Below are 54,093 nucleotides of genomic sequence, written 5' to 3'. Positions count from 1 at the left end.
CTGGCCTCCTCGCTGCTGGCCTTCGCGCGGCGCCAGCCGCTGGAGCCGCGGGCGGTCGATCTCGGCCGGCTGATCCGCAATCTCGACGACATGATCCGCCGGGCGATCGGCGAGGAGATCGAGATCGAGACGATCAGCGCCGCCGGGCTGTGGAACACGCTGGTCGACCCGACGCAGGTGGAGAACGCCCTGCTGAACCTGGCGATCAACGCCCGCGACGCCATGAACGGCCGCGGCAGGCTGACCATCGAGACCGGCAACGCCGTGCTGGACGACGAGTATGCCCTGCGGCACGGCGATCTGCGGCCGGGGCAGTATGTGATGCTGGCGGTGACCGACACCGGCTGCGGCATGGCGCCGGCGGTGCTGGACCGGGTGTTCGAGCCCTTCTTCACGACGAAGCCGGAGGGACAGGGTACCGGCCTCGGCCTCAGCATGGTGTACGGTTTCGTCAAGCAGTCGGGCGGTCACGTCAAGATCTACAGCGAGCCCGGCCAGGGCACGACCATCCGTCTCTACCTGCCGCGCACCCATCAGGAGGAGGACCTCGCGGTCGAGCTCGACAGCGGCCCGGCCGGCGGCGGCAGCGAGACCATCCTGGTCGTCGAGGACGACGAGGAGGTGCGGGCGACGGTGGTGGAGATGCTGTCCGACCTCGGCTACCGCGTGCTGCAGGCCCGCGATGCCCAGAGCGCGCTCGTCGTGCTGGAAAGCGGCGTGCCGGTCGATCTGCTGTTTACCGACGTCGTGATGCCGGGGCCGCTGCGCAGCCCGGATCTCGCCCGCAAGGCGCGGGAACGGCTGCCCGACCTCGCCGTCCTGTTCACCTCCGGCTACACGCAGAACGCCATCGTCCATGGCGGGCGGCTCGACGCCGGGGTGGAACTGCTGAGCAAGCCCTACACGCGCGAGGCGCTGGCCCGCAAGGTGCGGCATGTGCTGCGCAACCAGGCCCAGCAGAACGCCGCCCGCCACGCCGCGCAGGCGCGGACGCCGGCCCTGCCCGGGGTGGCCGGAGCCGGGGCGCTGAGGATCCTCCTGGTGGAGGACGAGGTGCTGATCCGGCTGGCGACGGCGGAGATGCTGGCCGACCTCGGCCATGAGGTGATCGAGGCCGGCGATGCGGAAGAGGCGCTGTCGCTCGCCGAGACGGAGGCGGTCGATCTGCTGATGACCGACCTGACGCTGCCCGGCCTCTCCGGCGGCGAGCTTGCCGACCGGTTGCGCCAGCGGATTCCCGGCCTGCCGGTGATCTTCGCCTCGGGCCACGACATGGAAGGCGGGCGCAGCGGCCGGAGGCCCGGCGGCAACACGGTCCACCTGCAGAAGCCCTACGACCTGATGGCGCTGTCCGAGGCGCTGCGCGTGGCCCTGCGCACCGTCTGACGGCTCCGCCGGAGCCCCCTCCGGACGGCTGCCTCCGGCAGCGGACTTCCGCCGGTTGATGCATGTCATGGCGGGTTCGCCCGGATGTGGCAGGCTTCCCGGCCGGCGCCCGCAAGCATGCTTGCCGGCGCTTACGGGATGGGCGGACGAGGGGGCGATGACGGCTCACCTTCCACAGGAACCGGTCGGAGACGTGGATGCGCTCCTCGGGCTGAAGCCGTCGCGCCGGTCACCGCTCGGCGCCATGCCCGGCCGTGGCCGGTCCTGGGCGCTGGCCGTGCTGGCGCTGCTGCTGCTTGCCGTGGGCTACGGGCTGGTCGCCCCGGCGCCGAACCCCGTCGGCTATGTGACGGAACCGGCCAGCCGCGGCACCCTGCGCGTGATCGTCACCGCGACCGGCAGCGTCCAGCCGACCAGCCAGGTGGACGTGTCGAGCGAGTTGTCCGGCACGGTGCGTCGCGTCTTCGTCGACTACAACAGCGCGGTGACCGCCGGACAGGTGCTTGCCGAGCTCGATACCGACAAGTTCAAGGCCAGCGTCGACAGCTCGCGCGCCAAGCTCGACTCGGCGCGGGCGAAGGTCACGCAGGCGGAGATCACGGTGCGGGAGACCGCGCGCGAGCTGGAGCGCAAGCAGGCGCTTGCCGCGGCCCAGCACGGATCGCGCCACGACCTCGACACCGCCAGGGCCGCCTACGACCGTGCCGTCGCGGCGGTCGCCAGCGCCAGGGCCGACGTCGCGACGGCGGCTGCGGAACTGACCCTGAACGAGAGCAACCTGACCAAGACGCGCATCGTCTCGCCGATCAACGGAACCGTGCTGAAGCGCACCGTCGATCCCGGCCAGACGGTCGCCGCCTCGCTGCAGGCGCCCGTCCTCTTCTCCATCGCCGAGGATCTGCGGCGGATGGAGGTGCGGGTCGACGTCGACGAGGCCGACGTCGGCAAGGTGCGCGAGGGCCAGCAGGCCGGCTTCACCGTCGATGCCTATCCCGACCGCCGCTTTCCGGCGACCATCCGCGAACTGCGCTTCGCGTCCGAGACGGTGCAGGGGTGGTCACCTACAAGGCCGTGCTGACGGTCGACAATGCCGAGCTGCTGCTGCGGCCCGGCATGACCGCGACCGCCGAGATCAACGTGCAGACCGTCACCAACGCGCTGCTGGTGCCGAACGCCGCGCTGCGCTTCACCCCGGCGGTGGAGCAGGCTGCGCCGAGCGGCGGGCTGCTGAAGCGGCTGATGCCCGGCATGCCGCAGTTCCGTCCGGCCAGCCAGAACGAGGCGGCGGGACCGGCGCGCTCCGTCTGGCTGGTCGGCGGCGACGCGCAGCCCGTGCAGGTGCCGGTGACCGTCGGCGCCAGCGACGGCAAGCGGACCGAGATCGTGAAGGGGGAGATTTCCGAAGGCCGTCCGGTGATCGTCGATTCCGTGGCGAAGCGGTGAGGAGGCGGCCATGCCCGCGGACGACGCGCCGCCGCTCATCGAATTCCGGGGCATCGGCCGGCGCTTCGGCCGGGGGGACGCGACCGTCAGCGCGCTGAACGCGGTGGACCTGCGGATCCGCGCGGGGGAATTCGTCGCCATCATGGGACCGTCCGGCTCCGGCAAATCGACGGCGATGAACATCCTGGGCTGCCTCGACACGCCGAGTTCCGGCTGCTACCGCTTCCAGGGCGTCGATCTCGTGCGGCTCGACCGCCGGCAGCGCGCGCTGTTCCGGCGGCGCTATCTGGGCTTCGTCTTCCAGGGCTTCAACCTGCTGGCGCGCACCAGTGCCGTCGAGAATGTGGAGCTGCCGCTGGTCTATCGCGGCGTGGCGCCGGCCGAGCGGCGGCGGCTGGCGATGGCGGCGCTCGGCCGCGTCGGCCTGGCGGGGCGGGAGGATCACACGCCGGGGGAACTGTCGGGCGGCCAGCAGCAGCGCGTCGCCATCGCCCGCGCCATCGTGACCGACCCCGCCGTCCTGCTGGCCGACGAGCCGACCGGCAACCTCGACACCCGGATGAGCCGCGAGATCATGGAGCTGCTGGTGCGGCTGAACCGCGACCAGGGCATCACGGTCATCATGGTCACCCACGAGCCGGACATGGCGGCCTATGCCGGCCGCATCGTCCGCTTCGTCGACGGCCGCATCGAGAGCGACACCACCGATCCCGGCAGTCCCGACCCGGAGAGGCTGGGGGGGAGGGCGGCCTGATGCTGCTGGAAGCGATCAAGCTGGCGCTGCAGGCCATCCGGCGCAACACGCTCCGTTCCTTCCTGACGGTGCTCGGCATCGTCATCGGCGTCGGGGCGGTGATCGCCATGGTCACCATCGGCAACGGCACCACGGCCAAGGTCACCGCCGACCTCGCGAAGCTGGGCAGCAACCTGCTGTTCGTCTCGCCCGGCCAGTTCGGGCCGGGCCGGGCCAGTTCGGACGCCCGGCCCTTCAACAGCCGCGACATCGACGCCATGCGCAGCCAGCTCTACGGCGTCCGCGCGGTGGCGCCGATCGGGCAGAAGTCGGTGACGGTCGTCTACGGCACGGAAAGCCGCAACACCGTCGTGACCGGGACCGACAACGACTATTTCATCACCCAGGACTGGGCGCTGGTCCGCGGCCGCCCCTTCTTCGAGGGGGAGGTGAGGGCGGGGCGCGCCGCCTGCGTCATCGGCCAGACGGTGCGGGAGAAGCTGTTCGGCCATGCCGACCCGATCGGCCAGAGCATCCGCGTCCACAATGTCTCCTGCGAGGTGATCGCACTGCTGGAGCCGAAGGGCCAGTCGAGCTTCGGCACCGACATGGACGACACCGTCCTGATGCCGATCCGCGCCTTTCAGCGGCGGATCGCCGGCAACACCGACGTCGCGCGGGTCTTCGTCTCGGCCAAGGACGGGGTGGATACCGCCAAGGTCCAGGCGGACATCGAGCGGCTGCTGCGCGAGCGGCGCAACATCACGCCGGGCAAGGAGGACGACTTCTCGGTCCGCGACATGAAGCAGGTGGTGCAGACCACCACGGCGGCAACCGCGGTCCTGACCGGGCTGCTGGGAGCGGTGGCGGCGGTGTCGCTGCTGGTCGGCGGCATCGGCATCATGAACATCATGCTGGTCTCGGTCACCGAGCGGACGCGGGAGATCGGCATCCGGCTGGCCATCGGCGCGCTGGAGGAACAGGTCCTGCTGCAGTTCCTGGTGGAGGCGGTGGTGCTATCCCTGTTCGGCGGGCTGTTGGGAATCCTGCTGGGGCTCGGGCTGGCGCTGCTGGCGACCACCGGGCTGAAGGTGCCGTTCATCGTCGACGGCTCGGTGGTCCTGCTGGCCTTCGGCTTTTCCGCCGCGGTGGGCGTGGTCTTCGGCTATTTCCCGGCGCGCCGCGCCGCCCGGCTCGACCCCATCGAGGCGCTGCGGCGGGAATAGCCCGGCCCGGCGCTGTTCAGGGAGGAAGACATGCGTCGTCGGAGGAACATGACGGGACTGGTGCTGGCGGCGAGCCTGTCGGCGGTGCCGCTCCTCGGCGCGGCTGCGGCTCCGGACGGGCCGGGCACGCCCGCCTTCGGCAGGCGGCTTGCCAAGGAAGCCTGCAGCGAATGCCACATCGTGGCACCCGACCAGGAGGACGAGGGCAAATGGCCGGCGCCCAACCTGATGGACCGGATGCGCAACCCGGCGATCACCGAGATGGCGCTGCGCAGCTATCTGCAGACCTCCCACCCGATCATGCCGAACATCCGGCTCAGTCCGGAGCAGACGGACGACATCGTCGCCTATCTGCTGACCTTCAAGGAGGCAACGCGATGACGAGCTATCCGGGATTGGCCGGGCTGCTGCTGCTGGCGGCCTGGAGCGGGGCGGCGCTGGCCGGCGACGCGGCGGAAGGGCGGAGGGTCGCCGAGCGCTGGTGCTCCTCCTGCCATGTGGCCGGCAGCCGTGCCGGGACCGACGCGGTGCCGACGCTGGCGACCATCGCACGCGACCCGAAGAAGGGGCCGGGCTGGGCGCGGGAATGGCTGCAATCGCCCCATCCGCCGATGCCCGACCCCAACCTGACGCGGCGGGAGGCGGACGACGTCATCGCCTATCTGGAGAGTCTTGCACGCTAGGCGGGTGGTATCCTCGTCCATTGGTCTGAGAGCAAGTCGCGCTCAACTATTACCTATGGTCGTGCGGCAGATTGACGACCTGCTTTTCTTGCGCGTGTTGTCTAACATCCTCCGCATCGAAGCAGAGATGGCCGCTCGAAGGGACGGCCGCAAGGAACGCCGGGGAGGATGCAGATGGCCGACCTTCGGAGCTACCGCCGCCCGCCCGCGACCGGTTCGGACGACGGCGCCCCCCAGTCGGCACCCTGGGTTTCCTTCATGCTCCGCATCCTGGGGGAAGCGCAGCCGATGCCGGCCCTGGATCAGGCCCCTCCTGCCGAGGGGTGGTCCAGGGACCGGTCGATCTAGCACCCGCCGCGGCCGGGCTGCGTCAGACCGGCAGCTTGGGTTCCGTTCCCTGCGATCCGTCGTCCTTCATGCCGGCCTTGAAGGCCTTCACGCCCTTGGCGAGGTCGCCCATGACGTTGGGCAGCTTGCCCGCTCCGAACATGAGCAGGACGAGCAGAAGAACGACGATCCAGTGGGCGATGCTGAAGCTTCCCATGATGGGCTCCGTGGTGTGAAAGGGGTCAGGCGGGCAGCGACAGGACGGTGCCGTCGCGCCGGGTCAGACGGGCGCCGACGCCCGGCAGGCCGTTCAGGATCGCCGCGGCGCGGTCGGCCGGGACGATGGACAGGGCGGTGGAGAGGGCGTCCGCGGTGGTGGCGTCGGCCGCCAGCACGGAGACCGACAGCCAGTCCGCCGCGCTGTGCCCGCTCGCCGGATCGAGCAGATGCGCGAATCGTCCGGCCGGATCGAAGGAGGTCCCGGATCCGGCGGAGGTGGCCACCGCCCGGTCGGCGATTTCGAGCGTCGCGGTCAGACGGGTCTCGTCGGACGGATCCTTCAAGCCGACGGTCCAGGGCCGACCGGCCGGATGCCGGCCGACCGCCCGGATCTCGCCGAGATCGACCAGGACCTGGCCCAGCCCCTCCGCGATCAGACGCTCCGTCACCCGATCGGTGATGTAGCCCTGGGCGATGCCGTTGAGCGTCACCGCCATGCCGCGCCGGGCGAAGGCGATGCGGCCGGCATCGACCTCCACCGCACGGTAGTCGACCAGCCGGCGGGTGGCCTGGACGGCCGCTTCCGGAGGGCCGGCCGGGTCGGCGCCGGGTCGGCCGAAATGCCCGGCATAGAGTTGCCAGAGCGGCTGCACCGTCACGTCGAAGGCGCCGCCGCTGCGCCGCCCGAACGCCACGGCTTCCGACAGCAGGCGGACGAGGTCGGCCGGCGGCCGGTCGAGCATCCCGTCGCGGTTCAGGCGGACCAGGGCGGAATCCGGACGGTAGAGGCTGAAGACCTTCTCCAGCCGCGCCACCTCGGCCAGCGACAGGGCGATCAGGCGGTCGGCCTCCGCCGGATCCGGGTGGGCGATCTGCAGCATGGCGTCGGCGCCCAGCGCCGTGCCGCGCCAGACCCGGACCGGAATGCCGGCCGGCAGCGGCGCCGCCCGCAGCAGGCCCGGCATCAGTGCGACGCCCGCCGCCGCCGCCGCGATGCCGAGGAACCGGCGGCGGGACAGGGGGGCGGTGGGGAAGGCTGCCGTCGCGCCGCTCATCACATGGTGCTCCCCTGATGGGCGCCATGGGAGCCGTGCTTCTGGGCGGCGGCAGCGGGGACCGGCTCCGCGGCGGGCGGAGGCATGGTCTCCTCCGATGCGGTCTGCGGCGTCAGGATCTCGTCCGGGGTCACGTCGGAGAAGCGCTTGACGGTGCCGCCGTGGGAGTTGGCGAAGGCGCGGGCGGCCGCCTCGTCGGCGAAGGGCAGGGGCTCCGACGCCCCCATGCCGCCGCGCTGGCCGCTGCCGACGACATACCAGGCCTTGCGCGCCTCGACCCAGAGGGAGAGGTCCGGCGCCTGCGGATCGGCGGCGCGGGTCAGGTCGGTCACATAGATGGCGCGGACCTCCTTCGGCTCCTCCGGCAGCATGGTGAAGGCGAAGGTGTCGCGGACGGAGGACAGCCAGATCGGCCGCGCCTCGCCCTTCACGATGATCTGCCCCTTGGGGCCGGGGTGGTCGTGCAGGTTCATGCCGCAATAGCGGCCGACCGCGTCCGCGGTGATGGCCAGCGGAGCGGGCGGGGCGCTGTCGGCGCGCTCCTGCTTGCAGGCGGTCAGCGGCAGCAGCAGGACGGTCGCCAGCAGGGCGGCTTTCATGGTGGTGCGCATCAGATCTGCTTCCTCGAGAACAGGACGGTGGCGAGCGCCAGCGGAGCGGCGACCCAGGCGGCCAGCACGCCGAGCAGCACCGGGGCGGAGAATTGGACATGCGCGGCAAGGCTGGCGGTGCCGGCGGAAAGCGTCACCGTCTTGAAGCCGGTCAGGTTGAACAGCCGGTAGGTGTCGGCCGGGTTGGCGAGCAGGAGCCAGTTCAGCAGGTCGGCGTTCACCGTCTTGCCGCCGTCGGCGACCAGCAGCCCCAGCAGCCCCATGTCGTAGAGCAGGACGAAGGCCAGCCAGACCGCCACCGCGATGCCCGCCGCCGTGCCACGGTCGCGGACCATGGTGGAGGCCAGATAGCCGAGCGCGGTGAAGGCGGCACCCAGCAGCACGCTCGACCCGATCATGGCGGCGAAGGCGCGCCAGCTCTCCGGCCCGATCTCCACTTCGCCCATCGACAGGGCCGCCCCGGCGGCGCCATAGCCCAGCACGGTCGCGAAGGCGATGATCGCGGCATGGCCGAGGAACTTGCCGATCAGCACCTGCCAGCGCGCGACCGGGTAGGAGAGCAGCAGGGTCATGGTGCCGCGGTCGACCTCGCCGACCACCGCGTCGAAGGACAGCAGGAGGGCGATCAGCGGCAGCAGGAAGATGGTCAGGCTGGACAGGCTGACGATGGTGATTTCCACCGGCCCGACGCCGACCGTGCCGGTCGGGGCGGCGCCCAGGAAGCTGAGCGTCAGGGCCAGCGCCGCCATCAGCAGCGTGGTGGCGACGACCCAGCGGTTGCGCAGGCCGTCCCGCACCTCCTTGGAGGCGATGATCAGGAGCGTGGTCATTCCGCTGCCTCCCGGCGCAGGAAGTGGGCGTACATCTCGTCCAGGCTGGGCTGGACGATCTCGATGTCGGCGATGTCCAGGCGGCTGGCCGGCGGCCCGTCGCAGGAGATGCGGCGGACGAGGTCCACCTTGTCGTCGTTGGCGCAGGCCAGTTCCACCACGCCGCCGGCCAGCCGGGTGACGGAGGCCCCTTCGCCGATGCGGGCCGCCAGCGTGTCGATGTCGCCCGACGGCAGGGTGAGGCGGATGCGCACCGGAAGCTGCGCGAGGCTGCGCAGGGTGGCGAGGGAGCCGTCGGCGACCTTGCGCCCGCGGTTCATCACGACGACGCGGTCGGCCTGCCCTTCCAGTTCCGTCAGGGCATGGCTGCACAGCAGCACGGTGGTGCCGGCGTCGCGCAGATGGCCGACGATCTCGTAGAAGCTCTGCCGCAACGCGGGGTCGAGGCCGGTCGTCGGCTCGTCGAGGAACAGCACCTTCGGCCCGCCGAGCAGCGCCTGGGCGAGCGCGAGGCGCTGCCGCATGCCCTTGGAGTAGGTGCCGACGCGCCGCTTCACGGCGGCCGGCTCCAGCCCGACGCGCTCGAACAGCGCATCGTTCCCGTGGCGCGGCGCGCCCTTCAGCTTCGCGTAGAAGTCCAGCGTCTCGCGCCCGGTCATGTTCGGATGGAAGGCGACATTCTCCGGCAGGAAGCCGACCTGGCGGCGGATGTGGGAGGCGGCGGCGCTCGACGGATCGCCGCCCAGCACGCGGATGCCGCCCTCGGTCGGCGTCGTCAGGCCGAGCATCAGCTTGATCAGCGAGCTCTTGCCGGCGCCGTTGTGCCCGACCATGGCGACGCACTCACCCGGCGCCATGGTCAGGTCGACCTCGCGCACCGCATACTGGTCGCCATAGCGCTTGGAGACGCCCTCGACGCGGATCGTGGCCGCATCGTCGTTCACGGGAGCGGTCATGGTCATTTCCTCTCGGCCGCCTGAATGGTCGGGAACTGCGTGGTCGGGACCGCGGACGCCGCCTGGACGGCTGGGGGCGCCATCAGCGGCGCGCTGTCGATCACGCCGCCGGGATGAAGGGCGGGGAACTGCTTCTGCGCCCAGCGGATCACCTGGATGCCGGGGCTGTTCATCAGCAGCTTGGCCGACGGGTAGGCCCACATGACGCGGTCGACCACGTCGTTCGGCCGGTAGGCCTCGTCCGCGATGCCGTCGCCGTTCAGGTCGAAGGCGGCATTGTCCGACCAGTAGTTGCCGCGCCCCTTCTCCGACCAGTCGAGATGGCGGGTGCCGACATACTTCACCTGGGTGCGGTTGCCGATGAAGGCGTTGCCGGTCATCGCGTTGCGCTCCGATCCCGCGGTGAAGTGGACGCCGATCTCGCAGCCCTCGAACCGGTTGCCGGTCAGGCGGTTCTTGTTGGCGTTGTAGATGAAGACGCATTTCCAGGTGCCGAACCGCTTGCCCTCGGCCGGACCGTCGCCGGCGACCGGCATGTCCTTGTCGGCCGCCACCTCGGTCTGCAGCGTCTGGCCGGCGGCGAACCGGCCGTCGATCAGGTTGCCTTCGATGAGCGAGCTGTTGGCGTAGTTCAGCAGGAGCCCGTGCTCCTGGTCGCCCCGGGAACGGTTGTTCCGGATGACCAGGTTGTTCGAGTACATGATCGCGAAACCGACATTGTTGCCGATCGAGACGTTGTCGGCGATCTCCGAGTCGTTCGTGTACATGTAGTGGACGGCGAAGCGCACCCGCTCGAACCGGTTGCGGGCGAAGACGTTCCTCTTCGAGGTCGTGGTGAAGATGCCGTCGCGCCCGTCGGTGACGCGGTTGTCCAGGATCCTGGTGCCCGGCGCGTTCCAGATCTGGATGCCGTTGCCGCGTTCGGAGACGCGCAGGTCGGTGCGGCCGACGACGTCGTTGCGCCGGACCATCACGTCGTTGGCGCCCCAGACATAGATGCCGATCAGGTTGTCCCGCAGCCGGTTGTCCTCGATGACCGAGCGGTGGGCCTCCTTGTTGAGGAAGATGCCGGTGTTCTGCTCGAACAGCGACAGGCCGGAGTTGCGCACCTCCATCCCCCGGACGGTCACGTCGGGGGCGTTGATGGTGAGAACGCTTCCGCGGCCGCCGCCGTCGATCACCGCCCCCGGCTGCCCGGCCAGCGTGACGGGCTTGTCGATGGCGAGACCGCCGGCGTGGGTGCCGGGGGCGAGCACCAGCGTATCGCCCGCCGCCGCGGCGGCGAGCGCCCCCTCCAGCTCTCCCGGGGCGACGGTGACCGTGGCCGCCGTCGCCTGGGCGGACGCGAGCGCCGCCAGGGCAGTGCCGAGAAGGAGGGAGAGCGGGAAGCGGGCGGTCATGGGCGGGGCACCGGGGCTGTTGGCGGAGGGGGCCCTCCCGCCCTTACGGGACGGGAGGGCCGGAGCACGTCAGGTGTTGCGCGGCTCGACGATCATGCGGCCGCCCATCTCCATGTGCAGGGCATGGCAGAACCACTGGCAGTAGTACCAGTGCACGCCCGGCCGCTCGGCGACGAAGGTCACCGAGGAGGTCTGCTGCGGCCCGATCTCCATGGCGATGCCGTGGTTGCTGAGCGTGAAGCCGTGCGTCAGGTCGTCCACATCGTCCATGTTGGTGATGTAGACGGTGACCTCGTCGCCCTGCTTGACCGTGAACTCCTCCAGCCCGAAGGCGGGGGCGCGCTGCCACATGTAGACGCGGACCTTGTTGCCGTCACGGATGACCTTGGCGTCGTCCTCCAGCACCACGCCGTCCTTCTTGGCCTGCTGGCGGGCGTCCTCCCACATCGGGTCGTCGCGGGTGAAGATGCTCTTCGGATTCACCTTGGAGCGGTGGACGATCAGCGTGTCGTGCGGTTCGGCATAGGTCGGGCCGTCATGCACCAGCTTCATCTCGTCGCCCGAGATGTCGATGAGCTGGTCGTTCTCCGGCTTGCTCGGTCCGACGTTGAGGAAGCGGTCCTTGGAGAACTTGTTCAGCACGATCAGCCACTTGCCGTCTGCCTCCTTGGTCTGGCCCATCGAGGAGTGCAGATGGCCCGGCTGGTAGTGGACGTCGAGCTTCTGGACGATCGGGTCGACCTTCTCGCCCTTGAAGGCGCGGCGGGCCTTGTCGATGTTCCACTTCACAACCTGGCTGTCGAGGAACAGGGTGGTGTAGGCGTTGCCGCGGCCGTCATAGGCGGTGTGCAGCGGGCCGAGGCCGACCTGCGGCTCCGCGACGATGACGTCGCGCGGCTTGATCCTGTCGTCGAACAGGTCGTCCAGCAGGCGCACGTCCATCACCGACACCGTCGGCGACAGCTTGCCGTTGACGGTGACGTGGATCCCGTCCGGCGCGGCGTTGATGCCGTGCGGGCTGTTGGGGATCGGCACGTAGCGGGTGAAGGGCGAGCCGTGACGGCCGTCGACCACCGGCACGCCGTTGACGATCTGGGCCTTGCCGGCCTTCACCGCCTCTTCGATGCGCTTGATGTTGAAGACGACGATCCAGTCCTGCTCGTTCGCCGTCATCTCCGCCGTGGTGACGCCGGCCTCGGAGTTGTAGCAGGTGGAGTAGGCGTACTTGCCCTGGTAGTCGGCCTCGGTGTTGTCGAGGTTGCCGTCCACCAGCACCTGCCATGCCACCTTCATGGTGTCGCCGTCGATGGCCGAGAAGTGGGTGCGGTACTTCTTCGGGTCGATGTTCCTGCCGTCGTTGGGCGACGGGATCAGTTGCTCGGCGTTGGCGAAGACGTAGCCGGTGCGCGGGTACTTCTGCAGGCGCAGGCCGTGGATCGCCGAGACGTTCGGGATCTCGATGACCTTGTCGACCTTCATGATGTCGGCCCGGATGCGGGCGACGCGGGTGTTCGCCTTGTCGTTCACGAAGATGTAGCGCCCGTCATAGGTGCCGTCCGTGAAGGACATGTGCGGGTGGTGCAGGTCGCCGTTCAGCCAGTTGCCGCCGTGGTTCGCCAGATACTTCCGGGTCTCCTCCGACAGGCCTTCGGTCAGGATCTTGCGGCTCTCGTTGGTGAGGCCCCAGCCCGAGGCGCTGCAGCGGTTGAACACCGGGATGCGGTGCAGCTCGCGCATGCTGGGAAGGCCGAGGATGCGCAGCTCGCCCGAATGGCCGCCGGAATGGAAGACGTAGTATTCGTCGAGGTCGCCGGGCTTGACCTCGTAGGCCTGCTTGCCCGGGGCCGCGGTCGCCGCGCTGGCGGACGACGCGCCCAGCAGGTTGCCGCCGATGCCGGTCGCCGCAGCGCCGCCAACGGCACCGGCAAGACCGGCGAGAGCCGCCGCCTTCGCCGTCCCGCCCAGCAGGTCGCGACGGTTCACGCCCGTCTGCTTCGCCATCTCTTTCGACATTCTCTGCTCCTAATGATGTCCCTGGTGGGAAGGTCCCTTCCGAAGGGCTCTTGTGGATGGACCCGCTGGGGGTCAGGCTCCTTCCGGCCGGGCGGACAGGTGCCCGGTGGCAGGATCGGTGGACAGGACGGCGGAGCGGGGCTTCGGCACGGATGCCGGCTCGCCGTCCTGCGGCGTAGCGTTGCGGCGCTCCCGCTTCAGGCGCTTCTGGATCACCACCGGGCATTTGCGGTCGTGGTGGTAGAGCACCTGGCAGTGGAGGCACTGGATGCATTCGTTGGGGTTGATCGACCCGTCCGGGTGGATCGCCTGTACCGGGCACTCGTTGGCGCAGCGCCGGCAGGGGTTGCCGCATTCCTTGTAGCGCAGCAGCCAGTCGAACATCCGCATGCGGCCGGGGATGGCGAGCGCCGCCCCGAGCGGGCAGAGGTAGCGGCAGAAGAAGCGCTCGATGAACAGCCCGGCGGCGAGCAGCGCCACCGCGAACAGGACGAACCACCAGTCGCGGATGAAGTGCAGGATGATCGCGGTCTTGAAGGGCTCGACCTCCGCCGCCTTCTCCGCCGTCGCCAGCGAATAGAGCGACAGGCCGAACAGCAGCAGGAAGATCATGTACTTGATCGGCCACAGGCGCTGGTGCAGGGCGAAGGGGACGGTGATCTGGCGCACGCCCAGCCGCTTCGCCGCCTTGGAGGCCAGTTCCTGCAGGGCGCCGAAGGGGCAGAGCCAGCCGCAGAAGGCGCCGCGCCCCCAGAACAGCAGCGAGGCCGCCACCGAGAACCACAGGATGAACACCAGCGGGTCCATCAGGAAGTAGTCCCAGCGGAAGTCGGTGCGTAGCGCGTTGGCGAAGGTCAGGATGTTGACGACCGAGATCTGCGCCGTGGCGTACCAGCCGAGCCAAATCAGCGTGAAGACCAGGAAGCCGGTACGCAGCCGGTCGTAGAGGACCGGGCGTTTCACGAGCTGGTCCTGGAAGAAGAAGATTGCGGTCAGCAGCGTGATCGCGGCGATCAGGATGGCGATGTCGACGAGGCGGTTCTGCCAGATGCGCTGCCACAGCGGCGTCTCGCCGGTCGCCTCGGGCTCCACCGGATCGGAGACGGCCTGCGGTGCGGCCATGGCGGCGGCGGCCGGGGCGGCCGGGGCGGCCACGCGCTCGATCTTCAGGTACTTCTCGGGCGGCTGGTAGCCGAGGTCGAAGGTGACGAAGGCCTTGTCGAGGGCGGCGGTGGCGCGTTGGACCAGAAGCTGCAGGCGCCACGGCTCCGCCGGATCGAACTCCGATCCTTCGGGCAGGACGAACAGGCCGATCTCCGGGAAATCCGGGGTGCCGGCCGCGGCCAGCGAACCGAGGCGCTTGTGGGTCTTGTCGCGGAAGCGGACCGAGCCCTCGCTCTGCACCAGCTCGAACCGGTCGAAGATGCCGCCGCGCACGTAGCCCGACCCCTTGAAGGAATAGCGGCCCTGGGCGGCGACGACGATCGCGTGCTGGCCGGGTTTCAGTCGCTGGGTCAGCGCCTGGTACTCGGCGTCGCCGAGCAGCGAGCGGCCGATGGTGGGGATGGTGGCGAGGGCGGCGTAGAGCTCGATGAAGGGCTCGTCGGGGCTGCCGGGTTCCGGACGCGCGATGGCCTCGGCCTTGCCGGTGCGCTCGAAGGCGGCGTTCACCTCGCCGACCGTCAGCAGCAGGCGCCGCACCGAACCGTCGCCGACCAGGGTCTGCCAGTCCTCGATCCCGGACTTGGAGAGGTCGAGGCTCCTCACCTCCTTCGGCGCGGCCTCGGCGGTGGCCGAGCCGAGCGCCTGCATCACCTTCTTGCCGGAGCGGATGATCGAGTCGCCGATCACCATCACGGTTACCGTGGCGCCCGAGACGATGTCCACCGGCGGGGTGGCAGCGCTCTGCGAGGCCAGCGTCAGGACGTTCTTGCCGACATAGCCGTCGATGAAGGCGTTGATCCGCGCCGGCGGGATGCCGATCAGCACGATCGGCTCGTGATGGTCGACCATCCTGGCGCCGGCGACGGTGCCGTCCGGCTTCAGACCGACCAGCACATGGATGGGGCGGCCCGAATAGCCGGTCGTGTTGACGAAGTCGGAGGTCAGATAGGCATGGCCGGCCAGCGTGTCGCCCTTGTAGACGGGAACGACCGGCACCTCCGGCTTGGGCGATCCAAAGCGGTCGGCACCCGGCACCAGATCGGACGGCTGCACCTTTCCAATATACTGGCCGAGATACTGTTCCTGCTTTGCGTTCGCCGGTTGCGTGCCGATCGCAACTGCAATCGTCATCACAATCATGGCGCAAATCGCGCGCAGTGTTGCCCAGGAGTATTCAGCCATTTCTGCTGCCGTCTGGTTTTGTTTTTTCGCGCGAACGGCTCTATCGGGTATAGCTTTCGGCTATATCCGGCGCTCCGCCCCTCTCTGAGCCAAGGGAACCGCAAATCCGCGGCGGATGTCTTGACCGTGATCAATTCAGACGAAAGTATTTTTCATCATTCTTTGGTGCCAATGCGCGCGGTGCGCGCGTCAATCCAGCCTGGAGATCGGCCCCATGCCGCTGCTGCATCAGGAACCGCAAGGATCGGTCGACCGCCTGGACGAGCTTCTGGGAATCGCCCTGGCGCTGGAGGTCGAGGCGGTCAGGCGCTACCGGCTGCTCGCCGACCTGATGGACCGGCGGGGCGAGGGGGAGGCCGCGGCGACCTTCCGCGCCCTGATGGCGGAGGAGGAGGACCATGTCGACGCGGTCGACGGCTGGGCGCAGGAGCTCGGCCTCGCCGCCCCGGATGCGCCGGCCTTCGTCTGGCGCCTGCCGCCGGACATCGCGCAGTCCTGGGAGGAGCTGACGGAGCGGACCCGGCTGACGCCCTACCAGGCGCTGTCGCTCGCCGTGCTGAACGAGCAGCGCGCCTTCGCCTTCTACAGCTACATCAGTGCGGGAACGGCCGACGAGGCGGTGCGGCGCCATGCCGAGTCGCTGGCGGCCGAGGAACTGCGCCACGCCGCCCTGCTGCGGCGGGAGCGGCGCAAGGCCTACCGGCGCGAGCGGGGGGAACTGCCGCAGGTCGTCCGGCCGCAGTCGGCGGCGGAGTTCGACCGGCTGGCGGCCGGCCTGCTGTCGGCGGCGGCGGCAGAGCATGCCGCGCTCGCCGCCCGGCTCGCCGCGCTGGGCGACTCGCAGCGGGCCGACCTGCTGTCGCGCATCGCGGAGGAGGAGAGGGCGCTTTGCCGCTCGCCTTCCGCGGGCAACGCGGCCGGATCCGCGGGTGCCTTCGGCGTCGAGCAGGCGATGCAGGCCGCCTTCGCCCTGTCGGACCGGCTGGCCGAGACCTTCGCCGATGTCGCGGCGGGTGCGGGCGACGAAACAGTGCTGGGCGAGGCGCTGCGATTGCAGGAGACTGCGGTGCGTCACCTCTCCCTGATGTCCTCTCCGCGAGATTGAGGTTTTTTGCGCCATGACCACGCTTTCCCCCGTCAGGATCGGCATCGTCACCGTGTCGGACCGCGCCAGCCGCGGCATCTATGAGGACAAGGGCGGCCCGGCGATCCTGGAGGAGCTGACGCGCATCATCGCCTCCCCCTGGGAGCCGGTGCCGCGCGTGATCCCCGATGAGCTGGACGTGATCGCCGCCACCCTGACGGAGCTGTGCGACGAGGCCGGCTGCGGGCTGGTCGTCACCACCGGCGGCACCGGCCCGGCGCCCCGCGACGTGACGCCGGAGGCGACCGAACAGGTCTGCCGGAAGATGATGCCGGGCTTCGGCGAACTGATGCGTTCGGTCAGCCTGACCGTGGTGCCGACGGCGATCCTGTCGCGCCAGACCGCGGGCATCCGCGGCAGCAGCCTGATCGTCAATCTGCCGGGCAAGCCCTCGGCCATCCACGACTGCCTGATGGCGGTGTTCCCGGCGATTCCCTACTGCCTCGACCTGATCGGCGCCGGACGGATCGAGACCGACCCGGCCGTCTGCCGCGCCTTCCGGCCGAAATCCTGACCGGGCGGACTCCGGCGCCGGCGGCGATGCACCGGCCGTCCCGCGCCATCAGCGGCCACCGGCTGTTCTTCGCCGCGGCCTCGCTCTACGCCGCGCTGGCCGTGCCGCTGTGGGTCGCCGGCTATGCCGGGATCCTGCCGATGGGCTGGAGCCCGGCGATCCACGCCCATGAGATGATCGCCGGCTATGCGCTGGCGGTCGTCGGCGGCTTCCTGATGACCCGGCTGACGCCGGTCACCCTGGCGGCGACGTTTCTCGCCTGGCTCGCGGGACGGGCGGTCATGCTTGCCGGCGCTCCCGCGGTCATCGCGCTTCCGGTCTCGCTCGCCTACCCGATCCTGCTGTTCGTGATTGCCGGGCTGCCCTTTCTCCGCGCGAGCAAGAGCGGCCACAACGCCGTGTTCGGTCCGCTGATCGGCGCCTTCATCCTGGCGGAAGGGCTGTTCTGGGCGGCGGAGCTGGGTCTGCTGGCGCCGCGCCCGATGCCGGTCGGACTCCTGCTGGTGGCGAGCCTGATGCTCGCCATGGGGGGCCGGGTCATCCCGGCGGCGACGGCCGGCGCCCTGCGGGCCCAGGGCGGGCTGCTGGTCCAGCGCGTCCAGCCGCGGATCGAGCTGGTCGGCGGGATCGGTGCGGCCGTCGCCCTGCTGAGCGCCGTCACCGGCATGCTGCCCCTGTCCGGGGCCGCCGGGGCGCTTCTGGCGGGTGCCAGCGCGCTGGCGAGGCTGGCGCGCTGGCGGACCATGGCGGTGCTGCAACTGCCCGACCTGTGGAGCCTGCACCTCGGCTATCTGCTGCTGGGGTTCGGCTGGATCCTGGCGGGGGTCACGATGCTGCCGGGGTGGGGCGATGCCGCGGGGTGGCATTTGCTGGCGATCGCCGCGATGGGGATCATCATCGCCGTGATGATGATCCGCACGACCCTGCAGCGGGAGGCGGAGCCGACGCGGCTGCCGCCGGCGGGGGTGGCCGCGGTCGTCCTGCTGCTGGTGGCGGCTCTGTTGCGGCTGGCCGCCGGCTGGCTCGATCCGCTGGACGCGATGGCGGGAGCGGCGGCGGCCTGGACCCTGGCGCACCTGCTGGTTGTCGGGGTTCTGTTATCGGTGCCGCGACGGGCGAGACGCCAAGCCCGCCGGAAACCTGAGCCGGAAACCTGAGAAAGACGGACGCACCCGGCAGTGTCCTGCCGGATGCGTTCGCGGCCGATGCCTAGCTGTTCTTCTTCAGGAAGGCGATCAGGTCCTTGCGGGCCTGCTCGTTCTTCACGCCGGCGAAGGCCATCTTGTTGCCCGGAATGGTGCTTTTCGGGTCGGCCAGATACTTGTCCAGCGTCTCCTCGCTCCAGGTGATGCCGGAATTGGCCATCGCGTCGGAGTATTTGAAGCCTTCGACCGAGCCGGCCTTGCGGCTCGCGACCCCGTGCAGGTTGGGGCCGACGCGGTTGGGGCCGCCGGACTCGATGGTATGGCAGGCCTTGCACTGGTTGAAGACCTTCTCGCCGGCAGCGGCGTCCTGCGCCTTGGCGCCGCCGGGAGCCATGGCGAACAATCCCAGGGCCAGAACCGCAACATAACGCTTCATCCGTGTTCCCTCTCCGTGATCAGCTTGTTGTCAGTCGGCCGCGTCGACATAGACGGCACCGGCGGCGTTGTGGAAGAACCCGTTCGACACCGGTCCTTCGATGATTGCCTCCAGGTCCTTCACCGTCCCGCGGCCATCACGTTTGCCTTCCAGAACATCGCGGAAGGTCCGAATGATCCGGATCATGTCCAGATCATGCGGCGACAGCCGGAACTGCCGCACCCCCATCGCCTGCAGCCGGTCGAGTTCCGCCGCAAGGCAAAGATAACTGTGGGACATGGTCTGGGTTCCGTTGACGGCCAGGAAGGGCTGGCCGTCCATGGTCCTTACCGGCATCCCGTTCGGATCGTTGCCGCAGACGAACTGGCAGCCGTCCTTGTGCAGCCCATGAGCCCGGGCGTGGTAGCAGCGGGCGGAAATGGCGAGCGGCGCCCGCCCGAACACCTGGACCTCGACCGCCAGCCCCGTCTCGCCCCCCGCCTTCGCCAGCACCTCGACCGACTCCGCCGGCAGTTCGGCGGGCAGCGATACCGTCACCGCGCCGCGGCGGGCGAGCCAGCCGAGCGTCGCCTCGTTGTAGGTGTTGATGAAGGGGCCGACCGCATGGCGCCGTCCCTCCAGCAGCATCAGGGCCCCCATGTCGTTGGCCTCGATGGCGAAGTCGGTGCAGTCCACCAGATCATGCATGGCGGTGCGTTCGCGGTTGCTGGCGACGAGGATCGGGCTGGCGAGCCAGACCTCCTTGCCGGCGGCGGACAGGCGGCCGATCACCTCGTCCAGCGCCGGGGCGATGAAGGGCGCCCGCTTGTTGCAGACGATCTCCCCCACCACCACGACGTCGACCGCGGCTTCGTCGGCGATGCGGAAATAGAAGTCGCGCCAGCGATCCACCGGCCAGTTGAACAGAACCGGGCCGAGGCTGAGGCGGGCAGGCTGGTTGGACGTCATGATCTCCTCCTCCTCAGCGCCAGGCGCGCTTGTAGGCGCCGGTCGTCTGGGCGCCGCCCTCGACCACCGCCTCCAGGTCGATCTTCGGCACGGCCATCCCCTTGTCGAAGGCGTCCAGCGCCTTGCGGTAGGAGGCGACGACATGGGCGATGTAGGCCTTGCCGCGCTGGCGCCCCTCGATCTTCAGGGCGTGGACCTTGGCAGCCTTCAGCTCGGGCAGCAGGTCCATGGCGTTGAGGCTGGTGGGCTCCTCGAACAGATAGGCGGTGCTGTCGCCGGAGACGAAGCGCCCCTTGCACAGCGTCGGGTAGCCGGCCTGCTCCCCCTCGCCGAAGACGTTGATGGTGAAGTCGCCGAGCCGCGAGGCCAGCGCCTTGCCGCGCGGCTCGTACCGCACATGGCTGGCGGGCGAGCACACCCCCTGCCGGTTCGGCGACAGCCCCGTCGCATAGGAGGAGAGCGAGCAGCGCCCCTCCGCCATCGGGCAGAGGCCGCCGAACACGAAGACCTCGGTCTCCACCTCGACCTCGCTGTTGAGCTGCGCGATCTCCGGCAGGGTCAGCACGCGGGGCAGCACGACGCGGCGCACGCCGAAGGCGTCGCGGTAGAGCCGGATGGCCTCGGCATTGGCGGCGGAGGCCTGGACCGACAGATGGAGCCGCAGGCCCGGGTGGGTGCGCGAGGCGTAGTCGAGCAGGCCGAGGTCGGCGAGGATCACCGCGTCGGCCTTCAGCCGGGCCGCGTCGTCGACCGCCCTGTGCCAGGGCGCGAGGTTGCCCGCCTGCGGATAGGTGTTGATCGCCACATAGACCTCGACCCGCCGGGCATGGGCATAGGCGATGCCCTCCGCCAGATCCTCGCGGGAGAAGTTCAGGCCGGGGAAGTTGCGGGCGTTGGTCTCGTCCCGGAAGCCGAGATAGACGGCATCGGCCCCGGCATCGACGGCGGCGCGCAGCGCGGCGGGGTTGCCGGCCGGGCAGATCAGTTCGAAGGACCGCATGCGCTCAGGCCTCCCGCTGCGGGCCGACGACCCGCCGTTCGAGCGCCGCAAGCCCCCAGCGGACGGGCGGCGGGGCGAGGCGCCGGGCGGTGTCCATCAGTTCCAGCAGGCGCCAGCCGTTGCGGCGGACCACCGGCAGGGCGACGCGCAGCGGGGCGGCGGCCGTGGCGATGTCGGACAGCAGGTCGATCTCCTCGCCGTCGAGCGTGTTGCGCAGTTCCAGGATCAGGGCGGTGTCGCCCTCGATCGTCAGTTCGCGGCGGAAGAACAGGGCGTCGCCGTCGATCTGCCCCTCCATCAGGTCCAGCAACCGGGAGCAGGGGCCGCGCACGGCGGCGTCGGCCTCGGCGCCGCGGTCGCAGACGCGCAGGCACAGGGCGGGGCCGACATGCAGCATCACGGCGGCCGGCGCATCGACCGGGTCGATCAGCAGCCGGGCGTCGCGCATGCCGCGCAGCGTGGCGAAGGCCCGCGGGTGGCGCGCGGCAAGCAGGCGCAGGAAGCGGTCGAGCAGCACGCCGCCGACCCCGTTGCCCATGCGGTGCGCAAGGCCGAGACCGACGCGGGTGAGATGCACCTCGAACTCACGGACGCGGTCCTCCGCCATGACGGCGCGGTCATGCATCTGAGACTCCCTCCTCCTGTTGGCGCGGCCATGCGGCAGCGCCTCGCGCTTTTCACCAGCGATAAAGCGTCTCCGCCTACGACCGTCCTTGACGATGGTCAAGTAGCCGGGCCGGCCTCGTCACCAGATTGGAAGGAGTATAAAAGTCATCAGGACAAGGACTGTGCAAGGAAGCCGGCCTCTTCGGCCCTGCGATACTTGGTCGCGATTGGGGAGGACCGGCGCCCTCGTCAACGGTATGACTTGCTGATTATTTATCGCTCAACCGGACCGGCGGCGGCCATCCAGCCGGCCATGCCGCCCTTCAACCGATAGATGGTCCCGGTGAAGCCGCTGTCGGCCATCCGGGCGGACGCCGGGCCGCAGCGCATGCCGCCCTGGCAGTGGAAGACGAGGTGCTTGCCGGGCTCCACCGGGACACGCGCGGGGTCGAACTGCGACAGCGGAACCAGCGTGGCGCCGGGGATATGGCCGGCCTTGTGCTCGTGCGGCTCGCGGACGTCGACGATGGTGGCGGAGCCTTCCTTCAGCCAGCCGATGACGGTGGCGGGTTCGACGATCTGGATCTGGTCGGACATGCTGTTTCCTCGGTTAAGGCCCAACAGGCGGAGCAGGGATTTCAAGGCGATCCTCATGGTTTGACCGGCCGCGTATCGCTGCGCAGTACGATATAGATGGCGGGAATGACCAGGACGGTCAGCAGGGTGGAGCTGAGCAGCCCGAACAGCAGCGAGATCGCCAGCCCCTGGAAGATCGGGTCGGTCAGGATGAAGGCGGCGCCGATCATCGCGGCGACGGCGGTCAGCAGGATCGGCTTGAAGCGGATGGCGCCCGCCTCCAGCACCGCGTCGCGCAGTCCGTACCCCCGCTCGCGCAGATGCCGGATGAAGTCCACGAGCAGGATGGAATTGCGCACGATGATGCCGGCAAGCGCGATGAAGCCGATCATCGAGGTGGCGGTGAAGGCGGCGGCGAACAGCCAGTGGCCGAGCACGATGCCGATCAGCGTCAGCGGGACCGGGACCAGGATCACCAGCGGCAGCTTGAAGCTGCCGAACTGCCCGACCACCAGCAGGTAGATGCCGAGGATCGCCACCGCGAAGGCGGCGCCCATGTCGCGGAAGGTGACGTAGGTGATCTCCCATTCACCCTCCCAGAGGAGGCTGGTGCGGCTCTGGTCGTCTGGCTGGCCGTGCATCAGGACTTCCGGGGCCTGCCCGAAGCCCGCGGCCTGCCAGTCGATGGCCGCCAGCCGCTCCTGCACCGCCAGCATTCCGTAGACCGGTGCCTCGAACCGGCCGGCAAGGTCGGCCATCACCATCTCGGCGAAGCGGCCGTTGCGGCGGAACAGCGGGTAGGAGGCCTGCTCCCGCGTCATGGTGACGAGGTCGCCCAGTTCCACGGTGCCGCGGGCGCCGGGCACCGGGGTGGCGAGGATGCGCTCCGACAGGAACAGGCCGGACTTCGGCAGCCGGACGGCGATCTCGATCGGGGTCCGGCCGGCGCCGCGGTGCGAGTAGCCGACCGGGACACCGCCGATCAACGCCTGCAGCGTGTCGTAGACCGCCTGTTCCTCCACGCCGTGGAACTCCAGGCTCTCCCGGTCGAGGGCGAAGCGCAGCCGTTCGCCCGGCCGGCGGAAGCTGTCGTCCACGTCGACGATGAAGTCGACCTTGTGGAAGGCGTCCTCCACCATCAGCGCCGCCTTGCGCCGCGTCTCGGCATCGGGGCCGTAGACCTCGATCAGCAGGGTGGAGAGCACCGGCGGGCCGGGCGGCACCTCGACCACCTTGATGGAGGTGCCGTCGGGGGCGGCGACGTCCCGCAGGCGGGCACGGATGTCCAGCGCGATCTCGTGGCTGCTGCGGCGCCGCTCGGCCTTGGGGGCGAGGTTGACCTGCAGGTCGCCCTGTTCCGGCTGGTCGCGCAGGTAGTAGTGCCGGACCAGCCCGTTGAAGTTGAAAGGCGAGGCGGTGCCGGCATAGGCCTGGATGCTCGCCAGCTCCGGCAGGCCGGCGATCCGGCGCGACGCCTCCAGCAGGACCCGCCCGGTATCCTCCGCCGAGGCGCCGCGCGGCAGGTCGACGATCACCTGCAGCTCCGACTTGTTGTCGAAGGGCAGCAGCTTGACCGCGACGTCCTTGGTGTAGAACAGCGCGGTGGAGGCGAGGGTCGCCACCCCGACCGAGAGCAGGAAGAACCAGGCGGTACGCCGGCTGCGGATCACCGGCCGGGCGACCGACAGGTAGAGCCGGCCGAGCAGTCCGCCGCCGGCGTCGTGGCCGTGGCCATGGCCTTGGCCGGGCGGCTCGTCGCCGGGGCGCAGCTTCACCATCAGCCAGGGGGTCAGCACCATGGCGACGAAGAAGCTGAACAGCATGGCGGCCGAGGCGTTGGCCGGGATCGGGCTCATGTAGGGGCCCATCAGGCCGGAGACGAACATCATCGGCAGCAGCGCCGCGATGACCGTGAGAGTGGCGATGATCGTCGGGTTGCCGACCTCCGCCACCGCCTCGATCGCCGCCTGGACCTTGCTGCGCCCGTCGCGCATCGACCAGTGGCGGTCGATGTTCTCCACCACCACGATGGCGTCGTCCACCAGGATGCCGATGGAGAAGATCAGGGCGAACAGGCTGACGCGGTTGATGGTGTAGCCCATCAACCAGGAGGCGAACATCGTCAGCAGGATCGTCGTCGGAATGACGATCAGCGTCACGATGCCCTCGCGCCAGCCGATCGCCAGCACGATCAGCGCGACGATGGTGACGGTGGCGAGCGCCAGATGGAACAGCAGCTCGTTGACCTTCTCGTCCGCCGTCTCGCCGTAGTTGCGGGTGACGGTCAGCGTCAGGTCCTTGGGCAGAGGTCCCGCCTGGATGGCGTGGACACGGTCCAGCACCCGGTCGGCGATGGTGACGGCGTTGGCTCCGGCGCGCTTGGCGAGGGCGATGGTGACGGCGGGACTGCGGACCAGCCCGCCCTTGCCGTCCGGCAGCATGTGCCAGGCCATGCTCTCGTCCGGGCGGGACCCCACCACGATGTCGGCCACGTCCTTCACGTAGACCGGGCGGCCGTCGCGGGTGGTGAGAAGCAGAAGCCCGATGTCGGAGATGCCCTGCAGCGTCTGTCCGGCGACCACCGGCAGGCTGCCGCCCTGGCTGCGCATCGTCCCGACGATGAAGGAGCGGTTGGCGTTCTTCACCTTGTCGACAAGCTGGTTCAGCGTCACGCCGAACAGGGCCAGCCGTTCCGGGTTCGGCTCGACGCGGATCTGGTCGGGCCGGCCGCCGACGATGAAGCTCTTGCCGACATCCTCGACCTGGACGAGCTGGGCGAGCAGCTCGTCGGCGACGCCGTAGAGCGCGGTATCGGTCCAGCGCCCGGCGGCCTCCGGCTTGGGGGAGAGGGTCAGCGTCAGGATTGCCACGTCGTTGATGCCGCGCCCGACGATCAGCGGCTCCGGAATGCCGATGGGAATGCGGTTCAGGTTGGCCCGCACCTTCTCGTGCACGCGCAGGATGGCGTCGTCCGACGAGGTGCCGACCAGGAAGCGGGCGGTCACCACCGCCTGGTCGTCCATGGTCTGGCTGTAGGTGTGCTCGACCCCGTCGATGCCCTTGACGATCTCCTCCAGGGGCTTGGTCACCAGCTCGACGGCGTCGTCGGCCTTCAGCCCGTCGGCGCGCACGAGGATGTCGACCATCGGCACGCTGATCTGCGGCTCCTCCTCGCGCGGCAGGGAGGCGAGCGCCACGATGCCGACCACCAGGGAGGCCAGGAGCAGGAGCGGCGTGAGGGGCGAGCGGATGAAGGTCCGCGTCAGGACGCCCGAGATGCCGAGCCGCATCACACTCCCTCCGGCCGGACGACGACGTCGCCCGGCTTCAGTCCGGACAGCACCTCCAGCCCGCCGGGCTGGTCCCCCAGCCTGGGAATGGGGCCGCCGACCTGCACCGGTACCTCCGCCCCGTCGGCCAGCCGCACGAAGTCGGTGCCGAAGCGGCGCACGACATACTCCGGCGGCACGACGATCGCGTCGCGGCTGCCGGTCGCCACATAGACGCGCACCCGCTCGCCGACGAAGAAGTCGCCGAGGCCGCCGACGGTGGCGTCGGCCACCACCTGGCCGCCCGACAGCTCCGGATAGACGAGGCGGACCGTGCCGGGCCTGAGGTCTGCCGTCCGGCCGGCGCCGTCCTCCGCCCGCGCGGCGGGGGCGAGACCGCGGTCGCCGACGAGGATCCGATCGCCTTCGCGCAGGAAGCGGGCATGGCGCTCCGGCAGGTGCAGGCGCAGGACGTAGGTCTCGGTCGCGATGCTCGCCACCTGCTCGCCGGCCAGGACGACGGCGCCGTCCACCACCTTCACCTGCAGGATGCGGCCGTTGGCCGGGGCGAGGACGTCGCCCTCGCGCAACTGCTGCTCGACCACGGCGCGCTCGGCCCGCATCGCGGCGATCTGGGCACGGGCCACGTCCACCGCGGATTGCGCGTCGTCCAGCCGCTGCTGCGTGCCGGTCCCGGTCGCGCGGAGCTGGCGGGCGCGGGCGAGTTCGAGGTCCGCCTGGGTCTGCTGGGCCTGGAGCGCCTGGATGCGCGCGTCGAGGGAGGCGAGCTGCAGCGGAAGCTTCGGGTCGCGGACGGTGGCGAGCCGCTGGCCGGTGGCGACCTTGTCGCCCTCCTTCACCGTCAGGTCGGCGATGGTGCCGCCGATGCGGGTGCGCGCCAGCGTCTCGTGCACGCTTTCGACGGTGGCGAAGACCGCCTTCAGATCCTCCACCGGGCGCGGGCGGACCGTGATGCGTCCGTCAGCCTGCTGGGCGACGGCGGCGCCCAGCGGAGCGACGGTCAGGAAGAGCGCCGCCAGCATGCGGAGCGCGGTTGGACGGGGCATGGCGGATGAACCTCTGGCGCGATCAGTCGTTGACCTGTAATTTAGCAAAGACTAAATTAGCGTCAATGAATGAAATAGACCCCCACCACCTGCGCACCGCGGCGGCGCTGCTGAAGGCGATGGCCAACGAGCGGCGCCTGCTGATCCTCTGCCAGCTCGGCCAGGGGGAGCAGTGCGTCGGCGAACTGGCCGGGCCGGTCGGGCTGGGGCAGTCGGCACTGTCGCAGCATCTGGCGAAGCTGCGGGCGGAAGGGCTGGTGGCGACCCGCCGCCAGGGACAGACGATCTTCTACCGCCTCGCCAGCGCCGAGGTGGCGGCGGTGATCGAGGTGCTGGCCGGCCTCTACTGCGGCCGGCCGGCGGACAATCATCCTTTGCAACCGGAGACCTGAGGAATGAGCATCGACCGCATCGTGATGGCCTTCGCCGGGACCGTGATCCTGGCCAGCCTTGCCCTGTCGCAGCTCTACGGCCCGCTGTGGTTGTGGCTCACCGCCTTCGTCGGCGCCAACATGCTGCAGGCGGCCTTCACCGGCTTCTGTCCGCTGGCGATCGTGCTGAAGCGGCTGGGTGCCCGGCCCGGCGTCGCCTTTCACTGATCGGGGATCCGTCCTGGACCGGGGCGGGCGCGGAGCTCAGCCGCCGGAGTGGACCTCGCGCTCGACCCGGGTCAGCAGCCGGACGAAGAAATCGGTCTCCTCGGCGGTGAGGCGCAGCTTGGCATGGCGGGGAAGGAAGGCGGCCACGGGACGGCCACTGTCCCGTCCCGTCAGGACGCCGTCGCGCAGCTCCAGCGATTCGCGGGCCAGATCGGCGGCGGTCTCGTGGCAGCGCCCGCAGCGTTGCTTGAACTCGGGCGCGGTTTCCGCCTGGGCGAGCAGCATGTCGTACATCGGCTGCACGAGGTCCTGCGGCAGGTAGTGATGCTCCAGGAACACCAGGAGGTTGTCCTTGTGGTGGCTGCCCTGGAGCTTTCCGTCCTTCACCGTCAGGGCCTTGCGCGCGAACTCGCCGGCGTGCCGGTGGCAGTCGCCGCAGGTCTGCTCCCAGAAGTGGTGCAGGTCGGTGGTCGTGCCGGGGCCGCTCGCCAGCAGCAGGGGCGCTGCGACCATCATGGCCATCACGGGTTTCATCGTCGCCTCCCCGCGCGTCAGCAATCCCCGATTCTAGCGCCGACACGCCATGGTATGATCCTGCACATTTCACCGGGCTGACCTGGGAATAATGGCGCATGGCGGCGGCGGCGGCTCCTCCAGCGGATTTCTCCACTAGACGACCGGTCTAATCGAGACTATATGAGCATCCATGACGACCGCAGCCCATACCATCGACGCCCGCAGGCACATTCTGGAGACCGGCCAGCGCATCATCGGGGGCAAGGGATTCTCCGCGGTCGGGCTGAACGAGATCCTGGCGGCCGCCGGGGTCCCGAAGGGCTCCTTCTACCATTACTTCAGTTCCAAGGACGCCTTCGGCGAGGCCCTGCTGGAGACCTACTTCCGGAACTACCTCGCGGCGCTCGACACCCTGCTGTCCAAGCCCGGCCTGACCGGCGCCGAACGGCTGATGGGCTATTGGGAGCATTGGCTGAGCACCCAGGCGAGTTGCGACCCGCAGGGGAAATGCCTCGCCGTGAAGCTCGGCGCCGAGGTCTCCGACCTGTCGGAGGCGATGCGCGCGGTCCTTGAACGCGGCACCGCCCAGTTGGTCCGGCGCGTCGCCCGGGCGATCGAGGAGGGGGTGGCCGACGGTTCGCTCTCCATCGAGGGCGATGCCATGACGCTTGCCCAGACCCTCTACCAGCTATGGCTGGGCGCCAGCCTGCTGGGGAAGATCACCCGTGACATCCAGCCGCTGGAGACGGCGCTGGCGGCCACGCGACGCCTGCTCAATCTCGACCGCGCCGGCTAGCGGGAGGCGGCGGAGCCCGATCGGATGAGGCTCCGCCTTTTTTACAGCCGCTTTCTAGACGACCGGTCTAATAGAGACCAATAGAAGGTACGACATGCTGGATTTCGAATTCTACAATCCCACCCGCATCGTCTTCGGCAAGGGGACGGTGGCGCAGCTCGACCGGCTGGTGCCGGCCGATGCGCGGGTGCTGGTGCTGTTCGGCGGCGAGAGCGCCCGGCGGACCGGCACGCTCGACGAGGTGAAGTCGGCACTCGGCGGGCGTGAGCTGCGCGAGTTCGGCGGCATCGAGCCGAACCCGACCTATGAGACGCTGATGAGGGCTGTCGAGCTGATCCGCAGCGAAAAGCTTGATTTCCTGCTGGCGGTCGGCGGCGGCTCGGTCATCGACGGCACCAAGTTCGTCGCCGCGGCCGTCCGCTTCGACGGGGATCCCTGGGCGATCCTGGAGGGCCACGGCGCCGGCGTGACGGACGCCCTGCCGTTCGGGAGCGTGCTGACCCTGCCGGCCACCGGGTCGGAGATGAACAGCGGCGCCGTCATCACGCGCAAGGCGACCCACGCCAAGCTGGCCTTCATGAGCCCGCATGTCTTCCCGCGCTTCTCGATCCTCGACCCGACCAAGACCTACACGCTGCCGCCGCGGCAGGTGGCGAACGGCGTCGTCGATGCCTTCGTCCATATCATCGAACAGTATCTGACCTATCCGGTTTCCGCGCCGGTGCAGGACCGCTTCGCCGAGGGGCTGCTGCAGACGCTGGTCGAGATCGGCCCGAAGGCCCTGGCGGAAGCCGGGAACTACGAGGTCCGCGCCAACCTGATGTGGACCGCGACGCTGGCGCTGAACGGCCTGATCGGGGCCGGCGTGCCGCAGGACTGGGCAACCCATATGATCGGCCATGAGCTGACCGCGCGGCACGGCATCGACCATGCCCGCACGCTGGCCATCGTCCTGCCGTCCCTGCTGCGCGAGCGGCGGGAGGCCAAGCGGGCCAAGCTGCTGCAGTATGCCGAGCGCGTCTGGCACATCACGCAGGGCACGGAGGACGAGCGCATCGAGGCCGCCATCGCCCGGACCGAGACGTTCTTCAACGGGATGGGCATCAAGACCCGCCTGTCCGACTACGGCCTGGACGCCGCGGCGATCGACGGCATCGTCTCCCAGCTCGAGGCGCACGGCATGGTGGCGCTGGGAGAGCAGGAGGAGATCACGCCGCAGGTCAGCCGCCGCATCCTCGAAGCGGCCCTGTAATCGGGCCGGTTCCCCATTCCCCCAAACCGAACAACGGATCAAGGAGAGACGCCATGACCACCAGGGTGAACCGCCGCATCGTCCTCGCGTCCCGCCCCAACGGCGCGCCGGTGCCGGAGAATTTCCGGCTGGAACAGGCCGAGGTGCCGTCCCCGGCCCAGGGGCAGCTTCTGCTGCGCAACCTCTTCCTCTCGCTCGACCCCTATATGCGGGGCCGGATGAGCGAGGGGCCGTCCTACGTCGCGCCGGTCGGGCTGGGCGAGGTGATGGGCGGCGGCACGGTCAGCCGGGTGGAGATTTCCAACCATCCGGACTTCAGGCCGGGCGACGTGGTCGCCGCCTACGGCAACTGGCAGGACTACGAGCTGTCGGACGGGACCGGGCTGGTGAAGCTCGATCCCGCCCTGCCGCATCCCTCCTACGCGCTCAGCGTGCTCGGCATGCCGGGCTTCACCGCGTGGCACGGGCTGCTGGCGATCGGAGAGCCGAAGGCGGGCGAGACGGTGGTGGTCGCCTCGGCCAGCGGCGCCGTCGGATCGGTGGTCGGGCAGATCGCCAGGATCAAGGGCTGCCGGGTGGTCGGCATCGCCGGCGGCGAGGACAAGTGCCGCTACGTGGTGGATGAGCTTGGCTTCGACGCCTGCATCGACCGGCGCGATCCTGATTTCGCCGCGACGCTGAAGGCGGCGGTTCCCCAGGGGATCGACGTCTATTTCGAGAATGTCGGCGGTGCGGTGTTCGATGCGGTGCTGCCGCTGCTGAACGTGCACGCCCGCGTGCCGGTCTGCGGCCTGATCGCCCATTACAACGACACGGCCCTGCCGGCCGGGCCGGACAAGCTGCCGCTGCTGAGCCGCAACATCCTGACCAAGCGCATCCGGATGCAGGGCTTCATCATCTCCGACCATTACGGTCCGGAGTTCATGGAGTTCCTGCGCCAGATGAGCGGCTGGGTCGGCGAGGGGAAGGTGAAGATCCGCGAGGATATCGCCGAGGGTCTGGAGAACGCGCCCGCCGCCTTCATCGGGCTGTTGGAGGGCAGGAACTTCGGCAAGGTCGTCGTCCGCATCGCCGACTGACCGCACAACGGGAGAAGGGTTCGCAGACATGAAGATCCTGATCGTCCTGACCTCGCATGACAGGCTCGGCGACACCGGCAAGCAGACCGGCTTCTGGCTGGAGGAACTGGCCGCCCCCTATTACGTGTTCAAGGACGCCGGGGCTGAGCTGACGCTGGCCTCGCCGAAGGGCGGGCAGCCGCCGCTCGATCCGTCCAGCCGCGTGGCCGGCGCCCAGACCGAGGCCACCCGCCGCTTCGAGGCGGATGCCGAAGCGACGGCAGCCCTGGCCGCCACCCGCAAGCTGCCGGAGGTCCGGCAGGAGGAGTATGACGCCGTCTTCTATCCCGGCGGGCACGGCCCCCTGTGGGATCTGTCGGAGGACGAGACCTCGATCCGGCTGATCGAGACGGTGCTGGCCGCGGGGCGGCCGGTCGGGCTGGTCTGCCACGCGCCGGGCGTGCTGCGCCGGGTGAAGGGGCCGGACGGCGGTCCGCTCGTCCGCGGCAGGACGGTGACCGGCTTCACCAACACGGAGGAGGAGGCGGTCGGCCTGACCAAGGTCGTGCCCTTCCTGGTCGAGGACATGCTGAAGGCCAATGGCGGCTCCTACAGCCGCGGGCCGGATTGGCTGTCCCATGTGGTGACCGACGGGTTGCTGGTCACCGGGCAGAACCCGGCCTCCTCGGCCGACGCGGCCAAGGCGCTGCTGGCTCTGCTGGACCGCAAGGCCTGACGCCGGGGCTTGGCGTCCCGCCCGCGATGCCCTTACAACACCGCTTCGGCCGAGGAAACCGGAGGAAGCGGTGACGGGGGAGCGCAGGCGGGCGACGGCGGTGGATGTGGCGCGGCTGGCCGGCGTGTCCCAGTCGGCGGTGTCGCGCTGCTTCACCCATGGGGCCAGCGTCTCGCCGGAAATGCGCGCCCGCGTGCTGGAAGCGGCGGAGCGGCTGTCCTACCGCCCGAACGCCATCGCCCGCAGCCTGACGACGCGGCGCACCAATCTGGTCGGCGTCGTCATGGGCGATCTGGACGGTCCCTTCCAGCCCTACCTGTTCGAGACGCTGACCCGCGGTCTGGCGTCGATCGGCAAGCAGCCGTTGCTGGTCAGGGGCGACCCGGCCGATGCCCTCGACGGGGCGGCGATGGCGGCGCTCGATTATCAGGTGGATGCTGTGGTGGTGACGGCGGGCAGCGTGTCGCCCGCCGCCATCCGCGGGCTGATGGCGCTGGGGCGCCGCTGCTGCTCTATGGCCGGGCGGTGGCGGAGGACGGGGTGGACAGCATCTGCTGCGACAACCGGCTCGGCGCCCGGCTGGTGGCGGATGCGCTGGTCGCCGCCGGCCACCGGCGCATCGCCTATCTCGCCGGCCGGCCCACCGCCTTTTCCGAGCAGGAGCGCAGCGCCGCCTTCCGCGACAGGCTGGAGGAACTCGGGGTGCCGCTGGCCGCCATGGGGCAGGGCGACTACCGCTATGACAGCGGCTATCGCGAGGCGCTGCGGCTGCTTGGGAGCGGGACGCGGCCGGACGCGCTGTTCTGCGGCAACGACGCCATGGCCTTCGGCGCGCTGGATGCCGCGCGCACGGCGCTTCGCCTGCGGGTGCCGGACGATGTCTCCATCGTCGGCTTCGACGACACGCCGATGGCTGCCTGGCCCAGTTTCGACCTCGCCACCGTGCGCAATCCGGTCGAGGAGATCGTCGGCACCCTGATGGACATGCTGGAACGACGGCTGTCCGATCCCAAGGCGCCGCCCGTACTGCACCGCCCGGCGCCTGAACTGGTCCGCCGCGGCTCCGCCCGCCTGTAGGCGGCTTTCATCAAACCATCACGCTTCCATCATTCTGCCTTCACGCTTCGCGCCTAAACGGTGTCGCGGCGGCTTTGCATACGCATGCAAGACCGTTCCGACCTGACAAGTGCGAGACGTCGAAGGGGTATCTGCGCCGTGGCCGAGCTGACCGTGGAGGATCTGACCGTCGCCTATGGCGGCGCGCGCGTGCTGAACGGGGTGAGCCTGCGCGTCCAGCGCGGGGAGTTCGTCGCGCTGCTCGGCTCGTCGGGCTGCGGCAAGACCACGCTGCTGCGCGCGGTGTCCGGCTTCGTGCCGGTGGACGGCGGGCGCATCACCATCGCCGGGCGGGACGTGACCGTTGCGCCGCCGGAGCGCCGCGACACCGCCATGGTGTTCCAGTCCTACGCCCTGTGGCCGCACATGACGACGGCGCAGAACATCGGCTACGGCCTGAAGCTGCGCCGCTGGCCGCGCCCTCGCATCGCCGACCGCGTGGCCGAGATGCTGAAGCTGCTGAAGCTCGACGGGCTGGGCGACCGCAACGTCACGCAGCTTTCCGGCGGCCAGCGGCAGCGCGTGGCGCTCGGCCGGGCGCTGGCGGTCAACCCGGAGATCCTGCTGCTGGACGAGCCGCTGTCGAACCTCGACGCCCGCATCCGGATGGAGCTGCGCCACGAGATCCGCGCGCTGCAGCAGCGGCTGGGCATCACCGCGGTCCATGTGACCCACGACCGCGAGGAGGCCATGGTGATGGCCGACCGCATCGTGATCCTGAATGCCGGCTCCATCGCCCAGGTCGGCACGCCGGAGGAGGTCTATCACCGCCCGGCCAGCCGCTTCGTCGCCAGCTTCCTCGGTGCCGAGAATGTCGTGGCCCTGGTCGCCCGGCCGACGGACGGCGCTCTCGACATCGCCGCAGGCCCGGACCACGACGCCGTGCGGCTGCCGGTCGGGGAGGGCGGCGTGCATGTCGCCGATGGCGCCGCCGGCTCCATCGCGGCGCATTTCCGCAGCGAGGCGGCCCGCCTGGTCGGCTCCGGCGACGCGCCGGCCGACATGCTGGTCCTGCGCGGCCGCATCACGCAGACCGCCTATCCCGGCGGGCGCTGGCGCTACGGAGTCATGGTCGGCGCCACCTCGTTCCTGGTCGACGACGACGAGCGCCGGTCGGTCGGCGACGCGGTCGCCATCGCCATTCCGCCTTCGGCCCTGCACTGCTTCCCGGCGACCGGGACGGCCTGAGGCGTACGCATCACCAGGGGACATCAACAGGGGAAGGGGGACATCACATGAAGCTGAGCACGCTGTTCGCGGGCGTCGCCGGTCTGGCGCTCGCCGCCGGCCTCGCCGCCGCGCCGGTCAGGGCGGAGACGGTGCTGACCGTCGTGACCGCCGGCGACCAGAACATGGTCGATTACGTGAACGACTATCTGGCGCCGAAGTTCGAGGCGCAGAATCCCGGCGTGAAGGTGCGGGCGGCCGGTACCGGCCCCGGCGATGCCGGATCGCAGAAGATCTATGAGAAGCTGAGCGCCCAGGCCGCCGCCGGCGCCGCGAACTGGGACGTCGATGTCGCCGTCATCCACCAGAAGATGGCCGGGCAGATGGTGACGGAGAAGCTGCTCGCCTCCTACGCCAAGGACGTCAGGACCGGGGCGCTGTCGACCCGCGACACCGCGCGCAACGCGCTCGGCGCCGATGTCACCGGCTATGTGCTGCCGATGTTCCACAGCCAGATCGCGCTGGCCTACAACCCGGATCTGGTGAAGGCCCCGCCCAGGACCTATGCCGAGCTGGCGCAGTGGGTGAAGGCCAACCCGAAGGCCTTCGGCTACAACGGGATCAAGGGCGGCATGTCGGGCGTCGGCTTCGTCACCGGCTGGGTCGGCGCCAACATGGCCGACGCCGCGAAGCTGGAGAAGGGTCCCTATGACGCGGCGATGAAGCCGGCGATCGAACAGGCGCTGTCCGGCCTGAAGGAGTTCAACAGGAGCGTCACGCTGACCCCCGGCAACGCCGGCACGCTCGACATGCTGAACCGCGGCGAGATCGCCATGGGGCCGGTGTGGGTCGACATGTTCTACACCTGGCAGGCGGACGGCCGCCTCAGCCCGAACCTGAAGCTGCAGCTCATCAGTCCGGGCATGCCCGGCCAGCCCATGTACTATGTCGTCCCGGCCAAGGCCGCCAACCAGGAGGCCGCCCGCAAGTTCATCGAGATGGCGACCAGCCCCGAGGTACAGGCCGAGGGCATCGTCAAGCGCTTCAACTGGTATCCGGGCATCGACGCCCAGCATGTCCAGGCCAAGCTGGACGAGAAGACCTGGGCCAGGCTGTTCACCGACGTGAAGCCGGAGGAACTGGCGAGCAAGGGCAAGCCCTTCCCGCTGTCGGCCTACTTCACCGACATCATGGAAGCCTATGAGCGGACCGTTGCCAACTGACGCCGTGATCGACCCGGCGGCAGCCCCCCGCATGCGCGGGGGGCGGGCCGCCGCCGCCCGCGCCGCCGGCTGGGGTTGGGGGCTGCTGCTGGTCGCGCCCGCCCTGGCGATGGTCGTGCTGTTCTTCCTCTATCCCCTGGGCTTCTCGGCGGTCAGCGCCTTCCGCAGCCGCGAGGGGGAGTGGACGCTCGCCAACTTTGCCAAGGCGTTCGAGCTCTATCACCTCGACATGCTGTTCACCCTGGCGATCGTCCTGCTCTCCACCCTGCTGGTGGCGCTGCTGGCGGTGGCGATCGGCGGCTATCTGACGCTGGGGGAGAACCGGACGGCGGTTGCCGTCCTGCGCTGGCTCTACCGCTGGCCGCTGTTCATCCCCTTCATCGTGGCGAGCCAGATGATGCGGTCCGTCCTCGCCAAGAACGGGCTGATGAACAATGCGCTGATCGGCAGCGGGATCATCGAGCCGCTACAGGCGGCGAGCCTGCTGGACTGGCGCGGCGTGGTGGTGACCTTCGTCTGGAAGCAGACGCCCTTCGTCGCCCTGATGGTGGCGGGGGCCATGGCCTCCCTCGACCGCTCCACCATCGAGGCGGCGCGCGATCTTGGCGCCGGGCGGCTGCGCATCCTGGCGGAAATCGTCGTGCCGCAGGTCCGCCCGACGCTGGTGGTGGGCCTGATCCTCAGCTTTGTGACCATGCTGTCGGTGATGTCCGTGCCGATGATGATCAACCCCAACAGCCCGACCATGATCACCGTCGACATGGCCTACCGCATCAATGCCCATGGAGACTACGGCGTGGCGAACGCGCTGGGCTTCGTCTCCTATGCGATGGCGGGGCTGGTCGGCTGGATTTACCTCAGGCATGGCGTCCGCCAGGGCGGTGCGCGATGATCCGCTCCCTCGGGTGGGTGCCGCGCGGCCTATTGCTGGGCCTGCTGGCCTTCGCCGTCTTCGGGCCGCTGACCAATCTCGGCCTGTGGGCGGTGGCGGAGAAATGGTATTTCCCGCACACGCTGCCGCTGCAATACGGCTTCTCCTTCTGGGAGCGGGTGTTCGCCCCGCGGTCCAACGCCATGGGGTCGCTGGCCACCAGCGTCACCATCGCGCTGTTCACCGTGGCGGTCTGCCTTGCCGTCTCGGTCCCGGCCGGCTATGCGCTCGCCCGGCTCCGTCTGCCCTGGCGGGGGGCGATCCTGCTGGCTTTCCTGCTGCCGCAGGCCTTCCCGAGCGTGGCCGTCTACATCAACGTGGCGCGCATCTTCTATACGCTGGGGCTGAACGGCACGGTGGCGGGCGTGGTGCTGGTCCATGCGGTACACGGGCTGGTCTTCTCGGTGTGGATCACCGCGGCGGCCTTTTCCGCCGTCGACCGCTCGCTGGAGGAGGCGGCGCGCGATATGGGCGCCTCGCCGCTGCGCACCTTCCTCGGCGTCACGCTGCCGCTGGCAGCACCCGGCGTGATGGCGAGCTCGATCTTCGTCTTCCTGGAATCGCTGGACGAGTTCACCGGCACCTATTTCGTCGGCGTGCCGGACGTCACCACCCTGCCGCTGCTGATGTTCAATGCCGGCATGGGCGGCAATTTCCAGATCGCCTCGATCACGGCGCTGATCCTGCTGGTGCCCTCGGTCGGCTTCATGCTGGTGATCGAACGCTTCCTCAAGGCCGACGTGCTGGCCAAGGTCGGCCACTGAAAGGCCGGCTGCTGACTGATCGGATACTGACCGCGATGGATATCCATGTTCTGGGCGTCGGCGAATCCGCCGACCCGGCCCTGCCGAACTCTTCCGTCATCGTCTCGGCCGATGGCTTTCGCCTGATGATCGACTGCGGCCACTCGGTCCCGCCGGTCCTCTGGCGCGAGTTGCCCGACCCGGACGCGGTGGACGCGCTCTGCTTCACCCACCACCATCCGGACCATTGCTTCGGGCTGGTGCCGGCCCTGATCCGCTGGACCGACGACCGTCGGAGCAAGCCGCTCGGCATCGTTACGACCGCGGACGGGCGCCGGCAGCTCGGCCAACTGTTCCAGGCGGGCGGCATCGATCCGGAGCGGTCGCTGTCCTTCCCGCTGCAGTGGAGCGAGACGCCGGCGGAGGGGGAGGTCGGGCCGTTCCGCATCCGGACCGCGCCGACGCTCCACGCCATTCCCAACCTGGCGATCCGGCTGGAGGCCGGCGGCAAGTCCTTCGCCTATTCCGGCGACGGCCGCGCCACCGAGGAGTCCGAAGCCCTGTTCCGGGGCGCCGACCTGCTGTTCCATGAGTGCCTGACCGTGGAGCCGGACCGCTCGCAGCCGTTCCACGCGGCCTACACCCAGCTTTCCGGGCTGCCGGACCGTCTGGCGATCCGGGCGATGCGCCTCTACCACGTCCGGCGGGACCTGCGGCGGGAACTCGCCGCCGCCTGCGCCGCGGACCCGCGGATCGCCCTGGCCATTCCCGGGGAGCGAATCGCCCTTTAGCGGCGTCAGGCGACGGGCGTCAGGGCCGCCGGTTCGGCATCCTGGCGCCGTCGCGGGCGTAGATCTGGATCGGGCGGCAGTCGCGATCCACCGCGACGACGATCGCCCCGGGCTGGTCCGTCAGATACACCCAGGCGTCGTAGCGGACGATACGGTCGCTGAACTCGTCGCGATAGAGGCCATAGGTCACGTCCCGGATGGCCGCCGCCGGAATGCCCGCTCCGGCCAGGACGGAGGCGACGGACGGGTTGCAGTCGTTGGGGGCGCTCCTCTCCAGCAGCGCGACGGTCGCCGGGTCGGGGGCTGCGGTCGATACCGGGGTCAGCCCGGCGCAGGCGCCGAGGCCGAGCAGAGCCCCAAGGCCGGCGGCGGGGGAGAGGCGGCATGTCCAAGGGGCGGGGCGGAAGCGGTCAGGCATCGTCATCCGTCGGCAGTCCAGTCGTTCGGGACGGTTGTTCGGTCCGCAACCGGAGCGGGGCCGTTTGCGACAACATGGGCGGGACGCCGGCACCGGCAATCCGGCATCGGTATAGCACCGGCCTTGCCCTTCAGGGCATGGTGCGTCCGCCGGTGCCTCAGTCGCCCAAGGGGCCGGGGTTCGGGCGGGTGTCCGGGGGGAGCAGGTCGCTGGTGTCCCAGGTCAGCAGCAGCAGAAGCACCCACTCGGCCTTGTTGGAGAAGCCATATTGCGGCCCGCTGGATACCGCCAGGGCGCCCGTCCTGCGGTCGTAGGCGGTCGCCGCCACCTTGGCGACACCCTGGGTCAGCTCCTTCTTGAACAGCGGGATTTCCGGGGTCGAGGATTGCTGCGCCATCGGAAGCGGGACATTGATGCTGGGAACGCCGAGAAGCGAGCTTTCGCTGTCGATCGAGAGCGCCCCGACACGCAGTTCCACGATGGTCGTCGCCTCGTCGCGCGACGGCGCCAGCCGCGCCCCGTGGCGGAGGAGTGCGTCGCGGATCGCTGAGACGACATATTTGCTGTCGTAGCCCTCGACGCCGTAGTTGTCCACGTAGATGGTGTCACGCAGCGCGAGGCTTGCCGCGACGCGCTCGGCCGCCCGGTCCGCGGCCGTCGACAGAAGAAGCTGTTCCGTCGCAGACCGCTCCGGTGTCGTCACGTGGGTGGTGGAGCAGGCGGAAAGCCCGATGGCGGCAAGACCGGCAGCGGCCCGGGACAGGCCCCGCCACCACGCCCCGTGTCGACAGCCGGGCGGCGGAAAAGCGGCATCGCTGAAATCCTTCGCTTTTACAGCCATCCCTCACCATTCGTCTGGTCCATCCGGCGCAACGACCCTGTGCCGGTCGATTGTCTCCGGAAGCAATTCAGCCGCGGCAGGGGGGCTGGTCAATGGCTCAGACGTCGAGTTTGGCCGGCAATCCCCCTGCCGGGGGTAGCGTGTTGGGAGTAGCGGGAAACCAACTGCCATTGCGTGCGGTTGTGGTCTTGAACCCACAGCCTGGAGGCGGACATGGCACAGCAGTCCAGGGAGCAGAAGGAAACGGTCGAGCGCGTCATGCACGAGTTCAAGCATGGCGACCTTGAGACCGGCCAGGGACGCAAGGTGAAGGATTCGAAGCAGGCGATCGCCATCGCCCTGCGCGAGGCCGGCGCATCCCGCAACGCGAGCAAGCAGAAGAACCGCGAAGCCCTGAAACGGACGAAGCGACGCGAACGCAGCGATGCTGCCGAGGCCGGGGAGGGATCGGATGAGGGCGAAAGCCGCGCGGCACTCTATGCCGAGGCCAGGCGCCGGAACATCCCCGGCCGTTCGAAGATGAGCAAGGACGACCTGAAACAGGCGCTGCACAGGTCCTGACGCAGGGAAGACCTGCGAGCAGGCACCCCCGCCAAAGCAGAACCGACTTTGGGAGGTGGATTATCTTTAGCGTGGGGAACTTATCGCGCGATCCGCACCACTCATCCTCCAGACCATCGAAGAGGAAGAGTGGTGCCCAGGGGCGGAATCGAACCACCGACACGGGGATTTTCAGTCCCCTGCTCTACCAACTGAGCTACCTGGGCACCGGTGCTACAGCGTTGCTTCGCTTTCGTTTCGAAGCTCGCCGCAGCGCGTCGAGGGCCGCTTTGTAGGAAAATTCGGGCGGGCTGTCTAGCAGAAAATTCAAAAAATTTTCCGAGGCTCACTCCGCCTCCGGATCCGCGTCATTGGCAGCCGGATCCGGCCGTTCAGACCCTTCGATCCGGTAGACGCCACCCAGCCAGCGCGACAGGTCGACGTCGGCGCAACGCTTGGAGCAGAAGGGCTTCACTTCGGTGACGCTCGGGCGGCCGCAGATCGGGCAGGTGCCAGCGGCCGTCGCCGGTGGGGTGGGGGATGGGGTGGTCATGCATCGGTCTCCGCATCAGGGCCGGGCGCCGCCAGCAGGGCCGCCAGCGCGGTTCCGCGCCGTGCCCGCGTCATCTCCACGAGGCCCAGTTTCGACATGCCATAGACTTGGGTTTGCGCCGGATCGCCCTCCACCGCGTGGGATAGGGCATTCAGGACGCGCTCCTGGTCGCTGCGGTGGCGCATATTGACGAAATCGACGACGACGATGCCGCCGACGTTGCGCAGGCGGAGCTGGCGGGCGATCTCCGCCGCTGCCTCCAGGTTCACGTCCAGCGGGTTGCCGCGCTCCCCCGCATTGACGTCCACCACCGTCAGCGCCTCCGTCCGCTCGATCACCAGCGACCCTCCCGCCGACAGCGGCACGCGCGTCTCGAGCAGGGCGGCAATCGCCGAATCAAGGTCATGATGGTCGAACAGCCGGCCGGCGGCATCGTGGCGGATGACCAGCGGCTCGAGGTCCGGGGCCGCGTCGCCGCACCAGCGCCTCAGCGCTGTCGCGAGCGCGTCGCCGTCCACCACGATCCGCTCGGGGGCGGGGGTGCCATGCTCGATCAGGGCGCGCACAGGGGCGGTCGGGCCGGGATGGAGCAGGGCCGGGGCGGTGCCGGCCGTCATCGTCTGGGTGATCGCGCGCCACGTCAGATGAAGCGCTTCCGATTCGGCGGCGAGCAGGCCGTCCGCCGCCTCGGCGGCACCCGCCCGCAAGATCCAGCCGGCGCCGGGGACCAGCGCCTGGATGCGGTGCGCCAACTGCGCCCGGACGGGGCCGCTGCCCAGCCGTTTCGAAACCGCGATGTCCCGGCCCAGCGGCGCATGGACGAGGAAGCGGCCGGGCAGGGTGACGTCCATGGTCAGGGACGGTCCCTTGGCGCCGACCGCGTCCGCCTTGACCTGCACGAGGACCGGTTGGCCGGTGCGCAGGGCCGATCCGATCCGCTCCACCCGCCCCTTCGGCCCGCGGACGTCCGAAACGGTCAGCAGGCCGGACTTGCCGGTGCCGAGGTCGATGAAGGCGCCGTCGAGGCCGGTGGCGATCCGCTCCACCCGGCCGCGGAACACGCTGCCGAGCAGCGACGGCCGTGCGTCATGGTCGATGTAGAGGTCGGTCAGGCGGCGGTCGGTGAGGACGGCGGCCCGTGTCAGCGGCCCGTCCCGGTCGATGACGATCTCGACGCCGCTCACGGCCTGGGGAAGCCGGCGCCGAAGAGCAGCCCCGCCACCTCATGCAGCGGCAGCCCGACGACGTTGCTGTAGGAACCGCCGATCCAGCGGATCAGTGCGGCGGCGCGGCCCTGGATGGCATAGCCGCCGGCCTTGCCCCGCCATTCGCCGCAGGCGACATAGGACGCCATCTCGTCGTCCGACAGGGCCTTGAACGTGACATCGGTCCGCACCACCCGCTCCAAGCGGCGCGGCGGCGTTCCGTCAGGCGAGGGAAGGAGCAGGACGACGCCGCCGAACACCCGGTGCCGGCGACCCGACAGCAGGCGAAGGCACTGGCGTGCCTGGGCTTCCTCTTCCGCCTTGGGCAGGATGCGGCGGCCGCAGGCGACGACGGTGTCGGCAGCCAGGACCCAGGAGTCCGGGTGCCGTTCGGCGACGCGCGCAGCCTTCTCGCCGGCAACACGCAGGGCGTGCTGCGGCGGCAGCTCTTCGGGGAGAGGGGTTTCGTCGATGTCGGCGGGGTCCACCGCGTCCGGGACGACTGCGATCTGGCGCAGCAAATCGAGCCGGCGCGGCGAAGCCGACGCCAGCACGAGCCGGGGCGCCTTCAACATGCTCATCACGCGGTAGACGAAACGGATTGCGCGGTTACTTGAACCGGAAGGTGATCCGGCCCTTGGTCAGGTCGTACGGCGTCATCTCCACATTGACGCGGTCGCCAGCCAGAACGCGGATCCGGTTCTTGCGCATCTTGCCCGACGTGTGGGCGAGAACCTCGTGATCGTTGTCGAGCTTCACCCGGAACATCGCGTTCGGCAGCAGTTCGACCACGGTCCCGGAAAACTCGATCAGGTCTTCCTTTGCCATATTACCTTAAGTCCATAACAAGTTTCGCGGCAATAACTGACCTTCCCGGGCCGCCGGGTCAAGGGGGATTCCCGCAAAGCGACACATTCCGCCGCAGGAGCGGACGCGCATCAGCCCTGCGAAAGCTCTGCGGATCGGCCTCCGGCGTCCTCCGGGAGCGCGACCGTCTGGAAGGGATTCAACGGCGAGGAGGTGCCGTGATCCAGCTTTTGCGGCTGTTCCGCGGCCTTGGCGATCGCCGCGAACATCTCCCGCTGGTCGGAGTCCATGCGCCGGGTGAGGCGCCCGACCGCCTCCGCCACCGTCAGTTCCCGGCCGCTCGCGCGGTCGTAGAACAGGGTCGGATTCGCCTTCGCGGCGGAGGGAAGCAGTTCGGCCGCGGCTGTACGGGGGCTCGATTCGGCCGCCTTGATCAATCTGGTGGCGCCGCCGACGCCCATGACATAGGCGATGCGGCTCTCGGTCTCGGTCGCGGGACGGCCCAGCCGCTTCTCCAGCCGCTCCCGCCCCTCGGCGAGGTAGCGGGCCGCCATGCCGGCCGACAGGTCGACGTCGTGGCGCAGGTCGAGGATCTTCTTGCGGACTGCCGGGTCCTTGACCGAGGCGATGCCGTTGCGGCTGTCGATCTGGCTCGCCAGCTCACCGTGGCCGTAGGCGGCGCCATGGCGGCGGAACAGGTCGAGCCAGGTACGCTCCAGGAACTGGAAGGGGCCGGCCGCGGAGCTGCGGCTGTTGCGGGCGGCTGCATCGAGGCCGCTTTCCTGCGTCGCCTGGGCGAGGATGGCGGTGAAGCTGTGGCCGGACAACCCGGCGACCTGCTGCGAGGCCAGCACCACGCGCGCGGCGGTCGGGTTCTCGGCCATGGTGGTTGCCAGCCCCGGCTTGCGGGCGGGCAGCGGGACCAGCGTGCCGTCCTCCAGCAGCATCGGCGGCTCCGGCTTCAGGCCGGGAGCCGGCGGGGCCTTCTGGCCGTTTGCCAGGCGCCCCTTCGGCACGGGCAGCGATTCGGCCAGCACGTCACGGAAGGAGGAGGAACCGCCATCACCCGCAAGCCCGGCCGACGGCGTCGGCTTGCGCTCGGGAACAGGGGTGAGGGACGACTCGACGAGCTTCATGGAACACCAACGGCGCGAAGGGATCGCCGCCGCAGCGTCCGATCCGGTCGGAGGAGTGTAGCACAGCCCGTTCGGTCTCGTCAGTTTTGGTGGATCAATTGCGGAACCGGATCGCGCAGCGCCAGCCCGGCCCAGTGGTCGACCGCGGCGAGCAGCTTGGCCTTGTCCAGCGGCTTGGCGAGGTGCGCATTCATGCCCGACTGCAGGCACCGCTCCACCTCCACCGCCAGGACGCCGGCCGACAGGGCGACGATGGGGATCCGCCCGGCAGGGCCGGGCATGGCGCGTATCTCGCGGGTCGCCTCCAGCCCATCCATCACCGGCATCTGCACGTCCATCAGGATGAGGTCGTAGCTGTTGACTTGCATCGCCGCCACCGCCGCGGCCCCGTCATTCACCGCATCGACGTGATGGCCGGCCTTGGTCAGCATCGTGACCGCAAGATCGCGGTTCATCGCCAGATCCTCCGCCAGCAGGATGCGGTACCCCGGGCCGTAGGCCGAGGTGGCGGAGGGGGCGGCCGGCTCCAGCGCCGTGGCGGCGCTGCCCGCCGGCTGCAGGGGCAGGCCGAACCAGAAGGTGCTGCCGACCCCGGAGCGGCTCTCCATCCCGATCTCGCCGCCCATCAGTTCCACCAGCCGGCGGCAGATGGCAAGGCCGAGACCCGTTCCGCCGCGCCCGCGTTCAAGCTGGGTGAAGCGCTGGAAGAGCTGGTTCTGCCGCTCCTCCGGGATGCCGATGCCGGTATCGGTCACCGTGAAGGTGTAGCGGCGGGTGCCGCGGTCGTCCTCCGATGCCTTGACCGACAGCCGCACGCTGCCGCTGTCGGTGAACTTTACGGCATTGCCCAGCAGGTTCAGCAGGATCTGCCGCACCCGGTCCGGGTCGCCCATGACGAAGCCGCGCGCCGAGGCGGAGATGGCGGTCTGCAGCACCAGCCCCTTCTGCTCCGCCGCCAGCCGCACGATGGCGACGCAGCGGTCGGCGAGGTCGTCGATGCGGAAGGGCACGTTGACCAGATCGAGCTTGCCCGCCTCCAGCTTCGACAGGTCGAGCACGTCGTTGATCACGGTCAGCAGCGAGCGCCCCGCTTCCCGCACCTGGGAGGCGTAGCGCCGCTGCTCGGCGGTCAGCGGGGTTTCCAGGAGCATCTCCGCGAAGCCGATGACGCCGTTCATCGGCGTCCGGATCTCGTGGCTCATGGTCGCCAGGAACTCCTCCTTGGCGCGGCTGCCGGCGCGCGCCTCCTCCATGGCGGCGCGCAGTTCCTGCTCGCGCTGCTTGAGGCGGCGCGACATGTCGTTGAAGGCGTGGGAGACGACGCGGAACTCGTTCGGCGCGTTCTCCGCCTCGATCACCGTGCCGGCCCCGCCGGCACCGATCCGCGAGGCCGCCTGGCTCAACACCCACATCCAGCGCAGCACCGAGGCATGGAGCAGGGCCCAGAGCGCGCCGACGCTGATCACCCCGGCGACGCCGAGCAGTCCCAGCCCCTGGATCAGGTCGTGCCTCGCCTCGGCCAGCAGAGGATCGATCGGCATGCCGATCGCGAAGACGGTATCGGTGTCCGCCGCGTGCTGGAACGCCCAGAGCCGCTTCTTGCCGTCGGCGCTGGTCGCCTCGAAGAAGCCGTTGCGCTCGCGCAGCATGTGCTGGATATGGGGCAGTTCGGACACGTTGCGGCCGAGCCAGCCCTCCGGGTCGGGCTGGCGGGCGACGATGACGCCATGGCGGTCCAGCACCATGACGCGGGCGTCCTCCTGCTTGGCCACCTTGACGAGGTCGGTCAGCCAGGTCAGGTCCACCGCCACGCCCATCACGCGCCGGATCTGGCCGTTCTCGAGGATCGGCAGAACCGCCATGATCAGCGGCTTGGCCGACCGGCGGCCGATGACGAAGTCGCTGACGACGAAGGACTTGGTCTCCAGCACCCGCTGGAAGTACTCACGGTCGCGCAGCGTGATGCCGGAACCGGGACCGGTGGTGTCGCAGATCAGGTTGCCGTCGGCATCGGCCAGCCAGACGCCGGTGGTCCAGCGGTGACGGCGCGGCATCGGCGCCAGGGTGGAAACGCAGGAATCCGTGTTGTCGGCGGTGGCGTTGCGGATTTCCGGCACCAGGGACAGCACGCTGAGGAGGTTGCGCGCCTCGCCGATCAGGTCGTGCTGGCGGTCGACGCCGTCGTCGGTCAGGTGAAGCGCGAGCTCCCGCGCCGTATCCATGCGATCGTCGAACTGCTGGTCGAAGACATAGAGGGCCCCTCCCAGCGGCAAGGCCAGGGACGCCAGCACCACACCCATCAGCCGCACGCGGAGGCTGCGGGGGCTGATGGTCCGGATCAGGCGGGACAACAGGCCATCTGGCATCTTGCAAGGCTCTCCGACGCGTCTGCCGGACTGTAGAGGGGGGAAGCCCGGGCCTCCTTGATTCAGCTCAATACCACCGACCCGACTGGATGGGAACGCCGACGCGACAAAATAGTTGCAGAGATTTCAATTTTTACCCGCACCATCCGTAATGGAATGGCCGGCGGTCAGACGGTCGGTCCGCGCGTCAGGGGGAAGCGGTCCTTGATCCTGGCCAGCAGCCCGTCACGCACCTCGCGGTAGGCGGCGAGCATGGCGTCCCGGCTGCCGTCCGCCAGCGTGGGGTCGAAGGTGTTCCAGAACTCGACGTCGCACGCCATGGTGCGCGTCATCTCGATGGCGCGGTGGTGGGCCTCCGGCGACAGCGAGACGATCAGGTCGAAGTTGGTGTCCTCCAGATCCTCGAAGGTGCGGCAGCGGTGGCGGGACAGGTCGATGCCGATCTCCTCCATCACCGCGACGGCGAAGGGGTCGACCTCGTCCCCTTCGCGGACGCCGACCGAATCGACGTAGATCCTGCTGCCATGGAAATGGCGCATGATCGCCGCCGCCATGGGGGAGCGGATCATGTTGTAGGTGCAGGCGAACAGGATGCTCGTCAGCGGGAGGGTCTGCGTCAGCGTGGCCATGCGCCGCGCGGCCTCCCTCAACCGCGGATATGCAGGACGCAGATCAGCGTGAACAGCCGCCTTGCCGTTTGCAGGTCCATCTCCACCTTGCCGGCCAGCCGATCGCGCAGCATCTCCGATCCCTCGTTGTGCAGGCCGCGGCGGCCCATGTCGATGGCCTCGATCTGCGAGGGCGTCGACCGCTTGATGGCGGCGTAGTAGCTCTCGCAGATCAGGAAATAGTCCTTCACGATGGACCGGAAGCCGGTCACCGGAAGCGTCACCTTCTCCAGCAGGCTGTCATCCTCGCGCCGGATGTCGAAGACCAGCCTGTTGTCCTCGATCGACAGGTGCAGGTGGAAGGGGCCGGCATCGGCGTGATCGCAGGGGCAGAACTCGTTCTCTTCGAGCAGGTCGAAGATGGCGACCGCGCGCTCGTGCTCGACCTCCGGCTTGCGCCGGACGACCGTCTTCTCATCGAGCGTGACGTGAACGATGCGCCGGTTGTTCTTTGCGACCACGCGGCTCCTCCCCCCGATCCCTGCCGTCAGGTTTGCGTCCCGGCGGCCGACAGACGCAGTGCCACGGACAGCGCGTGCGCGTCCAGCCCTTCCGCACGGGCGAGCGTGACGGCGGCCGGCCCGATCGCCCGGATGCCCGCCGGGTCGCAGCCGACGAAGGTCGTCCGCTTCATGAAATCCAGCACGTTGAGGCCGGAGGAGAAGCGGGCGCTGCGCGCGGTGGGCAGCACGTGATTGGGGCCTGCGACATAATCGCCGATGGCTTCCGGCGTGTGGCGGCCGAGGAAGATGGCGCCGGCATTGCGCACCCGTGCCGCCAGGGCGTCGGGATCCTCCACCGCCAGTTCCAGATGCTCCGGCGCCAGCCGGTCGACCAGCGCCGGGGCGTCGGCCAGCAGGTCGCGCACAGTGACGATGGCGCCGTGGTCGCGCCAGCTCTGGCCGGCGATGGCCGCGCGGGGAAGCGTCTCCAGATGCCGGTCCACCGCGGCGGCGACGGCATCGGCGAAGGCGTCGTCGTCGGTGATCAGGATCGACTGGGCCGAGGTGTCGTGCTCCGCCTGCGACAGCAGATCCATGGCGATCCAGGCCGGGTCGTTCTTCGCATCGGCGACCACCAGGATCTCCGAGGGGCCGGCGATGCTGTCGATGCCCACCGTGCCGTAGACCAGCCGCTTGGCCGCCGCGACGAAGGCGTTGCCCGGCCCGACGATCTTGTCAACGGGCCGGATCGTTTCGGTACCGTAAGCAAGAGCCGCCACCGCCTGGGCTCCGCCGATCCGGTAGATCTCGGTGATGCCGCAGCGCTTGGCAGCCGCCAGCACCAGCGGATTGAGCTGTCCGTCCGGGGTCGGAACGACCATCACCACCCGCCCGACCCCGGCGACCTTGGCCGGCAGGGCGTTCATCAGGACCGAGCTGGGGTAGGAGGCGGTGCCGCCGGGAACATAGAGGCCCACCGCGCCGACCGCGGTCCAGCGGGCGCCGAGCCGTACGCCGGACGCGTCGCGGTAGTCGGTCACCTCCGGCACCTGCCGGCGGTGGAACTCCTCGATGCGGGCCGCGGCGAGGTCGAGGGCGGCCAGGGTCTCCGGATCGCATTGAGCGGTCGCCGCGTCCACCTCCGCGGCGCCGATGCGCAGGGTGGCGGGCGTCAGGGTCTGGCGGTCCCAGCGGGCGGTGAAGTCGATCAGCGCCGCGTCGCCGCGGGCGCGGACCTCGGCGATGACGCCGGCGACCAGGGTCTGCACGTCCTCGCTGGCTTCCCGCTTGGCATGGAGCAGGCCTTCGAAGCGGTCGGCGAAATCGGCGCTCGTCGCATCAAGCCTTGCGGGCATTCACGGCCTCCCGGAACCGGTCGATCCAGTAAGAGATTTCGTCGGGCCGCGTCTTGAAGGCGGTCCGGTTGACGATCAGGCGCGAGGTCACGTCGGCGATATGCTCGACCTCCACCAGCCCGTTCGCCTTCAAGGTGGAACCGGTGGACACCAGGTCGACGATGCGCCGGCACAGGCCGAGCGTCGGGGCGAGCTCCATGGCGCCGTTCAGCTTCACGCATTCCGCCTGCACGCCGCGGGCCGCGAAATGCCGGCGGGTCACTTCCGGGTATTTGGTCGCCACGCGCACATGGCTCCACCGCGTCGGGTCGTCCCCCTCGATCATGTCCGCCGGCTCGGCCACCGACAGGCGGCAGGCGCCGATGCCGAGGTCGAGCGGGGAGTAAATCTCGGGATAGTCGAACTCCATCAGCACGTCGTTGCCCGCCACGCCGAGATGGGCGGCACCGAACGCGACGAAGGTCGCCACGTCGAAGGAGCGGACGCGGATGATGCTGAGGTTCGGGACGTTCGTGGCGAAGCGCAGGAGCCGGCTGTTGTCGTCGTCGAAGGCCGCTTCCGGCTCGATGCCGGCATGGGTCAGCAGCGGACGCAGCTCCTTCAGAATGCGGCCCTTGGGCAAGGCAAGCACCAGCTGGTCGTCGGGCGTCGAGCGACCGGCGGAAGCGCCAAGGGCACTGGTGTCGGCGGGCAAAACTCTCTCCTCGGATGGACCGCTCGGCGATAGATAGCACATTCCGCGCCGCCGTCACCGTCTTCAGCAGCGCATCTCTGCCGTGCGGCCCGTCCGATCGGGCGGATCACCGCTTCGGCGCCGGTCCGCCGGGCGTATCCATGCCTCCCGTCGCCTCGCCGGTGCCGCCGGCCCCGGTCCTGGGCGTCATGCCGCCCGGTTGCAGCCCGGACGCCGGTCCGCGCCCGCCGCCCGTCGGCGCGGGCGTGTCGGCGGTGCCGCCGGCCTGACGGGCCGTATCGGCGGGACCGCGCTCCACCGGACCCGCGCCGCCGCTGCCGGTTCCGGTTCCGGCAGAGTCCGGGGAGCGGGAGCTGTCCGCCTGCGCCAGACGGTCCCGGGTCGCCTCCAGGTTCTGCGGGTCGATGCGGTCCTGGTCCGTCTTGCTCGCGTCGGGATCGGCCATGGCGATGATCTCCTGCCGCATTGGGATGACCGATCCAACACGGCGTCCTCCCGGCGGTTCCGGGGCGGTTTCCGGGGAACCGGTCCGGCAGGGCGCGGTTGGCGGTGCAGAGCCAGACACCAGGAGGGCAACCATGCCGCACGAGAACCGCAAGACCTCGGACCAGCCGTCCTCTCCCTCCATGCGGGGGCAGGGAATCGACGAGACCCGGGCAGAGCGCAACGGCGACCTGTCCGGCCGGGGCGACGCGACGCCGGTCGGAAGCTCCGAGCGCCTGAAGGCCGAGGCCGAGGGTCGTGCCGTCAGGGCGACCACGCCGGATGGCAAGCCCTATGCCGACGACTGGGATCCCGACAGCCACGACAAGGGCACAGCCCGGACGGGCAGCCCCGGCAACGAGATTTAGGGCGGCCCGGGCGCCGTCCCCGCTCCCCGCCTCTGCCCGGAAGCGGGGAACGGGCTTGCTGCACAAAAAACATTTGTAAGATGTGAAATAGTGATTTGCACATTCGATTTTGCGTTTTTACCCTTGACGCATTGTCCACCCCTGTCGTAGAAAAGTCTCCGGACGCCCAAGGGGGCATCCCGCGGCAATTTGAACGCAGCAGCTTGCGCCGCGTCACCAAACGCTAAAGCGCCACGATGCCGGTCGTGGACCTTCGACAGGAGTGACCGGAATGTTCGACCTCAAGACCACTCCCCCGATCCAGCGGATATCGGCCCGCCGTTCCCCGGCCGCCCGAATGTGTTGTCGCTGCGCCTGACCGGCCGCCGCACCCATTCCATCCGCAGTCGATCGACCCGCGCCGCCCTGGGACTTGCGCCGCAGCGGGTCGGGGGAGAGTTTGTCATGACCAACGCCAACGCGTACGCCATCGAAGTGCAGGGCCGGTCCGCCGGCATCGTCGTCGCCGACCGCGGCGCCTTCACCTTCTTCGTCTCCGACTGGGCCTTCCGTGACCTCGACCGCCGGGTTTTCCGGAATGTCGGGCAGGCGGAGCGCGCCGCCCAGCTTCATTACAAGCGGCTGCCCAACCACCGCCGCTGATCATCCGTCCGGGCCCCTATTCGTCTCCGACATTCGCCGACCGCTCCATTCATGCCGAGGACCACTGCCGTGAAGCGTTTCCTGACGGGCGCCACCCTCTCCGCCCTGCTGTTCGCCGCCGTTCCCGCCCTTGCCGAACCGCTGAAGCTCGGCGTCTCCGCCGGCCCCTACGGCGAGATCCTGGAGTTCACCGCCAAGCTCGCCGCCAAGGAGGGGATCGAGGCGAAGGTGATCGAGTTCACCGATTGGAACATGCCCAACGCGGCCCTGCAGGCCGGCGACATCGACGCCAACAACTTCCAGCACCAGCCCTTCCTCGACAACCAGATCAGGCAGCGCGGCTACGACATCGTGCCGGTCGCCAAGAGCGTCGTCGTGCCGATGGGCGTCTATGCCAAGAAGCTGCAGTCGCTGGCCGACCTGAAGGAGGGGGCGTCGGTCTCCATCCCCAACGACCCGACCAACGGCGCCCGCGCCCTGTTCCTGCTGGCCGACGCCGGGCTGATCGGGCTGAAGGACGGGGTGGGGCTGAACGCCACCATCGCCGACGTGGTGCGGAATCCGAAGAAGCTGAGGTTCGTCGAGCTGGACGCCGCCCAGCTTCCCCGCTCGCTCGACGACGTCGACGCCTCGGTCATCACGCTCAACTATGCGGTTCTCGCAGGGCTGAACCCCAAGACCGCTTTGAAGTTGGAGGACGACCAGTCGAAATGGCATCTGGTCTGGGCGGTGCGGCGCGACCGTGCGGAGGATCCGACGATCAAGCGCTTCATCGCTCTGTACCGGTCGCCCGAGGTGCGCCAGTTTATTGAAACGCGCTTCAACGGCACCATCGTTCCGACCTGGTAAAGGAGGGTTGGGGGCGCCGCGGTGCCCCCGAACGGTTAGACGACCATGATTACTCTTGAGAAAGCACAGAAGATCTATCCCGCCCGCGGGTCGGGCGCCCCGGTGCAGGCGATGGCCGAGATCGATCTGGCCATCGGGCGGGGGAGATCTTCGGGATCATCGGCCGCTCCGGCGCCGGAAAATCCACCCTGCTGCGCACCATCAACCTGCTGGAACGGCCGACCGGCGGCCGGGTGCTGGTGGACGGCGTCGACATGACCACGCTGTCCGCCGCCGATCTGCGGCGGGAGCGCCGCTCCATCGGCATGATCTTCCAGCACTTCAACCTGCTGTCCTCGCGCACCGTCTTCGACAACGTCGCCTTCCCGCTGGAACTGGCCGGCACGCCGAAGGCGGAGATCCGCGCGACGGTCGAGCCCCTGCTGAGCCTCGTCGGGCTGGCGGACAAGCGCGACCGCTATCCGGCCGAGCTGTCCGGCGGCCAGAAGCAGCGCGTCGGCATCGCCCGAGCGCTGGCCAGCAAGCCGAAGGTGCTGCTGTCGGACGAGGCCACCTCGGCCCTCGATCCGGAGACGACGGAGCAGATCCTGCACCTGCTGGGGGACATCAACCGGCAGCTCGGCCTGACCATCGTGCTGATCACCCACGAGATCGCGGTGATCAAGGAGATCTGCCACAAGGTGGCGGTGATGGAGAACGGCCACATCATCGAACAGGGGCCGGTCTTCGACATCTTCGCCCACCCGAAGCATCCGACCACCCGCAGCTTCGTCGATCCGGTGATCAACCGCGGCATTCCGGACTCGCTGAAGGCGCGTCTGGCGCCAAGCCCCGCGGCGGGATCGACCCCCGTGCTGCGCATCACCTTCACCGGCGAGAAGGCGACGAGCCCGGTGATCAGCGCGATCAGCCGCAAGCTGAACCTGGACCTGAACATCTGGCACGGCCAGATCGACGAGATCCAGGGCGCCCCCTTCGGCACGCTGGTGGTCGAGGCGCTGGGCGACGCGCAGGCGGTCGAGGCCGCCATCAGCCTTCTGAAAGTCAACAATCTGGGCGTCGAGGTTCTGGGCCATGCTCTCCCCGCAGATCTACGAGCTGCTGTTTAAGGCTCTGCTCGACACGCTGCACATGGTGGCGGTGTCGGGCGCGCTTGGCACGGTGATCGGGCTGCCGATCGGCGTGCTGCTGGCGGTCACCGGGCGGGGGGAGCTTCTGCAGAACCTCGTCTTCAACCGGATCGTCGGCGCGATCGTCAACATGACGCGCTCGACCCCCTTCATCATCCTGGTGGTGGCGATCATCCCCTTCACGCGGCTGATCGCCGGCACCTCCATCGGCACCACGGCGGCGATCGTGCCGCTGACGGTGGCGGCGGCCCCCTTCATCGCCCGCATCGTGGAGAACGCGATCCGCGAGGTGGACCGGGGGCTGATCGAGGCGGCGCAGGCGATGGGCGCCACCCCCTTCCAGATCGTGCGCAAGGTGCTTCTGCCCGAAGCCCTGCCGGCGATCGTCATGGGCCTGACCCTGTCGGCCGTCAGCCTGATCGGCTACTCCGCCATGGTCGGCGCGGTCGGCGGCGGCGGTCTGGGCGACCTCGGCATCCGCTATGGCTATCAGCGCTTCCTGCCCGAAGTGATGCTGGCCGTCGTGGTCGTCCTGATCGTGCTGGTGCAGATCGTGCAGTCGACCGGCGACTGGATCGCCCAGCGGGTCAACAAGCGAAACCTGAAGCGTTAAGAACGATAAAGAGGATTTGGAGATGCTGCGTATCCGTTCGCTGGCGACCCTGCTCGCCGGTGCCGCGACCCTGGCGATGGCCTTCGGGGCGTCCGCCGAGACCATCAAGATCGGCGTCACCCCCGGCCCGCACGCCCAGATCCTGGAGGTGGTGAAGCCCATCGCCGCCAAGGACGGGCTGGACCTCCAGGTCCTCGAGTTCTCCGACTACGTCATCCCGAACCAGGCGCTGTCGCAGGGCGATCTCGACGCCAACTCCTTCCAGCACCAGCCTTACCTGGACAACCAGGTGAAGGACCGCGGCTATGACCTGGTCAGCGTCGCCAAGACGGTGGTCTTCCCGATCGGCATCTATTCCAAGACGGTGAAGAGCCTTGACGAGCTGAAGCCGGGCGCCAAGGTCGCCATCCCCAACGACCCGACCAACGGCGGCCGCGTCCTGCTGCTGCTGCAGTCCAAGGGGCTGATCAAGCTGCGTCCGGATGCCGGGCTGAAGGCGTCGCCCATCGACATCGTGGAGAATCCGAAGAAGCTGCAGGTGGTCGAGCTGGACGCCGCCCAGCTTCCCCGCTCGCTGGACGACGTGACGGTGGCGGCGATCAACACCAACTACGCGATCGAGGCCGGCCTGGATCCGGCGAAGGACGCCATCGCCCGCGAGGCGGCGGAGAGCCCCTACGCCAACATCATCGTCGTCCGCAAGGCCGACCAGGGCAAGCCGTGGGTCGCCAAGCTGGTGAAGGCCTACCAGAACGACGAGGTCAAGCGCTTCATCGGCGAGAAGTTCAAGAACGCGGTGGTTCCGGCCTGGTAACCAATCCCGGTCTTCCATCGTTTCGGCCCGTGAGACGCCTTTCCGGCACACCACCGGAAAGGCGTTTTCCGTTCGCGGTACCGGCAACGGAACGCCGGTCTGAAGGGAAGATCTGACAATAGCGTCTGGATTGGTGCGATCCACCCTGTATAATCCACGAAATCATCTGCTGGCCACCTCCGGAAGGCATATATCGTGAGTAAGACCGTAATAGTGGTGGATGACAGCAAACTGTCTCGCATGCATGTCCGGTCACTGGTTCTACGGCATCAGCCGGAATGGTCGGTAATGGAAGCGGCGAACGGCGATGAGCTTTTCGCCAAGTTGGGCGAGAACACGGTCGATGTTGCGATCATCGACTTCAACATGCCGGGGGACAACGGCCTGGAAGTCGCGGAGAAGCTGCGCGCCCGGAAACCCGACGTGCAGATGGGGATCATCACCGCCAACGGCCAGGAGTCGGTGGTTTCCGGCATCCGGGCGCTGGGCGCCGCCTTCCTGCCCAAGCCGCTGGACGAGGAGCAGGTGGCCCGGTTCCTCGCCGCTGCGGCCCTGCCGCGCCGCCGCGCTTCACGGTCTTGACCGCCGGCCGGGGGCTGCTCATGGGCGACGGCCCCACCGAGACCGGCGCTTCCGGTTCCAGCCGGCCGGGGCTCGAGCTGAGCGAGCTGGAGCGTGACGCGCTGACCGAACTCGGCAACATCGGGATCGCCACCGCCCTCCACCGCGCTCAGCCGCATGGTGCACGGCCTCGTCTCGCTGTCGGTGCCGACGGTGGAACTCGTGGCGCCGGACCATCTGGCCGCCGCCCTCGAGTCGGCGCTTCCCGGCCCGCTGGTCGGAATTGCGGAGGGGCTCGGCGGCGTCTTCCAGGGTACCGCCCTGCTCGTCTTTCCCGCCGCGGGCAGCCTGCCGCTCGTCCGCGCCTCGCTGCCGCCCGGCATCCCGGCGGAGGACGCGGCGGAGATGGAGGAGGAGGGGCTGGCGGAAATCGGCAACATCGTGCTGAACAGCGCACTTGCCCGGATCGCCAACCTGCTCGGCAGCACCATCCAGACCGCCCTGCCGGCGGTGACCAGGGGAGGGGCGGCCGACCTCCTGCAGACCTGCGGCATTCCGTCCGGAGCCTCGCCGCCGGTGATCCTCTTCCATGTCGCCTTCCGGGTGGAGAGCCTGGACGTCGGCGGCCGCATCGTGCTGGCGCTCGATGCCGCATCGACGGGCGTGCTGCAACAGGCCATCGGACGCTACATCGCCCGGCTTCTGGACGAGCCGGACTGAACTGACCAATCCCGTCCGCTAGAGCC

Annotated in this window: 60 protein-coding genes, 1 tRNA gene and 2 pseudogenes (1 of these 63 only partly in view); 33 read left to right on the top strand and 30 right to left on the bottom strand. The window is 69.3% G+C overall.

Annotated elements, in window-relative coordinates; genetic code table 11:
* From DEW08_RS21575 to DEW08_RS31320, 8 genes are all read left to right on the top strand, one after another.
* Positions 1–1,386 carry the 3' portion of a hybrid sensor histidine kinase/response regulator gene (locus DEW08_RS21575; RefSeq protein WP_245986840.1) on the top strand. Its footprint begins 1,878 nt before the window's first position, so 1,386 of the gene's 3,264 nt are visible here — the last part of the coding sequence; its start codon lies beyond the left edge, outside the window; its stop codon occupies positions 1,384–1,386.
* A 193-nt stretch (positions 1,387–1,579) separates the two neighbouring features.
* Positions 1,580–2,464 (top strand): efflux RND transporter periplasmic adaptor subunit, encoded by an 885-nt coding sequence (locus DEW08_RS21570; RefSeq protein ID WP_245986838.1) that lies wholly within the window; start codon positions 1,580–1,582, stop codon positions 2,462–2,464.
* Positions 2,440–2,829 carry an efflux RND transporter periplasmic adaptor subunit gene (locus tag DEW08_RS32735; RefSeq protein WP_245986836.1) on the top strand — a complete coding sequence of 130 codons (390 nt, stop codon included), beginning with the start codon at positions 2,440–2,442 and terminating at the stop codon, positions 2,827–2,829. Before DEW08_RS21570 ends, DEW08_RS32735 begins: the two co-directional genes overlap by 25 nt.
* Before the next feature lie 10 nt (positions 2,830–2,839).
* Complete coding sequence (locus tag DEW08_RS21565) at positions 2,840–3,583, top strand: ABC transporter ATP-binding protein (RefSeq protein WP_109331243.1); 744 nt, start codon at positions 2,840–2,842, stop codon at positions 3,581–3,583.
* On the top strand, positions 3,583–4,788 hold the full coding sequence (locus DEW08_RS21560; protein ID WP_109331242.1) for an ABC transporter permease: 1,206 nt from the start codon (positions 3,583–3,585) through the stop codon (positions 4,786–4,788). The genes DEW08_RS21565 and DEW08_RS21560 overlap by 1 nt, the downstream gene beginning before the upstream one ends.
* A 30-nt stretch (positions 4,789–4,818) precedes the next feature.
* A complete protein-coding gene (locus tag DEW08_RS21555) occupies positions 4,819–5,169 on the top strand; it encodes a c-type cytochrome (protein ID WP_109331241.1) in 351 nt (116 codons plus the stop codon).
* The gene (locus DEW08_RS21550; RefSeq protein WP_109331240.1) at positions 5,166–5,471 is read left to right on the top strand and encodes a c-type cytochrome; all 306 of its coding nucleotides are present in this window, start codon (positions 5,166–5,168) and stop codon (positions 5,469–5,471) included. Before DEW08_RS21555 ends, DEW08_RS21550 begins: the two co-directional genes overlap by 4 nt.
* 174 nt (positions 5,472–5,645) lie before the next feature.
* Positions 5,646–5,819, top strand: coding sequence for a hypothetical protein (locus DEW08_RS31320; protein ID WP_168220476.1), 174 nt, complete (start codon positions 5,646–5,648; stop codon positions 5,817–5,819).
* Positions 5,820–5,841: 22 nt separating this feature from the next.
* On the opposite strand, the gene DEW08_RS21540 is transcribed toward DEW08_RS31320, so the two are convergent.
* The 8 genes from DEW08_RS21540 to DEW08_RS21505 all read right to left on the bottom strand — a co-directional run bounded on the left by DEW08_RS21540 (position 5,842) and on the right by DEW08_RS21505 (position 15,177).
* Complete coding sequence (locus tag DEW08_RS21540) at positions 5,842–6,015, bottom strand: twin-arginine translocase TatA/TatE family subunit (RefSeq protein ID WP_109331238.1); 174 nt, start codon at positions 6,013–6,015, stop codon at positions 5,842–5,844.
* Between the two features lie 25 nt (positions 6,016–6,040).
* Positions 6,041–7,072 (bottom strand): FAD:protein FMN transferase, encoded by a 1,032-nt coding sequence (locus tag DEW08_RS21535; protein ID WP_109331237.1) that lies wholly within the window; start codon positions 7,070–7,072, stop codon positions 6,041–6,043.
* On the bottom strand, positions 7,072–7,683 hold the full coding sequence (locus DEW08_RS21530; protein WP_109331236.1) for a nitrous oxide reductase accessory protein NosL: 612 nt from the start codon (positions 7,681–7,683) through the stop codon (positions 7,072–7,074). Before DEW08_RS21530 ends, DEW08_RS21535 begins: the two co-directional genes overlap by 1 nt.
* Positions 7,683–8,513, bottom strand: coding sequence for an ABC transporter permease subunit (locus tag DEW08_RS21525; protein WP_109331232.1), 831 nt, complete (start codon positions 8,511–8,513; stop codon positions 7,683–7,685). The genes DEW08_RS21530 and DEW08_RS21525 overlap by 1 nt, the downstream gene beginning before the upstream one ends.
* Positions 8,510–9,469: an ABC transporter ATP-binding protein gene (locus DEW08_RS21520; RefSeq protein ID WP_109331231.1), complete on the bottom strand. Its 960-nt coding sequence runs from the start codon at positions 9,467–9,469 to the stop codon at positions 8,510–8,512. Before DEW08_RS21520 ends, DEW08_RS21525 begins: the two co-directional genes overlap by 4 nt.
* A 2-nt stretch (positions 9,470–9,471) precedes the next feature.
* Positions 9,472–10,869, bottom strand: coding sequence for a nitrous oxide reductase family maturation protein NosD (locus tag DEW08_RS21515; RefSeq protein ID WP_109331230.1), 1,398 nt, complete (start codon positions 10,867–10,869; stop codon positions 9,472–9,474).
* A 69-nt stretch (positions 10,870–10,938) separates the two neighbouring features.
* Positions 10,939–12,882 (bottom strand): TAT-dependent nitrous-oxide reductase, encoded by a 1,944-nt coding sequence (nosZ, locus tag DEW08_RS21510; protein ID WP_109331229.1) that lies wholly within the window; start codon positions 12,880–12,882, stop codon positions 10,939–10,941.
* 72 nt (positions 12,883–12,954) lie between these two features.
* A complete protein-coding gene (locus DEW08_RS21505; protein WP_168220475.1) occupies positions 12,955–15,177 on the bottom strand; it encodes a NosR/NirI family protein in 2,223 nt (740 codons plus the stop codon).
* Between the two features lie 265 nt (positions 15,178–15,442).
* On the opposite strand from DEW08_RS21505, the gene DEW08_RS21500 reads away from it, so the two are divergent.
* From DEW08_RS21500 to DEW08_RS21490, 3 genes are read left to right on the top strand one after another with little or no spacing between them, the layout of a single operon-like run.
* Positions 15,443–16,333, top strand: a complete 891-nt coding sequence (locus DEW08_RS21500) for a ferritin-like domain-containing protein (protein WP_109331213.1) — start codon at positions 15,443–15,445, stop codon at positions 16,331–16,333.
* Positions 16,334–16,346: 13 nt separating this feature from the next.
* Entirely contained in the window at positions 16,347–16,886 is a 540-nt protein-coding gene (mog, locus tag DEW08_RS21495; RefSeq protein ID WP_109331212.1) for a molybdopterin adenylyltransferase, read from the top strand.
* 26 nt (positions 16,887–16,912) lie between these two features.
* Entirely contained in the window at positions 16,913–18,043 is a 1,131-nt protein-coding gene (locus tag DEW08_RS21490; protein WP_109331211.1) for an NnrS family protein, read from the top strand.
* 52 nt (positions 18,044–18,095) lie between these two features.
* Here the strand turns inward: DEW08_RS21490 and DEW08_RS21485 are convergent, their stop codons facing one another.
* From DEW08_RS21485 to DEW08_RS21455, 7 genes are all read right to left on the bottom strand, one after another.
* Complete coding sequence (locus DEW08_RS21485; RefSeq protein WP_109331210.1) at positions 18,096–18,467, bottom strand: c-type cytochrome; 372 nt, start codon at positions 18,465–18,467, stop codon at positions 18,096–18,098.
* A gap of 30 nt (positions 18,468–18,497) precedes the next feature.
* Positions 18,498–19,415 (bottom strand): ubiquinone anaerobic biosynthesis protein UbiV, encoded by a 918-nt coding sequence (ubiV, locus tag DEW08_RS21480; RefSeq protein WP_109331209.1) that lies wholly within the window; start codon positions 19,413–19,415, stop codon positions 18,498–18,500.
* Positions 19,416–19,428: 13 nt separating this feature from the next.
* Complete coding sequence (gene ubiU / locus DEW08_RS21475) at positions 19,429–20,415, bottom strand: ubiquinone anaerobic biosynthesis protein UbiU (RefSeq protein WP_109331208.1); 987 nt, start codon at positions 20,413–20,415, stop codon at positions 19,429–19,431.
* Between the two features lie 4 nt (positions 20,416–20,419).
* On the bottom strand, positions 20,420–21,040 hold the full coding sequence (gene ubiT / locus DEW08_RS21470; protein ID WP_109331207.1) for a ubiquinone anaerobic biosynthesis accessory factor UbiT: 621 nt from the start codon (positions 21,038–21,040) through the stop codon (positions 20,420–20,422).
* Positions 21,041–21,294: 254 nt separating this feature from the next.
* Entirely contained in the window at positions 21,295–21,618 is a 324-nt protein-coding gene (locus DEW08_RS21465) for a rhodanese-like domain-containing protein (RefSeq protein ID WP_245986834.1), read from the bottom strand.
* 53 nt (positions 21,619–21,671) lie between these two features.
* A complete protein-coding gene (locus DEW08_RS21460; protein ID WP_109331205.1) occupies positions 21,672–24,887 on the bottom strand; it encodes an efflux RND transporter permease subunit in 3,216 nt (1,071 codons plus the stop codon).
* Positions 24,887–25,933, bottom strand: coding sequence for an efflux RND transporter periplasmic adaptor subunit (locus DEW08_RS21455; RefSeq protein ID WP_109331204.1), 1,047 nt, complete (start codon positions 25,931–25,933; stop codon positions 24,887–24,889). The genes DEW08_RS21460 and DEW08_RS21455 overlap by 1 nt, the downstream gene beginning before the upstream one ends.
* A 65-nt stretch (positions 25,934–25,998) precedes the next feature.
* Between DEW08_RS21455 and DEW08_RS21450 the strand changes: the two genes are divergently transcribed.
* Positions 25,999–26,325 carry an ArsR/SmtB family transcription factor gene (locus tag DEW08_RS21450; protein ID WP_109331203.1) on the top strand — a complete coding sequence of 109 codons (327 nt, stop codon included), beginning with the start codon at positions 25,999–26,001 and terminating at the stop codon, positions 26,323–26,325.
* 3 nt (positions 26,326–26,328) lie between these two features.
* Positions 26,329–26,532 (top strand): YgaP family membrane protein, encoded by a 204-nt coding sequence (locus DEW08_RS21445; protein ID WP_109331185.1) that lies wholly within the window; start codon positions 26,329–26,331, stop codon positions 26,530–26,532.
* Positions 26,533–26,568: 36 nt separating this feature from the next.
* Here DEW08_RS21445 and DEW08_RS21440 read toward each other — a convergent pair whose 3' ends face one another.
* Positions 26,569–27,066: a hypothetical protein gene (locus DEW08_RS21440; protein ID WP_146214750.1), complete on the bottom strand. Its 498-nt coding sequence runs from the start codon at positions 27,064–27,066 to the stop codon at positions 26,569–26,571.
* A 172-nt stretch (positions 27,067–27,238) separates the two neighbouring features.
* Here DEW08_RS21440 and DEW08_RS21435 point away from each other — a divergent pair, with 172 nt between their 5' ends.
* The 11 genes and pseudogenes from DEW08_RS21435 to DEW08_RS21390 all read left to right on the top strand — a co-directional run bounded on the left by DEW08_RS21435 (position 27,239) and on the right by DEW08_RS21390 (position 36,861).
* The gene (locus DEW08_RS21435; RefSeq protein ID WP_109331183.1) at positions 27,239–27,844 is read left to right on the top strand and encodes a TetR/AcrR family transcriptional regulator; all 606 of its coding nucleotides are present in this window, start codon (positions 27,239–27,241) and stop codon (positions 27,842–27,844) included.
* A gap of 94 nt (positions 27,845–27,938) precedes the next feature.
* Positions 27,939–29,096 (top strand): iron-containing alcohol dehydrogenase, encoded by a 1,158-nt coding sequence (locus tag DEW08_RS21430; protein ID WP_109331182.1) that lies wholly within the window; start codon positions 27,939–27,941, stop codon positions 29,094–29,096.
* Positions 29,097–29,149: 53 nt separating this feature from the next.
* On the top strand, positions 29,150–30,175 hold the full coding sequence (locus tag DEW08_RS21425; protein ID WP_109331181.1) for an NADP-dependent oxidoreductase: 1,026 nt from the start codon (positions 29,150–29,152) through the stop codon (positions 30,173–30,175).
* Between the two features lie 28 nt (positions 30,176–30,203).
* Positions 30,204–30,890 (top strand): type 1 glutamine amidotransferase domain-containing protein, encoded by a 687-nt coding sequence (locus DEW08_RS21420; RefSeq protein ID WP_109331180.1) that lies wholly within the window; start codon positions 30,204–30,206, stop codon positions 30,888–30,890.
* A 70-nt stretch (positions 30,891–30,960) separates the two neighbouring features.
* Positions 30,961–31,062 (top strand): annotated as a pseudogene (locus tag DEW08_RS33900) (LacI family DNA-binding transcriptional regulator); the annotation flags it as partial.
* Positions 31,063–31,430: 368 nt separating this feature from the next.
* Positions 31,431–31,967, top strand: coding sequence for a substrate-binding domain-containing protein (locus DEW08_RS31315; RefSeq protein ID WP_168220474.1), 537 nt, complete (start codon positions 31,431–31,433; stop codon positions 31,965–31,967).
* A 138-nt stretch (positions 31,968–32,105) separates the two neighbouring features.
* Entirely contained in the window at positions 32,106–33,194 is a 1,089-nt protein-coding gene (locus DEW08_RS21410) for an ABC transporter ATP-binding protein (protein ID WP_245986833.1), read from the top strand.
* Between the two features lie 47 nt (positions 33,195–33,241).
* Positions 33,242–34,396 carry an extracellular solute-binding protein gene (locus DEW08_RS21405; protein ID WP_109331170.1) on the top strand — a complete coding sequence of 385 codons (1,155 nt, stop codon included), beginning with the start codon at positions 33,242–33,244 and terminating at the stop codon, positions 34,394–34,396.
* Positions 34,397–34,427: 31 nt separating this feature from the next.
* A complete protein-coding gene (locus DEW08_RS21400) occupies positions 34,428–35,288 on the top strand; it encodes an ABC transporter permease (protein ID WP_168220507.1) in 861 nt (286 codons plus the stop codon).
* Positions 35,285–36,091, top strand: a complete 807-nt coding sequence (locus tag DEW08_RS21395; protein WP_109331168.1) for an ABC transporter permease — start codon at positions 35,285–35,287, stop codon at positions 36,089–36,091. Before DEW08_RS21400 ends, DEW08_RS21395 begins: the two co-directional genes overlap by 4 nt.
* Positions 36,092–36,126: 35 nt before the next feature.
* The gene (locus DEW08_RS21390; RefSeq protein WP_109331167.1) at positions 36,127–36,861 is read left to right on the top strand and encodes an MBL fold metallo-hydrolase; all 735 of its coding nucleotides are present in this window, start codon (positions 36,127–36,129) and stop codon (positions 36,859–36,861) included.
* 19 nt (positions 36,862–36,880) lie between these two features.
* On the opposite strand, the gene DEW08_RS21385 is transcribed toward DEW08_RS21390, so the two are convergent.
* On the bottom strand, positions 36,881–37,285 hold the full coding sequence (locus DEW08_RS21385) for a hypothetical protein (RefSeq protein ID WP_245986831.1): 405 nt from the start codon (positions 37,283–37,285) through the stop codon (positions 36,881–36,883).
* A gap of 151 nt (positions 37,286–37,436) precedes the next feature.
* Positions 37,437–38,120 carry a DUF6655 family protein gene (locus tag DEW08_RS21380; RefSeq protein WP_146214749.1) on the bottom strand — a complete coding sequence of 228 codons (684 nt, stop codon included), beginning with the start codon at positions 38,118–38,120 and terminating at the stop codon, positions 37,437–37,439.
* Between the two features lie 213 nt (positions 38,121–38,333).
* Between DEW08_RS21380 and DEW08_RS21375 the strand changes: the two genes are divergently transcribed.
* Complete coding sequence (locus tag DEW08_RS21375; RefSeq protein WP_109331162.1) at positions 38,334–38,681, top strand: DUF6496 domain-containing protein; 348 nt, start codon at positions 38,334–38,336, stop codon at positions 38,679–38,681.
* Between the two features lie 130 nt (positions 38,682–38,811).
* Here DEW08_RS21375 and DEW08_RS21370 read toward each other — a convergent pair.
* From DEW08_RS21370 to DEW08_RS21315, 12 genes are all read right to left on the bottom strand, one after another.
* Positions 38,812–38,887: transfer RNA gene (locus DEW08_RS21370), tRNA-Phe, on the bottom strand.
* Positions 38,888–39,006: 119 nt separating this feature from the next.
* Positions 39,007–39,213, bottom strand: coding sequence for a DNA gyrase inhibitor YacG (yacG, locus tag DEW08_RS21365; RefSeq protein ID WP_109331158.1), 207 nt, complete (start codon positions 39,211–39,213; stop codon positions 39,007–39,009).
* On the bottom strand, positions 39,210–40,397 hold the full coding sequence (locus tag DEW08_RS21360) for a ribonuclease E/G (RefSeq protein ID WP_109331157.1): 1,188 nt from the start codon (positions 40,395–40,397) through the stop codon (positions 39,210–39,212). Before DEW08_RS21360 ends, yacG begins: the two co-directional genes overlap by 4 nt.
* Positions 40,394–40,993, bottom strand: coding sequence for a Maf family protein (locus DEW08_RS21355; protein ID WP_425429132.1), 600 nt, complete (start codon positions 40,991–40,993; stop codon positions 40,394–40,396). Before DEW08_RS21355 ends, DEW08_RS21360 begins: the two co-directional genes overlap by 4 nt.
* A 34-nt stretch (positions 40,994–41,027) precedes the next feature.
* The gene (infA, locus tag DEW08_RS21350; RefSeq protein ID WP_012977999.1) at positions 41,028–41,246 is read right to left on the bottom strand and encodes a translation initiation factor IF-1; all 219 of its coding nucleotides are present in this window, start codon (positions 41,244–41,246) and stop codon (positions 41,028–41,030) included.
* Positions 41,247–41,356: 110 nt separating this feature from the next.
* Positions 41,357–42,361 carry a lysozyme family protein gene (locus tag DEW08_RS21345; RefSeq protein WP_109331153.1) on the bottom strand — a complete coding sequence of 335 codons (1,005 nt, stop codon included), beginning with the start codon at positions 42,359–42,361 and terminating at the stop codon, positions 41,357–41,359.
* 80 nt (positions 42,362–42,441) lie between these two features.
* Positions 42,442–44,712: a hybrid sensor histidine kinase/response regulator gene (locus DEW08_RS21340; RefSeq protein WP_245986830.1), complete on the bottom strand. Its 2,271-nt coding sequence runs from the start codon at positions 44,710–44,712 to the stop codon at positions 42,442–42,444.
* Between the two features lie 182 nt (positions 44,713–44,894).
* The gene (locus DEW08_RS21335; RefSeq protein WP_109331139.1) at positions 44,895–45,356 is read right to left on the bottom strand and encodes an arsenate-mycothiol transferase ArsC; all 462 of its coding nucleotides are present in this window, start codon (positions 45,354–45,356) and stop codon (positions 44,895–44,897) included.
* 17 nt (positions 45,357–45,373) lie between these two features.
* Positions 45,374–45,856: a UPF0262 family protein gene (locus DEW08_RS21330; RefSeq protein WP_109331138.1), complete on the bottom strand. Its 483-nt coding sequence runs from the start codon at positions 45,854–45,856 to the stop codon at positions 45,374–45,376.
* A gap of 26 nt (positions 45,857–45,882) precedes the next feature.
* The gene (gene hisD / locus DEW08_RS21325; protein ID WP_109331137.1) at positions 45,883–47,193 is read right to left on the bottom strand and encodes a histidinol dehydrogenase; all 1,311 of its coding nucleotides are present in this window, start codon (positions 47,191–47,193) and stop codon (positions 45,883–45,885) included.
* Positions 47,177–47,929, bottom strand: a complete 753-nt coding sequence (hisG, locus tag DEW08_RS21320; protein WP_425429131.1) for an ATP phosphoribosyltransferase — start codon at positions 47,927–47,929, stop codon at positions 47,177–47,179. Before hisG ends, hisD begins: the two co-directional genes overlap by 17 nt.
* 64 nt (positions 47,930–47,993) lie before the next feature.
* Positions 47,994–48,332, bottom strand: a complete 339-nt coding sequence (locus DEW08_RS21315) for a hypothetical protein (RefSeq protein ID WP_146214748.1) — start codon at positions 48,330–48,332, stop codon at positions 47,994–47,996.
* Between the two features lie 133 nt (positions 48,333–48,465).
* Here DEW08_RS21315 and DEW08_RS21310 point away from each other — a divergent pair, with 133 nt between their 5' ends.
* The 8 genes and pseudogenes from DEW08_RS21310 (at position 48,466) to DEW08_RS21275 (ending at position 54,067) form a co-directional block, all read left to right on the top strand.
* On the top strand, positions 48,466–48,738 hold the full coding sequence (locus DEW08_RS21310; RefSeq protein WP_109331127.1) for a hypothetical protein: 273 nt from the start codon (positions 48,466–48,468) through the stop codon (positions 48,736–48,738).
* A gap of 444 nt (positions 48,739–49,182) precedes the next feature.
* Positions 49,183–49,380 carry a hypothetical protein gene (locus tag DEW08_RS21305; RefSeq protein ID WP_109331126.1) on the top strand — a complete coding sequence of 66 codons (198 nt, stop codon included), beginning with the start codon at positions 49,183–49,185 and terminating at the stop codon, positions 49,378–49,380.
* Between the two features lie 69 nt (positions 49,381–49,449).
* The gene (locus tag DEW08_RS21300) at positions 49,450–50,229 is read left to right on the top strand and encodes a MetQ/NlpA family ABC transporter substrate-binding protein (RefSeq protein ID WP_245986828.1); all 780 of its coding nucleotides are present in this window, start codon (positions 49,450–49,452) and stop codon (positions 50,227–50,229) included.
* Positions 50,230–50,274: 45 nt separating this feature from the next.
* Positions 50,275–51,338 (top strand): annotated as a pseudogene (locus tag DEW08_RS21295) (methionine ABC transporter ATP-binding protein).
* Positions 51,304–51,972 (top strand): methionine ABC transporter permease, encoded by a 669-nt coding sequence (locus tag DEW08_RS21290; RefSeq protein ID WP_109331124.1) that lies wholly within the window; start codon positions 51,304–51,306, stop codon positions 51,970–51,972. The pseudogene DEW08_RS21295 and the gene DEW08_RS21290 overlap by 35 nt, the downstream one beginning before the upstream one ends.
* A gap of 22 nt (positions 51,973–51,994) precedes the next feature.
* The gene (locus DEW08_RS21285) at positions 51,995–52,786 is read left to right on the top strand and encodes a MetQ/NlpA family ABC transporter substrate-binding protein (RefSeq protein ID WP_109331123.1); all 792 of its coding nucleotides are present in this window, start codon (positions 51,995–51,997) and stop codon (positions 52,784–52,786) included.
* Between the two features lie 195 nt (positions 52,787–52,981).
* Positions 52,982–53,368, top strand: a complete 387-nt coding sequence (locus tag DEW08_RS21280; protein WP_109331121.1) for a response regulator transcription factor — start codon at positions 52,982–52,984, stop codon at positions 53,366–53,368.
* Positions 53,369–53,524: 156 nt separating this feature from the next.
* The gene (locus tag DEW08_RS21275; RefSeq protein WP_245986827.1) at positions 53,525–54,067 is read left to right on the top strand and encodes a chemotaxis protein CheC; all 543 of its coding nucleotides are present in this window, start codon (positions 53,525–53,527) and stop codon (positions 54,065–54,067) included.
* The last annotated feature ends 26 nt before the right edge of the window (positions 54,068–54,093 follow it).

Origin of the sequence: Azospirillum thermophilum, from assembly GCF_003130795.1 — a bacterium.
Taxonomy (GTDB): Bacteria; Pseudomonadota; Alphaproteobacteria; order Azospirillales; family Azospirillaceae; genus Azospirillum; species Azospirillum thermophilum.
Note: the sequence above shows the minus strand (reverse complement) of the source record. Positions and strands in the feature narration are given on the sequence as shown.

Coding starts and splice junctions, on each gene's coding strand:
- DEW08_RS21565 (WP_109331243.1), top strand. CDS start 2,840: ATGCCCGCGGACGACGCGCCGCCGCTCATCGAATTCCGGGGCATCGGC.
- DEW08_RS21560 (WP_109331242.1), top strand. CDS start 3,583: ATGCTGCTGGAAGCGATCAAGCTGGCGCTGCAGGCCATCCGGCGCAAC.
- DEW08_RS21555 (WP_109331241.1), top strand. CDS start 4,819: ATGCGTCGTCGGAGGAACATGACGGGACTGGTGCTGGCGGCGAGCCTG.
- DEW08_RS21550 (WP_109331240.1), top strand. CDS start 5,166: ATGACGAGCTATCCGGGATTGGCCGGGCTGCTGCTGCTGGCGGCCTGG.
- DEW08_RS31320 (WP_168220476.1), top strand. CDS start 5,646: ATGGCCGACCTTCGGAGCTACCGCCGCCCGCCCGCGACCGGTTCGGAC.
- DEW08_RS21540 (WP_109331238.1), bottom strand. CDS start 6,015: ATGGGAAGCTTCAGCATCGCCCACTGGATCGTCGTTCTTCTGCTCGTC.
- DEW08_RS21535 (WP_109331237.1), bottom strand. CDS start 7,072: ATGAGCGGCGCGACGGCAGCCTTCCCCACCGCCCCCCTGTCCCGCCGC.
- DEW08_RS21530 (WP_109331236.1), bottom strand. CDS start 7,683: ATGCGCACCACCATGAAAGCCGCCCTGCTGGCGACCGTCCTGCTGCTG.
- DEW08_RS21525 (WP_109331232.1), bottom strand. CDS start 8,513: ATGACCACGCTCCTGATCATCGCCTCCAAGGAGGTGCGGGACGGCCTG.
- DEW08_RS21520 (WP_109331231.1), bottom strand. CDS start 9,469: ATGACCGCTCCCGTGAACGACGATGCGGCCACGATCCGCGTCGAGGGC.
- DEW08_RS21515 (WP_109331230.1), bottom strand. CDS start 10,869: ATGACCGCCCGCTTCCCGCTCTCCCTCCTTCTCGGCACTGCCCTGGCG.
- nosZ (WP_109331229.1), bottom strand. CDS start 12,882: ATGTCGAAAGAGATGGCGAAGCAGACGGGCGTGAACCGTCGCGACCTG.
- DEW08_RS21505 (WP_168220475.1), bottom strand. CDS start 15,177: ATGACGATTGCAGTTGCGATCGGCACGCAACCGGCGAACGCAAAGCAG.
- DEW08_RS21500 (WP_109331213.1), top strand. CDS start 15,443: ATGCCGCTGCTGCATCAGGAACCGCAAGGATCGGTCGACCGCCTGGAC.
- mog (WP_109331212.1), top strand. CDS start 16,347: ATGACCACGCTTTCCCCCGTCAGGATCGGCATCGTCACCGTGTCGGAC.
- DEW08_RS21490 (WP_109331211.1), top strand. CDS start 16,913: ATGCACCGGCCGTCCCGCGCCATCAGCGGCCACCGGCTGTTCTTCGCC.
- DEW08_RS21485 (WP_109331210.1), bottom strand. CDS start 18,467: ATGAAGCGTTATGTTGCGGTTCTGGCCCTGGGATTGTTCGCCATGGCT.
- ubiV (WP_109331209.1), bottom strand. CDS start 19,415: ATGACGTCCAACCAGCCTGCCCGCCTCAGCCTCGGCCCGGTTCTGTTC.
- ubiU (WP_109331208.1), bottom strand. CDS start 20,415: ATGCGGTCCTTCGAACTGATCTGCCCGGCCGGCAACCCCGCCGCGCTG.
- ubiT (WP_109331207.1), bottom strand. CDS start 21,040: ATGCATGACCGCGCCGTCATGGCGGAGGACCGCGTCCGTGAGTTCGAG.
- DEW08_RS21465 (WP_245986834.1), bottom strand. CDS start 21,618: ATGTCCGACCAGATCCAGATCGTCGAACCCGCCACCGTCATCGGCTGG.
- DEW08_RS21460 (WP_109331205.1), bottom strand. CDS start 24,887: ATGCGGCTCGGCATCTCGGGCGTCCTGACGCGGACCTTCATCCGCTCG.
- DEW08_RS21455 (WP_109331204.1), bottom strand. CDS start 25,933: ATGCCCCGTCCAACCGCGCTCCGCATGCTGGCGGCGCTCTTCCTGACC.
- DEW08_RS21450 (WP_109331203.1), top strand. CDS start 25,999: ATGAATGAAATAGACCCCCACCACCTGCGCACCGCGGCGGCGCTGCTG.
- DEW08_RS21445 (WP_109331185.1), top strand. CDS start 26,329: ATGAGCATCGACCGCATCGTGATGGCCTTCGCCGGGACCGTGATCCTG.
- DEW08_RS21440 (WP_146214750.1), bottom strand. CDS start 27,066: ATGAAACCCGTGATGGCCATGATGGTCGCAGCGCCCCTGCTGCTGGCG.
- DEW08_RS21435 (WP_109331183.1), top strand. CDS start 27,239: ATGACGACCGCAGCCCATACCATCGACGCCCGCAGGCACATTCTGGAG.
- DEW08_RS21430 (WP_109331182.1), top strand. CDS start 27,939: ATGCTGGATTTCGAATTCTACAATCCCACCCGCATCGTCTTCGGCAAG.
- DEW08_RS21425 (WP_109331181.1), top strand. CDS start 29,150: ATGACCACCAGGGTGAACCGCCGCATCGTCCTCGCGTCCCGCCCCAAC.
- DEW08_RS21420 (WP_109331180.1), top strand. CDS start 30,204: ATGAAGATCCTGATCGTCCTGACCTCGCATGACAGGCTCGGCGACACC.
- DEW08_RS21405 (WP_109331170.1), top strand. CDS start 33,242: ATGAAGCTGAGCACGCTGTTCGCGGGCGTCGCCGGTCTGGCGCTCGCC.
- DEW08_RS21400 (WP_168220507.1), top strand. CDS start 34,428: ATGCGCGGGGGGCGGGCCGCCGCCGCCCGCGCCGCCGGCTGGGGTTGG.
- DEW08_RS21395 (WP_109331168.1), top strand. CDS start 35,285: ATGATCCGCTCCCTCGGGTGGGTGCCGCGCGGCCTATTGCTGGGCCTG.
- DEW08_RS21390 (WP_109331167.1), top strand. CDS start 36,127: ATGGATATCCATGTTCTGGGCGTCGGCGAATCCGCCGACCCGGCCCTG.
- DEW08_RS21385 (WP_245986831.1), bottom strand. CDS start 37,285: ATGACGATGCCTGACCGCTTCCGCCCCGCCCCTTGGACATGCCGCCTC.
- DEW08_RS21380 (WP_146214749.1), bottom strand. CDS start 38,120: ATGGCTGTAAAAGCGAAGGATTTCAGCGATGCCGCTTTTCCGCCGCCC.
- DEW08_RS21375 (WP_109331162.1), top strand. CDS start 38,334: ATGGCACAGCAGTCCAGGGAGCAGAAGGAAACGGTCGAGCGCGTCATG.
- yacG (WP_109331158.1), bottom strand. CDS start 39,213: ATGACCACCCCATCCCCCACCCCACCGGCGACGGCCGCTGGCACCTGC.
- DEW08_RS21355 (WP_425429132.1), bottom strand. CDS start 40,993: ATGTTGAAGGCGCCCCGGCTCGTGCTGGCGTCGGCTTCGCCGCGCCGG.
- infA (WP_012977999.1), bottom strand. CDS start 41,246: ATGGCAAAGGAAGACCTGATCGAGTTTTCCGGGACCGTGGTCGAACTG.
- DEW08_RS21345 (WP_109331153.1), bottom strand. CDS start 42,361: ATGAAGCTCGTCGAGTCGTCCCTCACCCCTGTTCCCGAGCGCAAGCCG.
- DEW08_RS21335 (WP_109331139.1), bottom strand. CDS start 45,356: ATGGCCACGCTGACGCAGACCCTCCCGCTGACGAGCATCCTGTTCGCC.
- hisD (WP_109331137.1), bottom strand. CDS start 47,193: ATGCCCGCAAGGCTTGATGCGACGAGCGCCGATTTCGCCGACCGCTTC.
- hisG (WP_425429131.1), bottom strand. CDS start 47,929: ATGTGCTATCTATCGCCGAGCGGTCCATCCGAGGAGAGAGTTTTGCCC.
- DEW08_RS21315 (WP_146214748.1), bottom strand. CDS start 48,332: ATGGCCGATCCCGACGCGAGCAAGACGGACCAGGACCGCATCGACCCG.
- DEW08_RS21310 (WP_109331127.1), top strand. CDS start 48,466: ATGCCGCACGAGAACCGCAAGACCTCGGACCAGCCGTCCTCTCCCTCC.
- DEW08_RS21305 (WP_109331126.1), top strand. CDS start 49,183: ATGACCAACGCCAACGCGTACGCCATCGAAGTGCAGGGCCGGTCCGCC.
- DEW08_RS21290 (WP_109331124.1), top strand. CDS start 51,304: ATGCTCTCCCCGCAGATCTACGAGCTGCTGTTTAAGGCTCTGCTCGAC.
- DEW08_RS21285 (WP_109331123.1), top strand. CDS start 51,995: ATGCTGCGTATCCGTTCGCTGGCGACCCTGCTCGCCGGTGCCGCGACC.
- DEW08_RS21275 (WP_245986827.1), top strand. CDS start 53,525: ATGGTGCACGGCCTCGTCTCGCTGTCGGTGCCGACGGTGGAACTCGTG.